The sequence below is a fragment of the Methanosphaera sp. WGK6 genome (assembly GCF_001729965.1).
Lineage (GTDB): Archaea > Methanobacteriota > Methanobacteria > Methanobacteriales > Methanobacteriaceae > Methanosphaera.
On sequence record NZ_JRWK01000002.1, the window covers coordinates 115343 to 173013 of the forward strand.

61 protein-coding genes and 4 tRNA genes (1 of these 65 cut by a window edge) are annotated in these 57671 nt (G+C 27.6%); 27 read left to right on the forward strand and 38 right to left on the reverse strand.

Features of this window, described 5'->3' with window-relative positions:
* The first annotated feature begins 729 nt into the window (after positions 1–729).
* The 11 genes from ftsZ to NL43_RS08335 all read left to right on the forward strand — a co-directional run bounded on the left by ftsZ (position 730) and on the right by NL43_RS08335 (position 10975).
* Positions 730–1809 (forward strand): cell division protein FtsZ, encoded by a 1080-nt coding sequence (ftsZ, locus tag NL43_RS01610; protein ID WP_371325637.1) that lies wholly within the window; start codon positions 730–732, stop codon positions 1807–1809.
* A 289-nt stretch (positions 1810–2098) separates the two neighbouring features.
* On the forward strand, positions 2099–2284 hold the full coding sequence (locus tag NL43_RS01615) for a protein translocase SEC61 complex subunit gamma (RefSeq protein ID WP_069592281.1): 186 nt from the start codon (positions 2099–2101) through the stop codon (positions 2282–2284).
* A 120-nt stretch (positions 2285–2404) separates the two neighbouring features.
* A complete protein-coding gene (locus NL43_RS01620; RefSeq protein ID WP_069592283.1) occupies positions 2405–2848 on the forward strand; it encodes a transcription elongation factor Spt5 in 444 nt (147 codons plus the stop codon).
* Entirely contained in the window at positions 2848–3330 is a 483-nt protein-coding gene (locus NL43_RS01625) for a 50S ribosomal protein L11 (protein ID WP_069592285.1), read from the forward strand. The genes NL43_RS01620 and NL43_RS01625 overlap by 1 nt, the downstream gene beginning before the upstream one ends.
* 167 nt (positions 3331–3497) lie before the next feature.
* Complete coding sequence (locus tag NL43_RS01630) at positions 3498–4136, forward strand: 50S ribosomal protein L1 (protein ID WP_069592287.1); 639 nt, start codon at positions 3498–3500, stop codon at positions 4134–4136.
* Entirely contained in the window at positions 4137–5132 is a 996-nt protein-coding gene (locus tag NL43_RS01635; RefSeq protein WP_069592288.1) for a 50S ribosomal protein L10, read from the forward strand.
* A 131-nt stretch (positions 5133–5263) separates the two neighbouring features.
* Positions 5264–5563, forward strand: coding sequence for a 50S ribosomal protein P1 (gene rpl12p / locus NL43_RS01640; protein ID WP_069592290.1), 300 nt, complete (start codon positions 5264–5266; stop codon positions 5561–5563).
* A 269-nt stretch (positions 5564–5832) separates the two neighbouring features.
* A complete protein-coding gene (gene alaS, locus NL43_RS01645) occupies positions 5833–8544 on the forward strand; it encodes an alanine--tRNA ligase (RefSeq protein WP_069592292.1) in 2712 nt (903 codons plus the stop codon).
* A gap of 173 nt (positions 8545–8717) precedes the next feature.
* A complete protein-coding gene (locus tag NL43_RS01650; RefSeq protein WP_069592294.1) occupies positions 8718–9968 on the forward strand; it encodes a methanogenesis marker 16 metalloprotein in 1251 nt (416 codons plus the stop codon).
* Between the two features lie 74 nt (positions 9969–10042).
* Positions 10043–10723 carry a TIGR02253 family HAD-type hydrolase gene (locus NL43_RS01655; protein ID WP_069592296.1) on the forward strand — a complete coding sequence of 227 codons (681 nt, stop codon included), beginning with the start codon at positions 10043–10045 and terminating at the stop codon, positions 10721–10723.
* A 75-nt stretch (positions 10724–10798) separates the two neighbouring features.
* Positions 10799–10975, forward strand: coding sequence for a hypothetical protein (locus NL43_RS08335; protein ID WP_198923176.1), 177 nt, complete (start codon positions 10799–10801; stop codon positions 10973–10975).
* Here the strand turns inward: NL43_RS08335 and NL43_RS01660 are convergent.
* The 18 genes from NL43_RS01660 to NL43_RS01745 all read right to left on the reverse strand — a co-directional run bounded on the left by NL43_RS01660 (position 10958) and on the right by NL43_RS01745 (position 23328).
* Positions 10958–11866 carry a PfkB family carbohydrate kinase gene (locus NL43_RS01660; RefSeq protein WP_069592298.1) on the reverse strand — a complete coding sequence of 303 codons (909 nt, stop codon included), beginning with the start codon at positions 11864–11866 and terminating at the stop codon, positions 10958–10960. The genes NL43_RS08335 and NL43_RS01660 overlap by 18 nt on opposite strands.
* A gap of 14 nt (positions 11867–11880) precedes the next feature.
* A complete protein-coding gene (locus NL43_RS01665) occupies positions 11881–12564 on the reverse strand; it encodes a HisA/HisF-related TIM barrel protein (protein WP_069592300.1) in 684 nt (227 codons plus the stop codon).
* Positions 12565–12576: 12 nt separating this feature from the next.
* Positions 12577–12849 carry a DUF3194 domain-containing protein gene (locus NL43_RS01670; RefSeq protein ID WP_069592301.1) on the reverse strand — a complete coding sequence of 91 codons (273 nt, stop codon included), beginning with the start codon at positions 12847–12849 and terminating at the stop codon, positions 12577–12579.
* Between the two features lie 114 nt (positions 12850–12963).
* Positions 12964–13305 (reverse strand): prefoldin subunit beta, encoded by a 342-nt coding sequence (locus tag NL43_RS01675; protein WP_371325636.1) that lies wholly within the window; start codon positions 13303–13305, stop codon positions 12964–12966.
* A gap of 102 nt (positions 13306–13407) precedes the next feature.
* The gene (locus NL43_RS01680) at positions 13408–13671 is read right to left on the reverse strand and encodes a KEOPS complex subunit Pcc1 (RefSeq protein WP_069592303.1); all 264 of its coding nucleotides are present in this window, start codon (positions 13669–13671) and stop codon (positions 13408–13410) included.
* A 1-nt stretch (position 13672) separates the two neighbouring features.
* Positions 13673–14218 (reverse strand): hypothetical protein, encoded by a 546-nt coding sequence (locus NL43_RS01685; RefSeq protein ID WP_069592305.1) that lies wholly within the window; start codon positions 14216–14218, stop codon positions 13673–13675.
* A 97-nt stretch (positions 14219–14315) separates the two neighbouring features.
* Positions 14316–14447, reverse strand: a complete 132-nt coding sequence (locus tag NL43_RS01690; protein WP_069592306.1) for a DNA-directed RNA polymerase subunit P — start codon at positions 14445–14447, stop codon at positions 14316–14318.
* A gap of 2 nt (positions 14448–14449) precedes the next feature.
* Positions 14450–14719, reverse strand: coding sequence for a 50S ribosomal protein L37Ae (gene rpl37A / locus NL43_RS01695; protein ID WP_069592308.1), 270 nt, complete (start codon positions 14717–14719; stop codon positions 14450–14452).
* 306 nt (positions 14720–15025) lie between these two features.
* Positions 15026–15826, reverse strand: a complete 801-nt coding sequence (gene rrp42 / locus NL43_RS01700) for an exosome complex protein Rrp42 (RefSeq protein ID WP_084790333.1) — start codon at positions 15824–15826, stop codon at positions 15026–15028.
* Positions 15807–16523, reverse strand: coding sequence for an exosome complex exonuclease Rrp41 (gene rrp41 / locus NL43_RS01705; protein ID WP_069592309.1), 717 nt, complete (start codon positions 16521–16523; stop codon positions 15807–15809). The genes rrp42 and rrp41 overlap by 20 nt, the downstream gene beginning before the upstream one ends.
* 13 nt (positions 16524–16536) lie before the next feature.
* On the reverse strand, positions 16537–17199 hold the full coding sequence (locus NL43_RS01710) for an RNA-binding protein (protein ID WP_143741303.1): 663 nt from the start codon (positions 17197–17199) through the stop codon (positions 16537–16539).
* Between the two features lie 22 nt (positions 17200–17221).
* Positions 17222–17917 (reverse strand): ribosome assembly factor SBDS, encoded by a 696-nt coding sequence (locus tag NL43_RS01715; protein WP_069592313.1) that lies wholly within the window; start codon positions 17915–17917, stop codon positions 17222–17224.
* 235 nt (positions 17918–18152) lie between these two features.
* Positions 18153–19034 (reverse strand): archaeal proteasome endopeptidase complex subunit alpha, encoded by an 882-nt coding sequence (psmA, locus tag NL43_RS01720; protein WP_069592314.1) that lies wholly within the window; start codon positions 19032–19034, stop codon positions 18153–18155.
* A 640-nt stretch (positions 19035–19674) separates the two neighbouring features.
* On the reverse strand, positions 19675–21030 hold the full coding sequence (gene purB, locus NL43_RS01725; protein ID WP_069592315.1) for an adenylosuccinate lyase: 1356 nt from the start codon (positions 21028–21030) through the stop codon (positions 19675–19677).
* Between the two features lie 175 nt (positions 21031–21205).
* Entirely contained in the window at positions 21206–21571 is a 366-nt protein-coding gene (locus NL43_RS01730) for an Rpp14/Pop5 family protein (RefSeq protein ID WP_069592316.1), read from the reverse strand.
* A 25-nt stretch (positions 21572–21596) separates the two neighbouring features.
* Positions 21597–22292, reverse strand: coding sequence for a ribonuclease P protein component 3 (gene rnp3, locus NL43_RS01735; protein WP_069592317.1), 696 nt, complete (start codon positions 22290–22292; stop codon positions 21597–21599).
* A 61-nt stretch (positions 22293–22353) separates the two neighbouring features.
* Complete coding sequence (locus tag NL43_RS01740) at positions 22354–22782, reverse strand: RNA-binding domain-containing protein (RefSeq protein ID WP_069592318.1); 429 nt, start codon at positions 22780–22782, stop codon at positions 22354–22356.
* Positions 22783–23328: a 50S ribosomal protein L15e gene (locus NL43_RS01745; protein ID WP_069592319.1), complete on the reverse strand. Its 546-nt coding sequence runs from the start codon at positions 23326–23328 to the stop codon at positions 22783–22785. It abuts the gene before it with no gap.
* 368 nt (positions 23329–23696) lie between these two features.
* On the opposite strand from NL43_RS01745, the gene NL43_RS01750 reads away from it, so the two are divergent.
* Positions 23697–24014, forward strand: a complete 318-nt coding sequence (locus NL43_RS01750) for a transcription factor S (protein ID WP_069592320.1) — start codon at positions 23697–23699, stop codon at positions 24012–24014.
* A 57-nt stretch (positions 24015–24071) separates the two neighbouring features.
* Here NL43_RS01750 and ribC read toward each other — a convergent pair whose 3' ends face one another.
* The 6 genes from ribC to NL43_RS01780 form a co-directional block, all read right to left on the reverse strand.
* Entirely contained in the window at positions 24072–24536 is a 465-nt protein-coding gene (ribC, locus tag NL43_RS01755; RefSeq protein WP_069592321.1) for a riboflavin synthase, read from the reverse strand.
* A 29-nt stretch (positions 24537–24565) separates the two neighbouring features.
* A complete protein-coding gene (gene mch / locus NL43_RS01760) occupies positions 24566–25552 on the reverse strand; it encodes a methenyltetrahydromethanopterin cyclohydrolase (protein ID WP_069592322.1) in 987 nt (328 codons plus the stop codon).
* A gap of 131 nt (positions 25553–25683) precedes the next feature.
* The gene (locus NL43_RS01765; protein ID WP_069592323.1) at positions 25684–26313 is read right to left on the reverse strand and encodes a thymidylate synthase; all 630 of its coding nucleotides are present in this window, start codon (positions 26311–26313) and stop codon (positions 25684–25686) included.
* A gap of 2 nt (positions 26314–26315) precedes the next feature.
* Positions 26316–27293 carry a methionine synthase gene (locus tag NL43_RS01770; protein ID WP_084790334.1) on the reverse strand — a complete coding sequence of 326 codons (978 nt, stop codon included), beginning with the start codon at positions 27291–27293 and terminating at the stop codon, positions 26316–26318.
* Between the two features lie 86 nt (positions 27294–27379).
* Positions 27380–28174, reverse strand: coding sequence for a nitroreductase family protein (locus NL43_RS01775; protein WP_069592324.1), 795 nt, complete (start codon positions 28172–28174; stop codon positions 27380–27382).
* A gap of 86 nt (positions 28175–28260) precedes the next feature.
* Positions 28261–29343: a hypothetical protein gene (locus NL43_RS01780; RefSeq protein ID WP_069592325.1), complete on the reverse strand. Its 1083-nt coding sequence runs from the start codon at positions 29341–29343 to the stop codon at positions 28261–28263.
* A 218-nt stretch (positions 29344–29561) separates the two neighbouring features.
* Here NL43_RS01780 and NL43_RS01785 point away from each other — a divergent pair.
* Positions 29562–29635: transfer RNA gene (locus NL43_RS01785), tRNA-Ala, on the forward strand.
* A 160-nt stretch (positions 29636–29795) separates the two neighbouring features.
* On the opposite strand, the gene NL43_RS01790 is transcribed toward NL43_RS01785, so the two are convergent.
* The 3 genes from NL43_RS01790 to hypA form a co-directional block, all read right to left on the reverse strand.
* Positions 29796–30830 carry a DUF354 domain-containing protein gene (locus NL43_RS01790; RefSeq protein WP_069592326.1) on the reverse strand — a complete coding sequence of 345 codons (1035 nt, stop codon included), beginning with the start codon at positions 30828–30830 and terminating at the stop codon, positions 29796–29798.
* Between the two features lie 71 nt (positions 30831–30901).
* A complete protein-coding gene (gene hypB, locus NL43_RS01795) occupies positions 30902–31558 on the reverse strand; it encodes a hydrogenase nickel incorporation protein HypB (protein WP_069592327.1) in 657 nt (218 codons plus the stop codon).
* Position 31559: 1 nt separating this feature from the next.
* Positions 31560–31934 carry a hydrogenase maturation nickel metallochaperone HypA gene (gene hypA, locus NL43_RS01800; RefSeq protein ID WP_069592328.1) on the reverse strand — a complete coding sequence of 125 codons (375 nt, stop codon included), beginning with the start codon at positions 31932–31934 and terminating at the stop codon, positions 31560–31562.
* Positions 31935–32212: 278 nt separating this feature from the next.
* Between hypA and NL43_RS01805 the strand changes: the two genes are divergently transcribed.
* Positions 32213–33088, forward strand: coding sequence for a ribose-phosphate diphosphokinase (locus NL43_RS01805; protein ID WP_069592329.1), 876 nt, complete (start codon positions 32213–32215; stop codon positions 33086–33088).
* Between the two features lie 112 nt (positions 33089–33200).
* Here the strand turns inward: NL43_RS01805 and NL43_RS01810 are convergent, their stop codons facing one another.
* Positions 33201–34964 (reverse strand): DEAD/DEAH box helicase, encoded by a 1764-nt coding sequence (locus tag NL43_RS01810; RefSeq protein ID WP_069592330.1) that lies wholly within the window; start codon positions 34962–34964, stop codon positions 33201–33203.
* A 369-nt stretch (positions 34965–35333) separates the two neighbouring features.
* Positions 35334–37169 (reverse strand): ATP-dependent protease LonB, encoded by a 1836-nt coding sequence (gene lonB / locus NL43_RS01815; RefSeq protein ID WP_241776198.1) that lies wholly within the window; start codon positions 37167–37169, stop codon positions 35334–35336.
* A 484-nt stretch (positions 37170–37653) separates the two neighbouring features.
* Between lonB and cobQ the strand changes: the two genes are divergently transcribed.
* A complete protein-coding gene (cobQ, locus tag NL43_RS01820; RefSeq protein ID WP_069592332.1) occupies positions 37654–39165 on the forward strand; it encodes a cobyric acid synthase CobQ in 1512 nt (503 codons plus the stop codon).
* Positions 39166–39181: 16 nt separating this feature from the next.
* Here cobQ and NL43_RS01825 read toward each other — a convergent pair whose 3' ends face one another.
* The 7 genes from NL43_RS01825 to NL43_RS01855 all read right to left on the reverse strand — a co-directional run bounded on the left by NL43_RS01825 (position 39182) and on the right by NL43_RS01855 (position 43138).
* Positions 39182–40327, reverse strand: coding sequence for a VWA domain-containing protein (locus NL43_RS01825; protein ID WP_069592333.1), 1146 nt, complete (start codon positions 40325–40327; stop codon positions 39182–39184).
* Between the two features lie 63 nt (positions 40328–40390).
* On the reverse strand, positions 40391–41503 hold the full coding sequence (locus tag NL43_RS01830; RefSeq protein WP_084790336.1) for a VWA domain-containing protein: 1113 nt from the start codon (positions 41501–41503) through the stop codon (positions 40391–40393).
* Positions 41504–41529: 26 nt separating this feature from the next.
* On the reverse strand, positions 41530–42189 hold the full coding sequence (locus tag NL43_RS01835; protein WP_158005538.1) for a TrkA family potassium uptake protein: 660 nt from the start codon (positions 42187–42189) through the stop codon (positions 41530–41532).
* Positions 42190–42341: 152 nt separating this feature from the next.
* Positions 42342–42415: transfer RNA gene (locus NL43_RS01840), tRNA-Gly, on the reverse strand.
* Between the two features lie 69 nt (positions 42416–42484).
* Positions 42485–42558: transfer RNA gene (locus NL43_RS01845), tRNA-Gly, on the reverse strand.
* 10 nt (positions 42559–42568) lie between these two features.
* Positions 42569–42642, reverse strand: a tRNA-Gly gene (locus tag NL43_RS01850).
* A gap of 97 nt (positions 42643–42739) precedes the next feature.
* Positions 42740–43138: a cyclic nucleotide-binding/CBS domain-containing protein gene (locus NL43_RS01855; protein ID WP_069592336.1), complete on the reverse strand. Its 399-nt coding sequence runs from the start codon at positions 43136–43138 to the stop codon at positions 42740–42742.
* Positions 43139–43375: 237 nt separating this feature from the next.
* Here NL43_RS01855 and nikR point away from each other — a divergent pair, with 237 nt between their 5' ends.
* The 11 genes from nikR (at position 43376) to NL43_RS01910 (ending at position 55036) form a co-directional block, all read left to right on the forward strand.
* Complete coding sequence (gene nikR / locus NL43_RS01860) at positions 43376–43804, forward strand: nickel-responsive transcriptional regulator NikR (protein WP_069592337.1); 429 nt, start codon at positions 43376–43378, stop codon at positions 43802–43804.
* A gap of 143 nt (positions 43805–43947) precedes the next feature.
* Positions 43948–44709, forward strand: coding sequence for a methyltransferase domain-containing protein (locus NL43_RS01865; RefSeq protein ID WP_069592338.1), 762 nt, complete (start codon positions 43948–43950; stop codon positions 44707–44709).
* Between the two features lie 31 nt (positions 44710–44740).
* Positions 44741–45178 carry a hydrogenase maturation peptidase HycI gene (gene hycI / locus NL43_RS01870; protein WP_158005539.1) on the forward strand — a complete coding sequence of 146 codons (438 nt, stop codon included), beginning with the start codon at positions 44741–44743 and terminating at the stop codon, positions 45176–45178.
* Between the two features lie 17 nt (positions 45179–45195).
* Entirely contained in the window at positions 45196–46350 is a 1155-nt protein-coding gene (locus NL43_RS01875) for an ATP-grasp domain-containing protein (protein ID WP_069592340.1), read from the forward strand.
* Between the two features lie 142 nt (positions 46351–46492).
* The gene (locus tag NL43_RS01880) at positions 46493–47575 is read left to right on the forward strand and encodes a glycosyltransferase family 4 protein (RefSeq protein WP_069592341.1); all 1083 of its coding nucleotides are present in this window, start codon (positions 46493–46495) and stop codon (positions 47573–47575) included.
* 20 nt (positions 47576–47595) lie between these two features.
* Complete coding sequence (locus tag NL43_RS01885) at positions 47596–49065, forward strand: Mur ligase family protein (protein ID WP_069592342.1); 1470 nt, start codon at positions 47596–47598, stop codon at positions 49063–49065.
* 546 nt (positions 49066–49611) lie between these two features.
* The gene (locus NL43_RS01890; RefSeq protein WP_069592343.1) at positions 49612–51051 is read left to right on the forward strand and encodes a Mur ligase family protein; all 1440 of its coding nucleotides are present in this window, start codon (positions 49612–49614) and stop codon (positions 51049–51051) included.
* Positions 51038–52582, forward strand: coding sequence for a Mur ligase family protein (locus NL43_RS01895; RefSeq protein WP_069592344.1), 1545 nt, complete (start codon positions 51038–51040; stop codon positions 52580–52582). The genes NL43_RS01890 and NL43_RS01895 overlap by 14 nt, the downstream gene beginning before the upstream one ends.
* A 232-nt stretch (positions 52583–52814) precedes the next feature.
* Positions 52815–53291, forward strand: a complete 477-nt coding sequence (locus NL43_RS01900) for a hypothetical protein (RefSeq protein WP_069592345.1) — start codon at positions 52815–52817, stop codon at positions 53289–53291.
* A 52-nt stretch (positions 53292–53343) separates the two neighbouring features.
* Positions 53344–54558, forward strand: a complete 1215-nt coding sequence (locus NL43_RS01905) for a hypothetical protein (RefSeq protein ID WP_198923177.1) — start codon at positions 53344–53346, stop codon at positions 54556–54558.
* A 91-nt stretch (positions 54559–54649) separates the two neighbouring features.
* The gene (locus tag NL43_RS01910; RefSeq protein ID WP_069592347.1) at positions 54650–55036 is read left to right on the forward strand and encodes a DUF356 domain-containing protein; all 387 of its coding nucleotides are present in this window, start codon (positions 54650–54652) and stop codon (positions 55034–55036) included.
* Between the two features lie 15 nt (positions 55037–55051).
* Here the strand turns inward: NL43_RS01910 and NL43_RS01915 are convergent, their stop codons facing one another.
* Positions 55052–55549: a multiprotein bridging factor aMBF1 gene (locus NL43_RS01915; RefSeq protein WP_069592348.1), complete on the reverse strand. Its 498-nt coding sequence runs from the start codon at positions 55547–55549 to the stop codon at positions 55052–55054.
* Between the two features lie 330 nt (positions 55550–55879).
* Here NL43_RS01915 and NL43_RS01920 point away from each other — a divergent pair, with 330 nt between their 5' ends.
* Positions 55880–57103, forward strand: a complete 1224-nt coding sequence (locus NL43_RS01920; RefSeq protein WP_069592349.1) for a proteasome-activating nucleotidase — start codon at positions 55880–55882, stop codon at positions 57101–57103.
* Between the two features lie 153 nt (positions 57104–57256).
* On the opposite strand, the gene cobK is transcribed toward NL43_RS01920, so the two are convergent.
* Positions 57257–57671 carry the 3' portion of a precorrin-6A reductase gene (gene cobK / locus NL43_RS01925; protein WP_069592350.1) on the reverse strand. 359 nt of this gene lie beyond the right edge of the window, so 415 of the gene's 774 nt are visible here — the last part of the coding sequence; its start codon lies beyond the right edge, outside the window; it ends in the stop codon at positions 57257–57259.

Below are 57671 nucleotides of genomic sequence, written 5' to 3' on the forward strand. Positions count from 1 at the left end.
ATATATAAGTAACTTTGAATGTATTTTTTTTAAGATGGGGTGTTCTCCAAAAATAAATTCATTCAATAAATTTTTATTTATTTATATAATTAATGTATATGTTATTAGCACTTTAAAATTTAATTTTCAATTTCAAGAGTACTATTTCTGATTGAATGGTTTTATATTCTATATTTCATCTATTTCTATTCAAAATAAAATTTGGAATTATATTATAATATCATATTTATGACTTTTAGTTGTACTCTTGAGTAATATTTATTAATAGGCATTTGAAGATTAGTATAAATTATTTTATTAAATTCTCACAGTTTTATTTAAATAAGCAAGTTTTTATATATTTTATAAAACATAGAAATATATAATATAAATTTGATTATTTTAGAAAATAATATATTTTTAAAAAATAATATATCTTAAATTAATATTGTCAATTATGTTTAGTAATTATTTTGATGATATGGATTAGTGATTAACTGAGTTATTTAATCTCATACTTTAAATTAATTACTTACAATATCTACCAGTAGTTTTTAGAACTATTTACTAAAAAATATTTTTTTAATAATACAACATATAATAAAAAGATATTAAATAATTTAATAATAAATATAATATTAATAAGAACTGTTATTAATTACAACATAATAGTGAGGGTGTTAAGTGAAATCTCTAATAAATAATAGCTTAGATTCAGAAGCTAATAATAATTCAACAGAAAGACGCAACATATCTAATTCTAATGAAGAGGATATTAATCAAACATTATTACAATTTATAAATGAAAGTAGAGCAAAAATATTTGTTATAGGTGCTGGTGGAGCTGGAAATAACACTATTTCTCGTCTAGGTGAAATTGGTATTGAAGGTGCTGAAACAATATCTATAAACACTGATGCACAAGACTTATTCTACTGCAAATCTAAAGATAAAATATTAATTGGAAAAGAAACTTGTGGTGGACTAGGTGCTGGTGGAAGACCTGAAGTAGGAGAAGCTAGTGCTGAAGAAAGTGAAGAAGAAATAAAAAGAAGAGTAGATGGGGCTGACATGGTTTTTGTAACATGTGGTCTTGGTGGAGGAACAGGTACTGGATCTGCACCAGTAGTTAGTAGAATAGCACAAAAAAGTGGAGCATTAACTATTGCGGTAGTAACTATGCCATTTAGTGCAGAAGGAATTAAAAGAAGAGATAATGCTGAAAGAGGACTTGAAAAACTTCAAGAATCTGCAGATACAGTACTTGTAATTCCTAATGATAAATTATTAGAAGTAGCACCAAGTTTACCGATTAACAAAGCATTCATGGTTTCAGATGAATTATTAGGTAGAGCTGTAAAAGGAATCACTGAATTAATTACAAAACCAGGATTAGTAAGTCTTGATTTTGCAGATATTAAAAGTGTAATGAAAGATAGTGGAATGGCTATGATTGGTATGGGTGAATCTGATACTGGTGATAGGGCAGTAGAATCAGTTAATGAAGCTCTTAACAGCCCATTACTTGACTTAGATATATCTAATGCAAAAAGTGCTCTTGTTAATATAAGTGGTAGTAGTGATTTAACATTAAATGAAGCTGAAAAAATAGTACAAATAGTGGCAGATGAACTTGATCCTGAAGCAAATATTATTTGGGGTACACAAATAGAAGATGATCTTGCAAATACAGTTCGAACTACTATTGTTATTGCAGGTGTAAATTCTCCATCTATTATGGGTTCTAATGATTCACACAAAGAAAAAGCAAGGGGAGAAACACCAACACCGGACAATGATTTAGAAGAATTTATTGATGATGTATTCTAGACATCTTCAGTTATTTTTTTATTCATTTATTTTATTATTTTTTTAATAAGAAATTTATTATCAATATCCTCAGATTATTTTATCTAAAATTAAAGAATTAATTTATAATTTTTCAATTATATTCAAATAATAACCTATTTAAGATATACTTTGTTTTCCTGTTTTTTTTAAAAATAGTTAAATGGGGAAAATACAAAGCTTTATTAATATAGAAATTAATAAATTATATATGATCCCTAAACTTAGGTTTTAAATTTTCTCATTTTGAATTTTTAATGCAGGTAGTAATATGAATATAAACAAAGAATCAGTACGTGGTTTTTTAAAACAATGTGAAAGAGTTCTAAGAATTTCAAAAAAACCTGATAATGAAGAATATAAAACTGTATCTAAAGTTACAGGCATTGGAATTATCATAATTGGTGTAATTGGATTCATAATAGCACTATTATCACAAGTAATATTTTACTCTTAATTTTGTTTTATTAAATTACTAATAAATGAATAAATAATCGAAATATTATTGTTAAATAATATTTAAGAATACAATGAATAAGATATATAATATCTTTTGAACAAGGATAAAAGTGAAAATATGTTTTACGCAATGAGAGTAATTATTGGACAAGAAAAAAGTGTAGCTGCATTGTTAGCACAAAGTGTTAAACATGAAGATACTGGAATTTCTGCAATTCTATCTCCTGAGTCAATGCAAGGTTATATTTTTGTCGAATCTGATAAAGCATTAGATATGAGGCATCCTGCACTTAAGGTTCCTAACTTGAGAGGTTTAGTCGAAGGTGACGTGGATTTTGATGAGCTTAAATCATTTCTAAATCCTGAACCAGCAATGACCAATATTGCCAAAGGTAGTGTTGTTGAATTGACTTCAGGACCATTCAAAGGTGAAAAAGCAAAAGTAGTTAGACTTGATGAAGCTAAGGAAGACGTTGTTCTAGAATTAATAGAAGCAGCAGTTCCTATTCCTGTCACAGTAAAGGGTGACCAAATCAGATTAATACAAAAGGAGGCTGAATAGTGGCTAGTCAAACTATTGAAATCCTAGTGGAAGGTGGAAAAGCCACACCGGGACCACCTTTAGGTCCAGCTATAGGTCCATTAGGTATTAATATGATGCAAGTTGTTGAAGAAATCAATAAAAAAACTGCTGATTTTGATGGTATGAAAGTACCAGTAAAAATAACTGCAGACCTCGATACAAAAGAATTTGAAGTATCTATAGGTACACCACCTACAACTGCTTTAGTTCTTGATGAATTAGGTATCGAAAGTGGTTCTCATGAACCAGGTACTGAAGTAGCAGCTGATTTCTCAGTTGAACAAGCATTTAAAGTTGCAAGAATGAAATATGATGACTTACTTGCTAATGATTACAAACATGCAACAAAAGAAGTAATCGGTACATGTGTAAGTATGGGTATAAACGTTGAAGGTAAAGACGGACGTGAAACTCAAAAAGACATCGATAATGGAGATTATGATGAAGTATTTACACAATAAATACTTTAAATAATTTTTTATTTCATGAAGTAACATTTATTTATTTAATATTAATCAAACGATTAGGCTTTAAATATAAAAATTTTATACAATGTACATAGTACATAATTTATTTACACGTTGAACTAGATTTATGAATTTAAATCTTGTTCTTTGGAGGAAATTGAATGACACAAGTAATTGAAGAAGCAGTGAAGAAGGTTAAAGAAGAATCTAAACCGAGAAACTTCACACAGTCTATAGATGTGGTCATAACCATCAACGATTTAGACATAAATAAACCAGAAAACCGTTTAGATGAAGAAGTGCTTCTCCCTAATGGACGTGGAAAAGATATTAAAATTGCAGTTATTGCTGAAGGTGAATTAGCTTACCAAGCAGAACAAGCAGGCGCAGATATCGTAATTAACAAAGAAAAATTAGAAGAATATGGTAAAAACAGACCAGAAGCTAAAAAATTAGCAAATTCTTATGATTTCTTTGTAGCACAAACTGATTTAATGCCAACTGTTGGTAGATTCTTAGGTCCAGTATTAGGTCCAAGGAAAAAAATGCCTAAACCAATTCCAGCAAGTGCAAATCCAGAAGTTATATTAGGAAGACTTAGAAGTACTATAAAAATAAGAGTGAAAGACCAACCTATTATACAATCTATTGTAGGATCAGAAAATATGACTGAAGCAGAAGTTGCTGAAAATATCGATGCTATAATGGATGTACTTGATCGTAAATTAGAAAAAGGTTCTAAACAGATCAAATCAATGTATTTAAAAACTACAATGGGACCTGTAACGAGGGTGATCTAGATGAATCACGTTGCAGATTGGAAAAAAGAAAAAGTAGCTGAATTAGAAGATTTAACTAATGCTCATGAAATAGTTGGTATTGTAAACTTAGCTGATATTCCAGCAAAACAATTACAAACTATGAGAAAATCTTTAGGTGATAAAGCAATTTTAAAAATGTCACGTAAAAACTTTATTAAAATTGCATTAGAAAACGCTGAAAAAGAGGTAGTTGAAGATTTAAGCAACTACCTCGAAGGTCAACCAGCAATGGTCTTCACAGAAACAAATCCTTTCAAACTATTTAAAATATTAGAAGATAGTAAAACGGAAGCTCCAGCAAAAGCTGGAAGTATAGCTCCAGCGGATATCGTAGTTCCAGCAGGAGATACATCTTTCCCACCAGGTCCAATTCTTGGTGAATTACAACAAGCAGGTATTCCTGCAAAAATTGATAAAGGAAAAATTGTTGTAACAGACGACGCTACTGTTGTTGAAGAAGGCAATGAAATTCCTAAAAACGTTGCAGATATCTTAACAAAACTTGAAATTCACCCTATGGAAGTGGGAATAGATCTACTAGCAGTTTGTGAAGGAGACACAATATATACCGCTGATGTTTTAGCAATTGATGAAGAAGAAACTATTCAAATTATTGCAACAGCATATCAAAGTGCACTTAACTTATCAGTTTATGCAGGTATATACAACAGCGAATCTACCCCTGTAATTATACAAAATGCAGCTAGAGACGCATTAAACTTAGCTATAAATGCTAATATATTAACTTCTGAAACAACTGATAAAATATTATCTAAAGCTTACTTACAAATGTTAGCAGTAGCAGGTAAATTATCTGCAGAAGCATTAGATGATGAACTTAATGAAAAATTAAGTTCTCAAGCTACAGCAGCTCCTGCAGCAGCTCCTGTTGAAGATAATACAGAAGAACCTGAAGAGGAAGAAGAAGAGGAAGAAGCACCTGCAGCAGCAGGTCTTGGAGCTCTCTTTGGATAGACTTTAAAGGTACTAGTAAAACGGAAACTAACTAATCTTGAAAGCAATTTGAGATTATATTTATAAAAAATTAAAAAGATAAATTGTATTTATTAAAATACATATAAATTAAATTAAAAAGGTGTATTAACATGGAATACGTATACGCAGCATTATTATTAAACGCAACTGAAAAAGATATTAACGAAGAAAATGTTACAGCTGTATTATCTGCAGCTGGAGTAGAAGTAGATGACGCAAGAGTAAAAGCTTTAATCGCATCATTAGAAGATGTAGATATTGAAGAAGCAATCGCAACAGCAGCAGTAGCAGCTCCTGCAGCAGCTGCAGCACCTGTAGCAGAAGAAGCAGCTGAAGAAGAAGTTGTTGAAGAAGAAGAGGAAGAAGAAGAAGAAGCAGCAGCAGCTGGATTAGGTGCTCTCTTCGGATAAGTAATTTATCCTTTCTTTCTTTTTAATTTTTTTTATTAATTTCTAATTTTATTTTATAGAGTATTTTTTTGTCAATAGTATATTTTTTTTTATTCTATATTTACGCTATTTTTATCTTATTTTCATGATTTATGATTACTTTTTTATATTATAACGAAGAGAAATTTAATCATAATAAATAAATATAAAAATTAATTATGTTTATTTCAATTATTTAAAATAATTAATATATAATTTATTTTCAAAAAAATTATTTAAGTGAATTTTTTATGACTTATGAACTTGAACAATTAGGATATAAGAAACAAGTCTGTCAAAAATGTGGAAATACTTTCTGGTCTATTCGTGAAAGATCAACGTGTGGAGATGCTCCATGTGATGAATATGAATTTATTGGAAATCCAGTGACAGATAAGCAATATGATTTAATGGGAATACAAAAGAAATTTAAAGGTTTCTTTAAAGATCATGGTCATACTCCAATAGACAGATATCCTGTTTTAGCTAAACGATGGAGAAATGATGTATTTCTTGTAGGAGCTACAATTTATGATTTCCAACCATGGGTAACTAGTGGTATGGTAAGACCTCCTGCAAATCCTTTGACTATTGCGCAACCGTCTATTCGATTGAACGATGTAGATAATGTGGGAAGAACTGGAAGACATATGACTTGTTTTACTATGGGTGCACATCATGCATTTAACAGTGTAGAAAATGATGTATACTGGAAAAATGAAACATTAAGGTATTGTCATGACTTTTTAGTAAGTATTGGAATCAATCCTGAAGAAATTACTTATATTGAATCCTGGTGGAAAGGAGGGGGTAATGAAGGTCCTTCATTTGAAATATGTGCTCATGGAGTAGAACTTGCCACATTAGTTTTTATTCAATATGCAACAACAAAAGATGGTCTTAAAGAAATACCTTTAAGAATTGTGGATACAGGTTACGGTTTAGAACGAATTGCATGGGTAAGTCAAGGAACACCAACAGCTTATGATGCAACATTTGGTCCTGTTATTAATAAATTAACTGATATAAGTGGAGTTGAATTAGATACTGAAATTTTATCAGAAAATGCTCGTATTGCAGGTATGATGGATATTGAAGATATATCTGATTTAAAACTTTTACGTAAAAAAGTAGCTGATAAATTATCTTTAGATCCTGATGTACTTAAAAAAGCAACTGATCCAATGGAAGCAATTTACATTGTTGCAGATCATACTAGATGTTTAAGTTTCATGTTAGCTGATGGAATTATTCCATCAAATGTAAAAGAAGGTTATCTTGCAAGATTAGTTCTAAGACGTACAGTTAAATATATGAATGAATTAGGTCTTAATGAATCATTATCGGATATAATGAAAATGCAAGTAGATTTCTTATCAAAAACATATCCTGAGATAAATGATAATAAAGAGCATATAATTAATATAACTGATTTAGAAGAAGAAAGATATCATACAACTTTAAGAAAAGGGGAAAATCTTGTAAAAAGATCAATTAAAACTCTTAAAAAGGAAAATAAAACATCTTTTCCTAATGATATGTTAATTAATTTCTATGATTCTCATGGTATACCTCCAGAAACAGTAGAATCTATATCTAATGAAAATGATTTTGATGCAAATATACCAGATAACTTTTATACTCAAATAGCAGCTGCTCATGAAGAAGAAGTTGATGAAGAAAAAGAACAATTAGAACTTGATTTTCCTAAAACAAAATTATTATTTTATGATAATTTAAAACAAAGAGAATTCACAGCAAATGTACTAGGAGTAGTTGATTCTAATAAAATTATTCTTGATCAAACAATATACTATCCAGAAGGTGGAGGACAACCATCTGATGAAGGTACTATAACACGAAAAGATGGTACAATATTAAACATAATATATGCTGAGAAAATTGATGATATAGTATTACATCATGTAGCCAAAGAAGACATATCTAAATTAGAAAATATTGTTGGTGAAGAAATTAATGGTGAAATTGATGCATTACGTAGAGATTTACTGACTAGAAACCATACAGCTACACATATAGTAATTTCATCTGCTAGAAAAGTTCTTGGAAAACATATTTGGCAAGCAGGTGCACAAAAAGGACTTGATAAAACAAGAATTGATTTATCTCATTATAAACGAGTAAGTCATGAAGAACTTCAACAAATTGAAGCACTAGCTAATAAAAGAGTTCAAGAAAACTATCCTGTTAACATAAAATGGTATGATAGGACTGATGCTGAACGTAAATATGGGTTTAGATTATATCAGGGAGGAATAGTTCCAGGTAAAAATATACGTGTAGTGGAAATTCCAGGTATTGATGTAGAAGCATGTGCAGGAACGCACTGTGAAAGTACTGGTGAAATAGGGGTAATTAAATTACTAAGAACTGAAAGAGTACAAGATGGTGTTGAAAGATTAGAATATGCAGTATCTGATTCTGGAGTTAAAAAAATACAAGAAACTGATGATATTTTAAAAGATAGTAGTGAAATATTTGGAGTAGATGCTGAACAATTACCAAAAACATGTAATAGATTCTTTACAGAATGGAAAGAACAACAAAAAACTATTAAATCACTTGAAAAACAATTAGCAGAAGCTAAAATATTTTTACTTAAAAATGATGTTGAAGAGATTAATGGTTATAAAATAATTACACAAGTATTAGATGTAGAACCTGGTCAATTAAGAGAAATTGCTATTAATTTAGTTGAAAAAGATGAAATTGCTGATATTGCAATTGTAATTAATAATAATGGTAATATTGTAGCATCATCTAATGATAAAATACTTGATAGGGGTATGAAAATGGGTGATGTAATTAATGATATTGGTAAATTCCTTGGAGGTAGGGGTGGAGGAAAACCTACACTTGCACAAGGAGCAAAAATGACAAATCTTGATAAACAAGATGATGCATTTAATGCGATAAAAGATCAAATTAGAAGTTGGAATTAATTTTTTTCAACATTTATTTTTTTTAATTTTTTTATAATACACTAAATATAATAAAAAGTATAAGTAATTAAATTCTATTTTAAGTTTTTCAATTTAATTATTTAAACTACAAGTGAAGCTATTTTTTAGAAAAAAACTTAGCTTTGTGTTATACATATAGTAAGAGTGGAAATATGACAAAAACTTTAGAAGATATTCAGAAGAAATTAGATTCAGGAGATGCAATAGTTTTAACTGCTGAAGAACTTAAAACTAAATTAAGAAATGATGAAGAAGTTACATTAGATGATGTTGATGTTGTAACTTGTGGTACTAGTGGAGTTATGTCTGGTACAACAGCATTATTCCATATTCAGGTAACAGAACCTGGAGCATTTAATAAAGCAAAAGAAGTCTATCTCAATGGAATACCTGCATATCCTGGACCTTGTCCTAATGAATTATTAGGGTCTGTTGATGTAATATTATATGGTACTAATCATAGTGAAACTATTGATGAATATGGTGGTGGATTTTTAATAAAAGATTTGCTTTCAGGTAAAGAAATTGAAGTAAAAATTGTGGATATAGAGAATAATGAATTTACTAAAAGAATTACATTAAATGAAATTCCTTATGCTAGGATGATTGGTACAAGAATGGCATTTAAAAATTATAATTCATTCACAAATCCTCAACCAGGAGCACAAAAATCAATATTCAACGTTTCACCAATGGAAGGACCATATAATTCATATTCTTTTTCAGGATGTGGGGATGTCAATCCATTAGCTAATGATCCAGAACAAGCTGTTATAGGACCTGAAACAAAAATATTATTAAATGGTGCTCAAGGAGTAATTATTGATAATGGTACTAGAAGTTCTTCAGAAAAGCCAAACCTATTATTAACTGCAGATATAAAAGATATGAATTCATATTATGTTGGTGGTTATAAAACAGGTATGGGTCCTGAAGTATTTGATTCTGTAGCAATACCAATACCCGTACTTAATGAAGATATTTTAAATAACTTGAAAGTACTTAATAAGGATATTCAATTACCTGTATGTGATATTCATGGAAGACATTTACCAATAGATACTGTAGATTATACTATGTGGGATGGGGATATAGAATATAGACCTACAGTAGATGTATCTAAATGTTTTAATTGTATTCCATGTCTTCCAAATATTTATTGTCCTGTAAATGCATATAGTAAAGATAAAACAATTGATACAGAATTATGTTATGGGTGTGGATATTGTGCAACTGTATGTCCAAGAGGTGTTCCTAGTATTAAAATGGGATCTATAAAGATTGAATCTGAAGATAAAGAAAGAAATATTCCTGTAACTTGTAGGCAATCGGATAAAAAACGTGCAATGGAAATAGCTGATGAACTTAAGAAAGCAATACTGGATGGTTCATTTAAATTATAATCTCCTTTTTCATTCTTTTTTTTATTTTTTTAATCAATGTTTATATATAAATTAAAAATTATAATATATAATATATGATTCGAGCAGTATTTTTTGATATGGATGATACATTATATGATACATCAGGATTTGCAGCTATTGCACGTAGGGCTGCAGTTAAATCAATGGTTCATAATGGACTTAAATGTACTGAAGATGAAGGTTATGAATGTTTAATGGAAATTATCAAAGAAAAAGGTTCTAATTATAATAAACATTTTAATATTTTAACAAAGAAGATTAATGGTGAAGAAGATCCCTTAATTATAGTAAATGGGATAATTACATATCATAATACAAAATTTGCTATGTTAAAATTAGAACCGGAATGTTTTTCAATTTTATTATATTTGAAAAGTAAGGGATATAAGGTTGGACTCATAACTAATGGAAAGGAAATAAAACAATGGGAAAAATTAGTACGATTAGGAGTATATCCTTTTTTTGATGTTGTTGTTACATCAGAATCTGTTGGTGTAGAAAAACCTGATGCAAAAATATTTGAAATAGCTATGGAAAAATTAGGTGTGACTGAAGGAACATCATTGATGATTGGAAATAATTTTGATGTAGATATTATGGGTGCATATAATGCAGGTATTCAAAGTATGTTAATTAATTCAAAAATAACTGAAAATCAACAAAAAAAGTTAGATGAATTAAATTATCATGTTAAAGAATTAAATTCATTAATTAGTTTAATGAATATATTATAATTGGTAAATGATATGTTGTTTTGATATAAATATATTATAATTTCGTAAATTTAGTAATTTTGATGGAGGTTGTGTATGGTACAATCAGTAGTTATATTTTCTGAAATTATTCCAACAATTTTAGCTGTAAGTGGTTTATATTTCTTATTTTCAGGAGTTTTAGATAATAAGCGAACATATACTATTGCTGGAATTGGATTATTTGTTTTAGCAGTTTTTGTTCCATTTCTCATATTAGGTAGTATTATTTAATCTTTCTTTAAATTCTTTTTCAATTATTTTTTTATTTATTTTTAAAGGTCCTTTATTTTCTAATTTATATTTCGCGGTTATTGATGCAAAGAGTCCTCTTTCATATATTGATTTTGTATCTTGTTTTTTGGATATATATGCAGCTATGTATGTATCTCCAAGTCCTGTGGGATCAATCATTTTTTTGGTTTTTATTGCAGGAATATGTATTTTTTTATTTTGTGTATATATGTCTGAACCTTGTTCTGCTTTTGTCATGATTAATGTTTTAAGAGAATATTTCTTTATTATTTTTTTTATAGTATTTTTTGTCAAGGTATCTATTTTAAATGCTTGTTTCATTTCATTCTGGTCTAATGAAAGTATATCTGTGTATTTTAAGTATTTTTCTTTGTTTTTCCATTCTTGTTCTATTATGTTATTTTGAGTATCTGTTGAACGAAGGTATCCTTGGGCTACAAGGACTGTTTCAATGTTTTTTTCTTTGAAGTAGGCTATTGTTTCGGGAGGTATATCTCTTGTGGATAATGGTGAAAAGAGGACTGTGTTGTATTGTTGTATGTTTATTTTTGTTTGTTGGATATCATGAGGTGTTATTGTATTATTAGGTATTTTTGCTTTTTGTGTTCTTTGCATATTTTCTGAGTATATGTTTGTGTATTCCATAGTTTGTTGTTTTTTGATTATTTTGACTTTTTTGGTATTTGGAAATTTTTTAACTAATTCTAAATCATTTTCACCTAATGTAATTATTGAATTTGCTTGTTTATTTAATTGATGAAATGTCCATGACTGGTAGAATGTTGCACCACCAATTTGTGTATATGTATTATCTTTTGTAATTATAGTATCTTTAGTTATGGGACCTATAGTAAGTAAATTATCTTTCATAATTTTTTCCTTTTTTATAAATTATATTTTAGATTACCTTCATGTAAAATTGTGCCAATAAGAAAATGATTAATATTTTGTTTTTGGTATTTTTTTATAGCGGTATTTGTTATTCCACCAGCTATGATATGTTGAGTATATGGTGTTTCGTTAATAATTTTTTTAATTAGTTCAGATGATTGCTGTTGTTTTGTACCTACTTGGGTAATATTAAGGATTATTGTATATTTAGGTTTTATATTATTAATTAGTTGTATTATATTTTCAACATTAATTGCATTATTCTTTGAAAGAATTTCATTATTTTTAATATCTATACTTATAAGTAGGTGTTTTCTATCTATTTTTTTAAAAATTTTCATAGTTGTACTTATATTAGTCATAGTTTCAGTAGCTAATATAGAGTAAGTACTAATTTTTTGATTATTTTCAACATCTTTAATGTTTGAAATTCCATTATCTAGTAAAACTGGAATGACTTCATTAATTGATGATATAAGTGAATCATTGTTTCCATTATTCTCTATTTTATCTAAATCTGCAATGTATAATAGTTTAGCACCTTTTTTTTTAAGATTAATTGCTATTTCAAGAGGAGTATTACCATATATACTATTAAGATGTTTGTATGTGGATCTATGTCCTGATTTTCCACTAACACAGTCATTATTCATAATATCCATAACGGGAATAATCATAAAAACACAAGCTTATATTTTATTATTTCTTTCTTCTACGTACTTGTCAACTTCTTTTAAACTTATTTCAATAGCATCATCTGCAAAAGTTTCAGGTAATTCTAAATCAGAATCTAATTCAATATTTATATCAATATTGAAACTATCACTACTATTGTTTAAATTAATAGTAATGTTAATATCTTCAAATTCTTTTTTATTAACTTTCTTTAAAATATATTTTTCAGCACTGTTATAAGCTAAATCTATAATCTCTTGAATTTCAGTTTCAGTTAATGGTATCATATTAAATAATCTCCTATGATATTTTTATAAAATTAGTAAAATCATAAATATTTTTTTTTAAGTAAAAATGGTGGTTAAAATAAAATTAATTAATAGAAGAATTATTTCTTCTATTTATTGTTGCATTTGGTTCATAGCACTTTGAAGATTTGCTTGTAGTTCTTCAAGTTTGCTAGTCACACGTTTTTCTTGTTTTTCTATTGTTTTCTGTCTAATTTCAAGCATTTCAATACTGTCTTTTAAATTAGCTTCAGAATCAGATTTTGTTGTTTTTATAAGAAGTGGGCCTGCTGTTTTATATACATCTTGGTCATCGGATGTTTTTGATAATTCATCTAAAGCTTTTTTAGATTCGTTAATTTGTAAAGTCACAGTTTGTTTTTGCATAGCAATAGCTTGTGCTTGTTGTTGAACATCTTGAAATTGATTTAATTGTTCTTGAATGTTTTGTTGCATATCCATTTTATCACCTAATCTTTTTTTTTTATTTTAATAAAATAAATCTAAATTTCATTCTTGTATAATAAATAATAATATAATATATCTCTCATCTACTTTTTATATTTTTAATATTTCTGTGGATAAATTAATCCACCTAATATAAGAATTAATAGAAGCACGTAATGAAACAACATCTTTAGAATTAATTTTAATAATAATACTTTTTCCTTTTAATGTCATGATAGTCTTAGATCTATCATTATTTTCAAAGGATAATTCTGGTGATATTGAATTATAAATAATTTCTGCTTCATTAGTATTATCTAATTCAACTTCAAATATTGTTTCAATATTTTTTAATATATTATTTTTATTTTTCAATTTAATCACAAAGCTGTTTATTTATTTTATAATTTTTAACATATATTTTATATTGTGTATCTAAACCTTTTTTATCAAAAAAGGTAATAATTGCTTTATTATGTTTATTAGTTGTTTCATTAATATCTTGGATATTTACATAATTTTTTTTAATTTTTTCAGTAGGTTTAATTTGTGTGAAAAAATTATTTAATTCATTTAACGCTTTTGATTTATTAATAAATGTAATCTCATCATAGTTTACTTGGATTTTGTTCTTATTTGTTGCTAAAGAAACATTTATGTAAATACTAATTTCAGGATTTTCAATATCTTTTTTGATATTATAAATATTAATACTACTTGGATTACCTTTTGTTTCAGTTATAACAATTAATAGTGAATTTTCTTCAGGTACTTGGTTAATTATTTTTTTAAAACTAGATTTTCCTCTATTTATATAAACTGCATTAAAATAGTGTTTAAGGAATTGGACAAATCGTCTAGTAATTTGGGATGGTTTTCTACTAGTTGTAAGTATTATATCTGATTTTATTGTAAATATCATTGTAATACCTCTTTGATTAAATAATCTAATTAAAAATAGTGAATTAATAAAATTAAATAATAAAGGGTATATTACCCTTTATAAAAATAGTAAACTATTATCGAGCTTTTACAGTACGTTTAACAACAGGAACTTCTTTAAATAAAATTCTGTATCTGCATTTAGGACATTTTGATTCTGAATATTTTTTAATATCAACTGTTTGTCCACAATTAATGCATTTGTACATGCTTATTCTCCTCCAGTAATACGTTTAATGTTACGTTTTGCAACTTTTCCCATTGGTGTTGTAGGAATGTATGCTCCACCAGTAAATACATTACCGCATTTTTTACATTTCCATATACCTGCATGTGTTCTTTTTACACCAGGTCTATCACATCTAGGACAAATGTGTTTTGCATGCATTTTATCTTCAACAGCTTTAACTGTTCTTTTAGCTTTTCTACCATATCTAGCACCAAAACGACCAGTAGATCCTACTTTACTTTTTCTTACCATTTTTTCACCTTCCGTTAAGTTAATATTAAAAAATATCATATTATCTTTCTATAATACTCTAAATATTTATTGAAGATAATAACCTAATTGAGATTTAATTATATAACAAAAACCTATAAAATGTTATTTTAATTATTACTCATTCATGTATTCATTAACTAAAAAAGTAACAGCAAATAACTGTACTTCTAATAATTAGCTTTAAAAATAATATTATTTCGGAATTATACTAATAGACACCTAAAATCTATTATCCTTATAATATAACTATATAATATTTTTAGTCATCATATAATATAAAGTTTATTATTTTATCTTATTAATTATTGAAAATAATTGTTTTGATCTGGCTCGTGCAATGGTCATGGTTTTCATAACTTCTTGGAGGGTCATAGTATTCAAACCACATTTTTGAATAGCACATAAACTACCATCTTCTCTAAAACCAATGGAAATACTTGAATCCATTAAAGATTCTTCTGCAGACATGGGATCAACGATTAATTTATCATTAATTTTTACAATGGTACAGAGAATACTCTTATTTTTAATGGGTAATTTTGTTAAATTATCTTCATCAATAGTTAATTCATCATTTACACTAGTGGCAGTAGGAATTTTTGTTGTTAATAGGGCAGCTACCGCACCAAGGCATGCTGCATCCATAATATTACCATCAAAATCGATTATATCTATATCTATATGCAATTTCCAAACTTTACTACCTTCAACAATACATAGTTGTTCTAAGTCAATAAGTGGTGATTCACGTATAGCTCGGTCAACAACTCTAGAAATTTCAACAGCAAATTTATTTGGTGGTCCATATTCAAAATTACGACTTGCAAGGACTAATAATTCGGTATTGGTTATAATAATTCCTTTGTCTGGTGTATTATTAAAAGGGGTGGTTAATTGTGCTTTAATTCCAGCAACAACTGTTGTATTGCCTATGGATACCATTGCAGAACCATCCGCTTTTCCAATATAATCTGTTTTTATAGAAATTGGTCTATATTCCGTGAATTTTCTATTATCAATTCGTGTACCTTGGTTCAATAAATCAAATATCTTTTCCTTAGATATTTCAGATATTATATTTACCACTTGTATTTCCTCCATATTTATTAAGTAATGTTTGTTGTTGTAATTGATTAATATAATAACAGCCATCATAAGCTAATTGTAATGCATTTTCAAATTCTACATCACTAAGGTGACCATCCATTTGTAGAAATGTAATTTCACCAGTTCTTGGCATAATTGCAACAGGCATATCTGCTTGTCCTGTTTGATCTTCTTCTTCTGATAAATCAAGAACTATATGGTCATCTATTTTGCCTACAGCACAAGCACTTATCAAGTCTTTCATAGGAATTTCAGCGTCAGCTAAGGCTAAGCTAGCTCCAACTATACTTAAACATCTAGTTCCACCTTCGGCTTCAAGAACTTCTATGGAAATATCTATAGATGCTCTTGGATATTTTTCAAGAAAAATACTTGGAGTTATAGCTTCAGATATTAATTTTGATATTTCAGTAGATCTACGATCAGGTCCTGGTCTTTTTCTTTCTTTCACAGAAAATGGAGCCATATTATATTTACAACGTAATACTGCACCATCTGGTTTCGAATGTTTTTTGGAATGTAATTCACGTGGACCATAAACTCCGACTAATATTTTATTATGACCACATTCAATATATGCTGAACCATCAGCATTATTAAGAATACCTACTTCCATTTTCATATTTCTAAGAGAATTATATGTTCGCCCATCTTTTCTTGTATATTGATTATTCACTTTATCCCTCTCTTCATGGGTTTATAATCATGTTTTGTACAATCTTAATAAGATTATGTTTAAATGGTTCTTCTTCAATTATTTCTATGATTTGTAATATTTTTTCAACATTTTCTTTTAAACCATTTATCCAAATTAATCCATTTTTAGCAACAATCATATCTGTACGAATATATTCCTGTATCATACTTGTGATAAATGCATTTTCTTCGCTTAAAAAATGGACTGTTGGTTGTTTTACTCTAACAATAATACCTTGGTTAAATTTACCTAATCCTCTTGATCTTAATGTTAATTTAACTCTATTTATTTCATCAACATTTGCAACTCTTAGTAAAAGCATATCTTTAACATTAATAATATTATTGATATTTTGTTCATTATTGTCGTATAATTCTGATGTTGATAAGAATCCATGATATATATTATTAATATTAATAGACCATGAGGAATATGATGAACTAGTTACACGACCTATGATTAAATCTCCATATTGTGGTTTGTATGTGTATTTAAGTGGAATTACACTTATTTTTTCACTTTCAATGTAAACAAGGCCTGTCATGTCAGAATATATTTTACCCTTATCTCTAAAAGTACCTCTGCCTAATTTGTAATCATTGTCTGTTAATAGGCTTCCGGGAAGTACTACTTCTTTATTTTCTACAAATATCATTAGTATACACTTCTCAGAGAATTTATTTAAGTAATTTGGTTTCAACATCACCATGGGTTAAACCACTAAGTGTTGTGTAAAATTCATCTTGTAATCCACCAGGAATTTCAACAATTCCAATCCAACTTCCATCATTTTCCCATTCTTCTTTTATTAATGTACCATATTGGGTTATAGGAGTGTATGCTTTTCCAGCATAAATACCTGGTATTTTAACTGCAACTTGTACCTTTTCTATACTTATGGGTATTTTAGTTAAAATAGCTTTGACTGTTGGTTTTATCTGTTCTTGAACTGTTTTTAAAGGATCTATATGGACTTTAGCTTCTTCCATAGCTTTAGCAATACGTTTGGGTGGGTGGGGAAGTTTTGTTTGAGGGTTTATTGCTTCACGAGCTATTTGACTAATGACTTGTTTTGTTTTTTCTTCTTGCATTTTACGTCTTTGATTTGCTGTTATTTGAATAGTCCCTTTATGAATAATTTGATCTGCTACTTCAAGGGGATCTGTATTTTCAAATACTTTTTCCATTAATTCCTCAGATATTTTATCAGCTTTATGCGCATCTTTAAATATTTCTTCAACAGCAAGAACATCTGAAATATCTATATCTTCACCACGTTTATAATCTGCAGCAAGTTCGGCATCTACTAGTATTTCAAATCGTTCACCATAACTTTCTAAGCGAGCTATCACTGCATCATCAACATTAACCATATTTTTCACCTAAATTTATTTATCAGTTAATATATAAGTTCATTATTTTTTAAATTTTTATTTTTTTTATTTAGTTTATATAATATAATATCTATAATCTTTACTTAAAATTTTATATTTACTTAAAAAGTATATGGAAGATAATTAGTTTTATAGGAAAATTTAAAATTAGTTTCTTTTTAAAATAAAAATTAATTATGGTGGGGAATTGTTTTAGAAGAAAGTAGATGGGTATTTATTCATCTACGTCTTCACTGGAATTTTCTTTAATTTCTTCGTTTTCTTCTTTAGCTTTTTTTTCCGCTTCTTTTTTAGCTTTAGCTTCAGCTTTTTTAGCTTCTTTTTCTTCTGCTTCTTTTTTAGCTTTTTCTTCTGCTTCTATTTTTTCTTGTTCTTTTCGTTCAATGACTTTTTGAACATATTCGTCAATTTCTGTTTCATCAACTTTTCTGTATTTTGATGTTTCTTTATCTATTATTGAAATTTCAACACTATCATCAGCTAATTTACCATCAGTTGCTACAAAAATTCCTTCTATTGCAAGGTCAATTGCATCTTCTAATGAAATATCATTAGAATATTTTTCTTCAAATAACTCTAATGCTTTTTCACGTCCAAGACCTATTGCTGTTGCTTTATATTCAACTAATGCTCCACTAGGGTCTGTTTCGTAAATTTGACATTCATCATCGGACACTCCACCAATAATTAATGAAACACCAAATGGTCTAATTCCTCTTTGAGTGTATGTTTGTTCTAAATCTCCGATGTATTTTGCCAATCCTGTGGTGGATATTGGTTCATGGTAATTTAATTTGTTTATTTGTGCTTGGTTTCTTGCAATATCAATTAATCTTCTTGCATCAGCTACAAGTCCACTTGAAGCAGTAGCTATATGTTCATCAATTTTAAATATTTTTTCTATTGATGATGGTACTATTAATTTACTTTTTATTTTTTTATCTACAGCTAAAATCACACCATCTTTAGATACTATTCCTATAGATGTTGTTCCTCGTTTAACAGCTTCTCGTGCATATTCTATTTGAAATAAACGTCCATCTGGGCTAAATACTGTTAATGCTCTATCATAACCTGCATTTGCGAATTGTTGCATGTTTTTACCTCTTTTTAATTTATTTTCAATATTAGTATTAATTTAATTTATTTTTTTTTATTTTATTTTTACATAATTATATTTACATTTACTTATTATTACTATTTGTTATTAATATATTTGATGTAAATTTAGAATATATTATATACATATTTTTTTTTAATTAAATCTGATGTTTCTAAGTTTAAAGTTATTATACTAATCTACTTCAATATATTTTAATAAATCTACATGGAAAAACTTGATGAAAGAAATAATAATAGTCTTTATTTATAAATATCTATTACAATAGATATTTTAAAAAAAGTGTGATAAAACATCCATATTTAACTATTAATCATGTATATTAACAATTTTTTTAATAGTTTTTAATTTAAGGTTATATATGTAAATTACATTAAATCCATTCTATACTAGGGATATTTTTTTTAAATGTATTTAAACGTAGAATTCAATAGAGTTTTTAATTATTGTTTATTATTTTTTTTAAAAAAGAGCAACTGCTAAAAAAAACAATGTTATTCATGTAAAATTTTATTTATTTTACATTTTGAGTGATATTTGCTTTTTTAAAAAGTTAATTTTTTTGAATTTTGGAGAACACTCAAAAAAAGGAAAGTATGTAAGATTTAGTGAAATCTTATTGTGATATTATTATTTTAGCATTTTCAATAACATTTTCTACAAATTTACTACTACTTCCAAGATATGTATGAGGATCCATTGTTTCATCAATTTCTTCTTGAGTTAAGTATTTAAGAATTTCATCTTGATTTGATAGAATTTCTTTTAAACCTGTATCTTTTTCATAAGCTTCCATAGCACATGATCTTACAAGAGCATATGCACTTTGTCTTCCCATACCTTTTTGTGTAAGTTTGGACATGAATCTTTCAGCCATTATTAGTCCATTACTTAAATTAAGATTATTTTCAATATTTTCCTTGTGGAATTCAATATTTCCAAATAATTTTAATGAAAGATTAAGAATATAATCTGTTAATATTGCAGATTCTGGTAAAATTATACGTTCACATGATGAATTTGTCAAGTCTCTTTCATGCCATAATGGGTTATTTTGTAATGCAGCATTAACATATGATCTTACTACACGGGATACACCACAAATTCGTTCACCGGTAATTGGATTTCTTTTATGAGGCATAGTACTACTACCTACTTGTTTTTCAGGATCAAATTTTTCACCTACTTCCATAATTTCAGTTCTTTGTAAGTTACGTACTTCTAATGCCATTTTTTCAAGAGTACTACAAATATTTGCAAGAGTCATAATGTATTCTGCATGATTATCTCTTTGAACAACTTGGTTTGATATATGTACTGGGTTTAAACCTAATATTTCAGATACTCTTATATGAATATCATATCCTAAATCACCGAGAGCTGCTGTAGTTCCAACTGCTCCAGTCATCATACCAACACATAAATGATTTTCAGTAAGGTCAAGTCGTTCTAGTTGACGAATTAATTCATCAATATATATTGCAAATTTCATACCATATGTTGTTGGTAATGCATGTTGTCCATGTGTACGTCCAATTGTTACAGTGTCTTTATGTTCTTCTGCTAAATTAACTAACAATTCAATAAGTTTAATTATTTTTTCACGAATTATTTTAATGGAATCTTTTAATTGTAGTGATTGTGATGAATCAATAATATCATTACTTGTTGCACCATAATGAACATATTCTCCAGCATCATTATCACATACTTCTTCTAATGCTTTCATTATAGCAGCTATATCATGATTTGTTGCTCTTTCAATTTCATCTACACGTGCTTGTTTAACATATTCTGTTGAAGCTTTATTATTTATTTCTTTTGCAGCATCTTCAGGTATTAAACCTATTTCAGCTTCAGCTTTTGCTAATGCAGCTTCAACTTTTAACATATTTTGTAATTTAGATTCCTGTTCCCATACAGCTTTCATTTCAGGAGTTCCGTATCTGAATTCTATTGGATGTATTGCCATAATAATCATTTAATATTTTTTTTGAATACTAAATCATCTTTTTTTTTAGATTTAATATTTTTAATAATTTTCTTTATAAAAAAGTATTTAATATGTATATATGTTTTTTATTATTTTTATATTCTTATTTTTTTATTTAAGAAAAATAATATTTTATTAAAAAGAAGTTAAATTTTTAAAGGAGGTTAAATTTTTCATCTAAAGATTTTATTGTCCCAGAAGTACCTAATGTATGAATAACCACACGATTATTTTTATATCTTGTAATTGCACTTAATGATGTAATCATTTCTTTTTCATATCCTCGTCTACATTTTATTATACATTTATATTGGTATCTTCTGTGATTTTTAATGGTTTTAATATTAATTAACCATAAATTTATTTTACTTGATTCAATTTCACCATATAAATTGATTAGATTATTCCAAAGAAAAACAATAATTTCATCTTTTTTTATTTGATTTTCACTAAATAAATTAAATGCAATATATCTCTTTTTTTCTCTTAAAGTTGGTGGTAAAATTTTTAATTTTATCATAATACTATCCTACTATATAATTCATTTAATTTTTAATTATTCTAACACCCTCAATAACACTATCCTTATTTTTTTTCATATTCTCAATTAGTTTATAAGGATTTTCTGAAATTGCTTTTTTACCATAATTCATATTCATATCCATCATTTGACTAAGTAAAATCATGCTTTCTGGAGAACGAACATCATAAAATGTTTTACTACCACTACTAAGAATAGTTCTGAATTTATATTTTTTCTGTAGTAAAAGTAATTGATTTATTTGATTTAAAAGTTTAGCCTTGTAATAACCTCTATTAGATAAAATGTCTGTAAAATTAATATTAACTGAGATATTATTACTAACTAACATTTTTGCAAGAATATGATTAATTCCACTGTTACGTTTATTTGCATAAGGGTGATTTATTATATCAACTTGGGGTAATTCACAAATAGCTCTATTAATTTTACTATCTCCACCATTAGCCATAATAAAATCTGTTTTCTTATATAATTGTTGAACTGTTTTTCGTAATAGTTGTGGATTACTTTCATCAATACATATGCCGTGATATAATTTAATAGGTGAAACTTCATTCAATTTATCAAATGATTCTTTAGTTTCAGAAGTGTAGTTTTTTGAATCATAAAATATACAAGCACCATTAAATCCAAATTCATATAATGTATTAATAATTTCTTTTTTTGGTGCAATATTAAAATCATAAAAAATAGTCATATAATTAATCCTAAAATGGTTTTTTGATAAGATAATAGTTCTTATCTAAAAAATATTAAATTCATAAGAAGTCAAAGATGTCCTGTGCAACGTTAATTGCATTTTGTTTACTCACAGGATAACTAGCAATTTTTATTCTGACATGTATAGCATCACCAGAATATGTTAACTTAAGATTTTCATTATAAGCTTCTTGTTTATCAAAACGTAAGAAAAAATTACCTTTTTCATCCATACGACGACTTAATTCGTTTTTAATAATATTTTTATCTTCTTGAGTTAAATTTTCATTAAGAAATTTTATAAAATCTTTATTAATTCTTTTTTTAGCTCTTTTTTCAGATAAAATTATTATCTCGTTATTGAAATGATCTTCATTTATTGTTTTTTTAGGTAATGGATTAGGAAAAAGGTAACTAATTGAATTAATTACCTTTTCTTCATCTTCGGTACCATAAATAAATGTTCTGTATGAAATGTTATGAATCATTTATCTAACCTTTTCAGCACCTTTACCTTTTTTGTATAATCCTCTTCCTTTTTTACCTGCACCAGTTAAACCTCTGAATGCACGTCTTGTGTGTTTGTTACTACAAATCCAGTTGATTTTGTTATCATTTTGGATTGAAGGACATTGTGGGTCTACGAGGATTACTTCGTAGTATTTTGCTTTACCATCTTCCCATACCCAGTATGAGTTTAGTACTTCTAAGTTAGGATATTTGCGTGCAACACGTTCTTCAGCCATTCTTTGAATGGATTTTTCTCCTGAAATTTTGTTTACACCCATTCTTTTAGGATCTCTTCCGTTTTTAAATCTGGATTTTCTTCTGGATCCTCTTCTTACTCTAATTCTTGCGAGTACATATCCTGTTTTTGCTTTGTAACCTAAACGACGAGCTCTGTCAATTCTTGTTGGTTTATCAATTCTTATAATAACAGGTTGTCTTCTCCATTTAGGTAATCTTTCTCTCATGAGTTCTTTTACATAAGATTCATCTGGGTTTTTCCATGCTTCTTTCATATACTTGTACATTATATCGACCTCATTGTTCAGCCAATTGGCCACATCCAATTTAAGTTTTTAATATATAGTGTATTAAAGGAGTATAATATAGAATAATAGTAAAACAGTTATTCCTAGAAACATAATGTTTCTTAATATTAATATTCTCCTAAAATATAATAACTAATTTAGAATTAGTTTTTTTTATTATCATATTCAAATAGGAATATTAATCCCTTATTTTCATATAATAAAATGTATTAAAATAGACTATACTAATAACATATTATTATATAATCTTTATACTATACAATATTTGTTTATAGTATTATATAATACTTTAGAAATATATTTTCTTATACAAGTTTATTATTATAATTTAAGGGAGCTCTTATAAAATGAAATTTTGTCCAAATTGTGGAAAAGTGTTACTTCCAAAACAAGGTATATTACATTGCTATGATTGTGGATATGAACAAAAAGTAACAGAAAATGAAAAACAAGATTACATAATAGAAAAAGATGTTTCTGATAAACAAAATATCATTGTGACTGGTGATAAAATTAATACATTGCCTACAACTAAAGGATTATGTTATCGTTGTGGAAATAGGGAATTAGAATGGTGGTTGATTCAAATGCGTAAAGCAGATGAAGCAGAAACACGTTTTTATAGGTGTACGAAATGTGGAAATACGTGGAGAAGATCAGGATAATTTATTCAATTACTTTTTTTTAAAAAAATTTAAAAGAAGGAGTTGGAGGAGATTAAATTATAATGGTCCTTTATTTTCTCGACCTTCACGAACACCAGTTCCAGCTTCTCTTTTCATAGCTTCTGGTTTAAATAACATTTTCACAAGATTATCTGCATGTTGTGTTGCACGGTTGTATGCTAATTCTTTAAGATCTTTTTCATCTCTTCCTTCATCTTCATGTACAAATACTTCTAATATATGTGTATTTGTCATTAACTGTGCTTGTATAAGTCCAGTACTAGCTTCATGAGCACATACTTTATCCATTCTTTCGCCACCAGGCATACCAAATGCCATGACAATATCACATTTTTCTTCTTCTATTAATTTTTTTGAAGCTACAGGTAAGTCTTTAACTCCAGGAACATATCGCTCAATGAATTTAATACCAGTCACTTGTTTTTTAATTTGTTTTACTGCAGCACTAGCCATATCAAATCTTGCAAAGGTTGTACTGCAAATTCCCACACGTTTAGTCATTTTATTAACAACTCCTTCATTTATTTAAGTTATTTTTTATTTATAATTTCTTTAACTTCAAATGATTCTTTAAGTCTTTCAAGATCAATATATCCCGTATGGAACATTTGACCTGTTACCATATCATTTACAATAATTTGTGCTGGTGCAAATATGTCTTTAGGCATTTTATAGAAGTCTCGTCCTGCTTCTTCAAATAATTCTATGAAACTTTGACCATATTTTTCAGATGCGGATGATGGTAAATTAGTAGCTAATTCTTCTAAATTTTCACCTTCAGCAGGTTCAATATAATAATATGCACGGCCTCCAAAGATAATTGCATCATTTGTTTTACCCATAGCTTTTAAGCTATCTGGATCTACAGGAGTTATTGGAGTGATACCTGCAGCATAGGTTATTTTTGTTATATCAAAATCTAAAATTTCATGCATTTTATAAATTCCAGTTTCAAGAGCTCTACCTGATATTTGAATAGAACCTACAAGTGATGCTGTAGGTGCAACAAGTATTGTTAAGTTTTCAGTTTTCACATCACATTCATCAGCAATATATTGAGCTATATCTTCATTTGGTAAAGTATCAGCTTCAAGTGTGATAACCGCAATATCTGATTCTTCAACATAGTTTGTTATTTTATAAATTTCACTATCTTTAAATTTATGGGTTTGTCCAGGTCCTGAACCTATAGCATAATAGCCGTTAATATTGATTTTCCACCCTGCTTTCTGTGAACCGAGAGTTGTTAGTGCGGGGAAGTCTGTTTTTACTTTTACAGCAGGCATTGCCATAATATCACTTAAATCACCAGGTATTGAAATACCAACATCACATATTCCACCTAGACAAACTTTTGTAAATAACTCTCCACCCTTTATACTACCTTTAGCATTTACCCCACAATCAATAACACATGTTCCATTAGATAGTGTTGAAGGAATTACTTTTAATTTTTCTGCATTTTGAACCATTTCATCAGCAATTTTTTTTGCTGCTACGTTCATACTTTCACTCATATTTTATTTCTCCATTAAATCATAGTTTAAAAATATCCATAATACTTTAATTTTATTATTATAGTATAATGTTAATGTATATAGATTTTTTTTAATATTCTTTTTGTCTAATATTTGTTTTTTAAGAATGCCTAATATTTTCTCAATATTTCTTTACATTTATCCCAATCATGTTCATAAATATGAAGACTCATTGCATGATGAACCATGTTTGTTAATTTGGTATTTGTATTTTCTGCAACATAATATCCCACTTCTCTAATTCCGAAAAGATTTGGAAATGTTGCTCCACCACAATCATTACTTCTAAAGAAATCAGTCATGTATAATTCATCATTTCTAATTAAAAATGCAATTTCTTGTAAACATGGAATTTCATCTACTTTGTTATCTTGGATAGGATCAATAGTAATTGCAATTGCACGGCGTGATTCACGACAATTATTTAATTTCTCAATACATATGTCAAGTTGATCAATTTCAAAATATTGTCTTAGTCTGTTTCCATAGGTATATACAAATCCTTGATCATTATTCGGATCCAGTAGTTCTTGTTTATAAGTTTCTAAACGGTCATCATGCCATGGTGAACATTCTGGAATTGTATTATCATCAGGATTTGTTATTTCTATCATAACATTTTGAAGTTCTTTTGTTAAACTTCCACGTTCATCTGTTACTTCATGCCCTTCTTGCATTATTTTTTTTACACAGGTAAGCCAAGCTTGTGCTATTGAATTTGTACGAATAAATTTTGCCATGTTTACACACCATTTCTTTTAATGTCAGTTAAAATATCTAATTTTCCTTGTGCTATGTTTTCAGGTAACATACGCATACCACAATCAGGATCTATTATAATATTATTTGTTTTAACAATATCTATCACATCTTTAATAGTTTTTTCAACAGTTTCTTTTTGATCTATTTCATCTAATCTAGTATTCACACAACCTAATCCTATTAGTTTATTTGATTCTTTTTTCCATGATTTTTTTAAAGTGTTGATATTTTGGGGCATTCCTGAAAATTCAAAATCAAGGATATTTACATTAAATTTTAATAAATCAGATAATACTTCTTTTAAATCTCCACATACATGTAATATGACAGGAATATCAACGGATTCACTAATTAATTCAACAGCTTTTTTTGAGATAGATATTTCCTCAGCGCCTGTTGAAATAAAAGGTTCATCTATTTGTATTGCACAAGCACCAGCTTTTTCTAATTCTTGAGCTTCAACACATAATGCTTTAGCCATATCATAGATTGCATTTTCTTTTGTTGTATAAAAATTATCAATCATTGATGAATGAATAAGTGTAGTTGGGCCAGTAATTATTCCTTTAATACCTTTTTCTTCATGTTCAAATATTGCATCTAATGAAGCATTTAACTTATATTGTGGATCTAATGTATGTGCTGTTTTAAAAGCTAATTGTAAATCTCTAACAGATATGGGGTGGGCTGATGGTGTTATTTTACCATTAATATATGCTGTATTATCAATAATTTTAAAACCATTTATTTTACTGGTAAATATTTTCACCATATCTCCTCTAACTTGACCATCACAAATAATATCAATATCTGATTTAACAAATGATTTTACAGAATTAATTATAGCTTGTTTAAACGGGTCATATAATCCTAAAGTTTCAGTAAGTTTCTCATTAAAACTTTCAGCTTTAAAACTATTTGCAGGATAACTTCCAACAACTGTTGTAATAATATTCATATTATCAAATTCCTGATTTTTATTATTATAACTATTTGTAGATAATATTTATTTAATTTAATTATATAAAAAGAGAAGGGAGTTTATTAGTTGTATGTAATTTTAATTTTTTTATGAGGGATAGTTCTTTTGAATTTTTTTCTTGGATATCCAATAATAAAAGTTGAATACATATGCTTAGATTTATCAATTTCTGGGAAAAAAGTCATAAGACGTTCATGATCTATTTCATCAGCTTTTTGGATAAATAAGGAATAAAATCCTCCAAGACCCATAGTATATGCAAGTAATTCTATTCTTGTAGCCGCAATCACTGTACTAGTTTTATCTGTAGCGAAGCCTAAAATTAACTGTTTTCCTTCCCATAATAATGGATGATATTTGCATGTATTTTTATCTTTAAGATATTCACCTAATTGTTTTATACGTGAAAATTTATTTTCTTCAACTTTAATAATTTCATAAACTAATTCAATAAAGTCATCTAATCTATCATCAACAACCAAGAATTCTACATCTTGTTTATTCATAGCGCTGGGACTATAATAAGCTCCTTCAAATAAAGTATTAAATGTATTTTCATCTATTTTTTCATTTTTAAACCAACGAATACTTCTTCTTTGTTTATATAAATCTAATAAATTTTCAGTAGTTACTGGAATTTGGGTAGCATCATATTTTTCAACAACATCCATTTGGTCTTCAAATTGTTTAAGTGTTATTGCACCTGTAGGACAAATAGCCATACAATGTCCACATTCAAAACATTCTCCATTATTTACTTCTTCAACGGTGGGATTTACAATAATATTATCTCTAATACATACAGAAGCACATAATCCACATCCCACACATTTTTCAGTTGTAATACTTAATTTCATAATCTGACTCCTTATTATATAGTGGTTAAAAATTAATAGTTGGATTTCTATTGTATTTTTTTTTAAAAAAAATAAAAGAAGGTTATTTATCGTTTCGTGGTAACAATATGTGCTATAATAAGTGCACTTAATAATATATAAGTTACAAGTCCTGAACCATTTATTGTCCTATTTATGATAAATAATCCAAGTATTGTTTGTGCAATAAATGCAGAAAGAGATCCAGTTAGCAATGCTTCTCTTCCTAAATATTTTTTACTTCCACGTTCTCTTTCAAGTCTATATTTGTCTAATACTTTAAGTCCTACTATGATAACAAGTATAATCCAAATAATTATAACTGCTAAAGCAAGATAACCGAAGTCAAAGCCTATTCCAAAAATTCCGGGTAAGAAATAATCAATAACATCCTTTTTAGTAACAAGAATACCATAGAATAATGGAAATGGTAATCCAAAGTATGTAACAAATGTTAATGGTAATGATATATAACCATCACTATTTCCAACACTAGCATTTCCCCAATAGGTTGAATTTACATTATGTCCCCATAAATTTGTATTATCAATAACTAATTGAAGACTAGAAATTTGATTAGCATTCATACGATTAATTCTTGATAATGGACTTATAATTTCCATACTTAATATTTGGGCTAATATTTCCATTAAACCAAACACTGCTATTAATGCAACTATGGCTAATAAAATTCTACGTGGTGTTAATATGGATCTTTCTTGTCTAAACAGTTTACTAATAAAGAAAAATCCACTAACTAATCCTAAAACCCACATGATTAAGAAATCACGGTGAACAATTCCTCCAAATATAGTAATACCTATTGTTATTAATATAAGTAGTAATCTAATATTTGATGCTTTGTAACCTTGATCCTTCCATATTGGAAGTGTTGCCCACGACGTTACCACAACAAGTATAGCTAATGGTCCAAAGGGATGTGTAAATTCATTATGACTTAACATGGGTAGTAGAAGACAAATAGCATCGATACCGAAAATTAAAGTTATTCCTACACCTAATATTAAAGATAGTATAAATACTAAATTGAAATTCAATGGTAAGAAATTCAATAATAAAAGAACTCCTATATGTATCAGGATAGCAAATTCTATTATTAACATAAGGTGATTAGTAGCTATTAATGCCATATAATCATTTATCCTCCAATTCCTATGAATTTATTCTCTTTGAAGTCTTTTTTAAATTCATTTACTATATGTATATTAATAGTTTATTTTATTAATAATTATGTTATTTGAATAAGTTATGATATATTGATTATATTAATAATCTAAGATTATTTTATAAAAATAGGGTAATAAATAAATATTAGAAAAACATATTATTTATTATTTAATTAGTTTTAGGGCTAGTAGCTCAGCTTGGTAGAGCGTCGCCTTGGCATGGCGGAGGCCTCGGGTTCAACTCCCGACTAGTCCATTAAGAGTTTTTTTTTTAATAAAAATTTATTAATCTAAATTTCAATATTTAATTTAAAATAAATGTATGATGTTGTTTTTATTTTTAAGTTAACTAATGAATTTTCTTTGTTTATTAAAAAAGTAGGTTCTATTTACTTTTGAAGTGGGATATTTAAATATTATTTATAATATTCAAAATAGGTCTTATATATTTCATTAACAATTAATTCAACTAAATCATCGGTTTTAATAGGGTTTTTGTTGTGTTGATTTGATAATAATTCTTTAGATAAGTCTATAATTTCGTTTAAATTAGTTGAACGTTTCATTAATCCTTTTTCGATATAATATGTATCTACTGATAATTGTTTTCCAGGATAACATGATATAACTGGTGTTCCAAGTAATGCTGATTCTCTATTCATAGTACCACCAGCACCTATAACTAAATCTGCTTTTTTCATAAGACTAAATGTATCGACAGGTGTTTCTATAATGTGGACGTTTTCAATATCTTCAAAAATATTTCCTTGAGTTTTAAATCGTGGAATTATAAGTATATTTGCATCATTTTTTAATTCATTAACAATTGGTGTTAATACTGATTTTGTACAATCCGCATCTAAATAAGATGCTAAAGATGGTTCGGGTCTCATTAAAATAGTATATTTTTTAGTTAATTTCAAATTTAAATCATCTAATATGTTTTCATTATATTTAAAATCTTCTAAATGTGTTACTTCACAAGTTCCATTGTATTGTACTATGTTATTGGGGTTCATTCCAAATTTCACAGTATTCCATACGTCAAATATTTCTGGGATGATTAATTTGTTTACTAGGGGTAATGTTAATTTATTAGCTGCTACGGCATGTTCATTATCTAAAATAAATATATTAGGAATACCTAATCCAAAAGCTACGCGAGGTAATTCAATAGAATGTTTAGTTATAGCAATATCTATGTTTTCTTCTGATATAAATTTAGATAAATCATATGCACGTTTTGTACTTGATAATAATTTTTCTTTAAGAGTTACACCATGATTGCCTATGGATGTATATTCTAATTCAAAAATATCTAGTAAATCATGAATATTTGAAAAATCACGGGCGGTTATTAATACTTCATGACCATCTTCTTTTAATTTTTTTATTATTCCATTAAAAAATCGTACATGGGGTGTATTTACAATATCTATCCATATTTTCATAGTTTATAACTTCCTAGTCCTGTTTTCTAAAAAATAAAAAATAATTAAGTTAATTTAATTAATTTCTATTATTATTTTTTACTTTGAAATTTTTTGTATAATGCAATAATTTCATCTACACCTTCACCTGTTTTTAAACTACATTTAACAACAGGTATGTCTGGATTTATTGTTTTCACATCTTTAACCATTTTGTCTGCATCTGCACCTACTGCATCAGCCAAATCCACTTTATTTACAATGGCCATGTCAGCTCCTTTAAAAATCATAGGATGTTTTTCAGCAGTATCATCACCCTCTGTAACACTAATAATTACAGTTCTTACATGAGTTCCTAGGTTAAAATCTGCAGGACAAATTAGATTTCCCACATTTTCTACAAATAATATTGATATATCTTCAAGGGGTATGTCTGGTAAAGCATGTTCAACTAAGTGTGCATCTAAATGGCATTCTTTTCCAGTGTTTAATCCTTTCACAGGAACATTTTTATCTTCGATTCTTTTCGCATCAAATTTACTTAAAATATCTCCTGCTATAACTCCAATATCATCTTCCATTTCATCAATTAATTTTTCAAGAAGTGATGTTTTACCAGAACCTACTGCGCCTACAAGATCAACAGCAAATACATTATTTTCATCTAAAATTCTTCTATTTTCATAAGCTAATTTATCATTAGCTTGGATTATGTCTTGTTCTACATCTATACTAGCTATATTATGCATTTTAATCTTCCTTTTCTATTTTTATTGTTTTAATATTGCATTCTTGTCCTTGAATGATATGGACTCTTGTATTATCACATTTTGGACATGTGGCTACAGCCATCAAATGATCCATTTCTTCATCAGTTTTACTAACTCCTTTAAAACCACATGATTCACATTCTATTTCAATGGGGATCATATTAATTATAATTTCAGCATCTTTTAAGATAGTATCTTCTCTTAAAACATCCATCATAAATCTTAGTTGTTCTGGGTTTAACATTGTAAGTTCCCCTACTTCTAAGACGGCTTCAGTTACTTGTATAGCATCATTTTTCTTTGCAGTATCTAATATTGCTTCTACCATACTATTTGCCATAGATAATTCATGCATTTTTTAACTCCAATATCATAATTTAGTATTACTTAATGTTTTAATAAACTTTTTATATTTTTTTTTAAATTTATTTATCAATATTATATTTGTATATTATATTAATAATTATTAATGTATTATTATTTCTTTAAGATTAATATGTAATCTATTTTAAAAATAAAAGTTATAAATTAATATATGAAGTATGATTTATTTTTTTATAGGTAATTTTTATTATTTTAAAAAAATGGAATTTATGAAGTACTTATTGTAGAAATTAAGGAGAGTAATATTAAGTGATTATTGGAGGATCTGCATCTCAAGCATTAGCTGCAGAAGTTGCACGAGAATTAAATGATAAATTATGTTCGGTTGAAACTAAAAAGTTTCCTGATGGTGAAAGATATTTCAGAATAAAAGATGAAATATGTGAAGATGAACAGGTAACTATAATTCAATCTACTGGTTATCCACAAGATGAAAATATGATGGAATTATTTTTTATATTAGATACTCTTGGAGATATGAATATTAAAAATATAACTCTTGTATCACCTTATCTTGGATATAGCCGTCAAGAACGTAGATTTAAAGAAGTAGAATGTATATCTGCTAAAGCAACAGCAAAATTAATTCAAACAATGGGTGTTAAACATTTAGTATCTATAAATTTACATGAAGAAAGTATTTGTGATTTATATGATATTCCAGTAAATAATTTATCTGCAATGCCAGCTATAGCAGATTATATTAGAATAAATTTTCCTGAGAAAAAACCAATTATATTAGCACCAGATAAAGGGGCAGAGAATTTTGCAAAAGAAATAGCTACATTACTTAATACTGATTATGATTATTTAGAAAAAGTAAGATTATCTCCTGAAAAAGTTAAAACGAAAACAAAAAGTATTTCAGTAGATAATCGTAGTGTTATAATAGTGGATGATATAATAAGTACTGGTGGAACTATAGTAAATGCTATAAATATTTTAAAATTACAAGGAGCTAAATCAGTAGATGTTGTTTGTGTACATCCTGTTTTAGTAAATGATGCAGTACTTAAAATAAATGCTGCTGGAGCAAATTCAGTACAAGGAACTAATACATTAAAAAGTGAAGTTGCTAATATAAGTGTTGCTAAAACAATAGCTGAACATTTAAAAACGTTATAGCTTTTTTAATAAAATGTCTTATAAAAGTATAAAATTATTTAAAAAATATTTATTTTTTCTATTTTTTTTATATGATAATTGAAAAATAGTTTTAATCAAAAAAAGAATATGATTATGGTGAATAATCATTATTTCCATAGTTATTTTTTTTATAAGTTTTTTTATGATAATTATTTTTATCATATCCTTTTCTAGAATAATTTTCGTTCTGGTAATTATCTGTTCTATGTGGATTGAATTTCTTACTTTTTCTATTTCGTTTATTGGTAAATTTTTTCTTATTGTTATTTCTTTTCTTAGTTTTATCACGAGGTTTTGCAGGTTCAATATGTGCATGTTTATTTTCAATGTATGTATCACTCATAAATCTATAGAAATCAGAAGCGTTAGCAAGGGGTATTTCTACAAATGAAAAATTATCGAATATATCTATATTGCCTATTTGATGACCTGTAAGTCCTGTTTTTTCATGTATTGAGTTAAGAATTACATTAACTGTAATGTCTTGTTTTCTTCCAACACTAATAAAAAATCTCACAAATCCTTCATGTGCTTCAGTATCTCCAAATTCTTCTTCTTTATATTTGCTGTCTTCCATAATTCCTTTTAGGAGTGTTGCTGCAATGTCTATGGAGTTATAGTCTTCTTCAAGTAATTTTTCTATAATATATATTTCTTTAGAAATATCTTCTGTATTTATTCGTTCTTTTAATTGTTCTATGAAGTTATCTTTTTTAACTTCTTCTACATCACTTAACGATGGAATTGGAGCTTGTTCTATTTTGGTTTTAGCATATCTTTGGATATCTCGTAATTGGTATATCTCTCGACCAGAAACAAAACTATATGCTTTTCCAGTTTTTCCAGCTCTTCCTGTACGACCTATACGATGAACATAATATTCATTATCATTAGGAATATCATAGTTGAAAACTGCTTCAACTCCACTAACATCAATTCCTCGAGCAGCTACATCTGTAGCAACAAGTATTTCTATATTATTCTTTTTAAATTTATGCATCACACGATCTCTTTGATTTTGTGTTAAATCACCATGTAGACCATCTGCAAGATATCCTCTTATTTGTAAATGACTCACTAACTTATCTACTTTTCTTTTTGTATTACAAAATACTAATGATAAATCAAAATCATGTAGATCTAAAATTCTTGATAATAATTCTAATTTCATATCTTCTTTTACTTCAAAGTATTTTTGCTCTACATCGGGTGTAGTTAATTCATGTTGGGTTACTTTAACGATTTCAGGGTTATTTTGATACCTTTTTGCTAATTGAAGTATTTCTGGAGGTAATGTTGCTGAAAATAAAAGAAATTGTCTTTCATAAGGTATATCTTCAAGAATATATTCAATATCTTCACGAAATCCCATATCTAACATTTCATCAGCTTCATCTAATATCACTGTTTTAATATTTTTCAAGTTCAATGTTTTTCTATCAATATGGTCCATTACTCTTCCAGGAGTACCTATGATAATTTGAACACCTTTTTGCAGTGCTTTTATTTGTCTATCAATTGGTTGTCCTCCATAAACTGGCAGTACATTAATTTTTGGGAGGTATGCTGATAATTTTCTTAATTCTTCTGCTACTTGGATTGCTAATTCACGTGTCGGACAGAGAATTATTGCTTGTAAATTTCTATTTTCATTATCTATATTTTCAAGCAATGGTATTCCAAATGCAGCTGTTTTACCAGTACCAGTTTGTGCTTGACCTGTTACATCTTTATGAGCTAAAATTTGTGGAATTGCAAGTGATTGTATTGGTGATGCTTCTTCAAAACCCATGTCTTCTACAGCTTTCTGGATTTCGGGAGATATATTTAAGTCCTTAAATTTTAATTTTTCCATTTTTGGTCTCCTTGTTTTTCTAAATTTTTATATTTTTAATATTATTCTTTTGGTACTTAGTAGGATATTTGTTCTATTTAAATAATACTGGCGTATTATACAACATATGTTAGAGTAAATATTAAAATAAATATGGGTTAATTTACTTATAATTATTATTTATTTTCGTTAGACTGAGATTAATACAAAAAAGAATAATATTCATTATATAATTTTAAATTTTTTAGTTATTACTATTTATTTATATCTAAAATACAGTATATTTTTTTTTAAAAAAAGAATAATAAGAAGGTCCTACTTCTTATATAATGTGATTTTGAAGGTTCAGAATTTATGATATTTTTGTGTGTAAGTGTAATTTCTTTAATTTTATTTAGTTTCTTCTTTCAATGTGTTAATAAATTCTTCTTTTTTAGGACCTACTAGGGCATGTTCAAGTACGTCTGTTAGAGTTTTCACAGGAATAATCTCAATTTGATCCATGTATTTTTTATCTATTAATACATCATCTATATTTGATGCAGGAATAAGTACACGTTTCATTCCGGATTCTGCAGCTGCTTCTATTTTGTATGTTACACCACCAATAGGAAGTACTGTTCCACGTACACTTAAAGAACCTGTTAATGCAAGTGTTTGGTCGATAGGTATGTCTTCTATTGCTGATATTATTGCAGTAGCCATTGATACACTTGCACTATCTCCTTCAACTCCATCGTAAGATTGTACAAATTGGATATGTATGTCATAGTTAGATATATCTTTTCCAATACTTTTTTTAATAATAGCACCAACGTTTTGAACAGCTTCTTTAGCAATATCTCCTAATTTTCCTGCTGCAATAATTTTTCCTTCTTCTTTACTTTGGGATGGTGCAGCTTCTGCAGCTATAGGTAAAACAATACCACTTGAGTTACCAATAACTGCTAAACCATTAATACATCCTATTTTAGAACCTTGATTTGCAAATACACTATATTCTTTTCTTTGTGATATATATCTATCTGCTATTTGTTGTTCTAATGTTCTGGATTGTTTTTTAGCTTTAAATACATGTTCTTCTGTTACTTCATCAGCATTTTCTTCTATAGCTACATCTCCTGCAGCACGAACTAATCCACCTAAATCTCTTAATTTAAGTGTTAATGAATCTTTTTTTCCTGCTCTACGTTGGGCTTCTTTAATTATTTCTGCAACAGCTTCTTTGGTGAAATGTGGTATTCTACCATCATTTTTTACTTCTTGAGCTACAAATTGAGCGAGTTTTTTTCTGTTTTCTGGAGTGTCTTTCATGGAATCTTTCATGAATATTTCGTATCCATAACCTCTTATTCTTGATCTTAGTGCTATATGCATATCTTTTAGTACTTCTAGGTTTCCTGAAGCTACTAATACAAAATCACATGGAACTGCATCTGTCCGAACCATTGCACCACTACTTGTATCACTTTGACCTGTAATTTGGTATTTATGTTCTTGAAGAGCAGTTAATAGTTCTTGTTGTGTTTTCATATTCATTGTTCCAATTTCATCAATGTATAATACTCCTTTGTTTGCTCGATGTATCATTCCACTTTCTACTCGTTCATGAGCTGGGGTTCCTAAACCTCCTGATTGATATGGGTCATGTCTTACATCACCAAGTAATGCTCCTGCATGAGCACCTGTTGCATCAATAAATGGTGCTACTTCTTTATTATCATTATTTACTAAAAGTTTTGGTGATTGTTGTTGTCCTTTTGGTTTTAGTTGATATAGTGCAAAAAATACTATGCCTACTGCTATAATTGCAGTGAGAAATTGATTTGTTATAAATCCAATTGCCATGATTAATGCAATGATTGCTATTGTAAATATGTTTTTTCGTTCTTCTTGACTTTTAAATTGTTTTTTTGCATTTTCCACAATTTTTTTTCCTTGACCTGCAGGCATAATTCCCACTAATGGGTTATTGGGATTTTCAACATTTGGGTATATTAGTATGTCTTGTAAATCTTCAGGGGGCAGTAATTCTGCCATAGCTTTAGCAATCATGGATTTACCAATACCTGGTTCTCCAATCAGTAACACATTTCTTCTTTGTTTAGCTGCTTTTTTTATAGTTTCTACTGCATCTTCTTGACCAATAATTTGGTCAATAAGCATTTTAGGTATTTCTATTTCATCAGTGTCGGAATATTCTTCAGGGTTTATTTCGGATACTATATGGTTTGATAAATCATAATTATTTGTTTTAATTTCGCGTTTTATTTCTTTGGGGGAGGTTTTATTTTCTTCTGTTATTTCTTCGGGTTCTTCAATATCTATACAAATTTTTTCTTCATTTTCCCTGTTTTCTTTTTTGATTTTTTCTTCATGATCTGTATTTGTAATAGTTATTCCTCCTTTTTTTAAATTAACTTCAATGATATTGTATTTGTTGTTTATCGTATTTTTTTATATTTATAATCATAATATTTTTTATTCTGGTATTTTATATAATATTATCTATAATTTCCATTATATATTTAAATAACCATAGGTATTTAAAATATACTATTTTTTTAGAATTCATGGAGAGATACTTTTGTTTTTCAATAGAATTTTATATTATACTTTCTTTTTTTTAAAAATTTGCCATAGTATTAAATTAGTAAATACTACAAATATATCATCAACAACTTAATAAATTAAAGGGGGAATTTAATTAATGAAATATATAATGTTTCAGGGAACTTCATCCAATGCTGGAAAAACACTTACGGCAGCAGCATTATGTAATTTATTATCAAGGAAAGGTTATCGTGTAACTCCTTTCAAATCACAAAATATGTCTTTAAATTCATATACAACAATTGATGATGATGAGATGTCCATAGCACAAGTAATGCAAGCAGAAGCTGCAGGTATAGAACCTAATTGTAATATGAATCCAATATTATTAAAGCCAAAGGAAGATTTCACTTCACAAGTAATTGTACGAGGAAAACCTGCTGGAAATATGCGTTTTGATGATTATCAAAATAATTTCAGAGGCCAAGCAATCACTGCCATCAAAAGTTCTTTAGAATATCTTAAAGAAGATTATGATATAACTGTAATTGAAGGTGCGGGTTCTCCTGCTGAGATAAATATGTATGATAAAGACTTAGCTAATATGTTAATTGCAAGGATGACTAATGCTGATGTTATATTAGTGGCTGATATTGATCAAGGTGGTGTTTTTGCTGCAATAGTAGGTACTTATTTCTTGATACCTGAAGAAGATAGAAAATTAATTAAAGCAATTATAATTAATAAATTTAGGGGAAATGCAGATGTACTTAAATCAGGTATAGATAAAATAGAAGAATTAACTAATATTCCAGTGATTGGAATAATTCCTTTTGATGAAACGTTAAATTTACCTGAAGAAGATTCTGCTTCTTTATCAACACATCACTTTAGTGAAAATGAAAAAATAACAATTGGTACTTTAAGATTACCACGTATTTCTAATTTTACAGATATAGATCCATTAGATTATGAAGAGGATGTTGGTATAAAATTAGTAAATATCTATGATAAATTTGATGATTTGGATGCTCTAGTAATTCCAGGAACAAGGAATACTGTAAATGATATAGAAGAACTAAAAAAATCAGGAGCATTTGATTATATTAGAGAGGTATCTAAAGAAATACCTATTTTTGGAATTTGTGGTGGGTATCAAATGTTATCTAAAAAAATTATTGATTCTAACTGTTCTGAGTCAAAATATGGGTCTGTAGATGGATTAGGACTGCTGGATATTAAAACAGAATTTGGTCGAATTGATAAAGTAGTTAAACAAAGTAGAGGAACTATTCTGGAAGATAGTGCTTTAGGTTTCAAAAAAGGTACTTCTGTAACAGGTTATGAATTACATGAAGGAATTACAATATTAAAAAATACTGTAAAACCATTTATAAAAGTAGAAAAAGGTAATGGTAACGATCAAAGTGGTCAATTTGATGGAGCTATCAAAGATAATATTTGTGGAACTTATTTCCATGGAATTTTCCATAATTTTGAATTCAGAAGAAATTTCACTGATCATTTACGTATAAATAAAGGATTAGAACCTATAGGATTAACTAATGATGATTTTAAAGAATCAAAAAGAGTTAATTATAATCAATTAGGTGATTTATTTGCAAATAATGTGGATATGTCCTTTTTTGAGAAACTATTAAATGATTAATTTTTTTTCTTTTTTTTTAAATTTCTTTTATTACTTTGGCAAATTCTTTAATAGTGCTTGTTTGATGTACTGACGCTCCAATTTCTTCATAATCTTTCACACAACTTGTAGGTGTATTCCATCTTATTTTTTTCTCAGGATTCAATATAATTACTTTTCTCGATTTAATTTTTATTTTATTTAATATTGTAGCACTTTCAAGAACACCCTTTTCTCGTTTTCCAGTCCAATCTCTACAATCGGTTAGTAAAATTACATCAGTATGTTTATTTAACCTAGCTTCTTTTAAAAATTCTTCAAAAGATTTAGTCATATCTGAATGACATCGTGGTCTTAGACCTAATGATTGAAGACCAATATTTACTTGATACGTGTTTTTAAATGATGACTCCAATGCATGAGTTACATCAATAATTCTGTTATCAAAGAGGTATATTTCAAGTTTATCAAATGATTTATGACAACCTGTTAATAAAGTAAAAAACCATGTTGTAGCCCATTCACAGGATCCACTAATATCACATAAGAATAAATGTCTTGATTTGTGGAGTGGTGGTTTTTGCCCTACTAGATTTATTAAATGACCTCCATTTTTGAGATTTTTTCGTATAGTTCGTGGGATATGTACTCCTTTATTTTTTTTACTTTTTTTTCTTATAGATCGTTGATTAGCTATTTTTTTACTAAAATCAGTACATATGTCATATACTCTATAATCAATACTGTTTAATGAAGTAAATTCATCATCTAACACAGATTTATCAACATGTTCTTTATGTTGTAATCTTCTTTTAATAATTGTTTCTCGAGTGGTATCACTGGCTACTTTTTTCTTTTCTTGTTTAATTTTATTTGTATCGGTATGTCTGTTATCTTGTTTTTTTACATTTTTATTATCTATTTGTATGTGTTCATGATCTAATGAGTTATCAAATGTGTTTTTATTATATACAAAAACAAAATTATATAATCTTTCATATTTTGGAAGATCATCTTTATTTTTTACATATATGCATTTCAATGCTTCTTTCATTTCATCAGAATTGAATTTATAACTGTACATTTCCATTACTTGGGAAGCAAGAATAGTACTGCGTATACTAATGTTCATTCCATTGTCTCTTAGAAATGAAGATAATGTTAAAATTTTCTCATTAATCATTAAAACACTCCTATAATTATATTGATATATATTAATATATTGGTTTATAATATTTTATATTATTTATATTCTACTAATTATATTTGCAAATTGATTTAAAGTATATGTTTCATAAATTTTAGCACCTGCTTGTTGATAATCTTTCACACAACTTGTAGGTGTATTCCATCTTATTTTTTTCTCAGGATTCAATATGATTACTTTTCTTGATTTAATAACAATTTGTCGTAATAGTTTAGCACTTTCAAGAACACCATATTGTTGTTTTCCACGCCAATCTCTGCAATCACTTAATATTATAATATCTGTATGATTATTTAGGGAAACTTCAGTTAGTACTTGCTTAAATACAGTAGCCATATCTGACTGGCCATATGCTTTAACACCTAAATTTCTATGAGTAAAATTTATTTGAGATGTATTTTTAAAATCAGAACATAAAGTATCAGTAACATCAATAAGGTTATTATCAAAGTCATATAATGTTATTTTATCAAAGGTCTTATAACAACCATACATTATTGCAAAAAACCATGTGCTACTCCATTCACAAGATCCACTAACATCACATAAAAAAATTTGTTTTGTTTTTTTGAGGGGTGGTTTTTGATGAAATAATTTTATAAGATGACCTCCATTCTTCAAATTAAATCGAAGAGTATGGGGCATATTAAGTTTATTGGATTTCTGGAGTTTTTTACGTTTTGATCGTTGATTAGCTATTTTTTTACTTAATCTTTGACATATATCAAAAACACGTTTATCATAAGGATCAAGCATAATCATACTATTTTGAGTTAGTTTATCATTAATTATCTTTTCTTGTTTTCTAGTTTCGATTAATTCTTTGTTTAGTTTATCTTCTTGATTTTGTGAAATTTGATGGGTATCTGTTTGATTTTCTAATTTATCTTTGATTTCGTAATCTTTTAAAGAATTTATTTTTTCTCTAATATTATTCTCATTAAATAATTTATCATACACCTGATTAAATTTTGAAACATCTTCTTTATTTTTAACATATATTACTTCTAAAGATTTTTTTAATTCCGAAGGAGTACTTTTTTCATAATAATTATCCCAAAACCATGAAGCTGTAATAGTACTTCTAATACTAATGTTCATACCTTCTTTTCTTAGGAAATTTGATAATGTGATTATTTTGTTATTGGACATTTTCTAAACTCGGTACATATACTAAGTTATTCTAAGGAATTTTCTGTAAAATATTGTTTAACTTCAGTTATATATTCTCTTTTAACTAATACTGCAATACTATCATCATAGCCTAATTCAGTATCTGGGGTAGGTATGATTGCTTCATCATTAATATAAATAGTTACTATGATAAATTTGTTGGTATTATTCTCAATTTCATGTATTGGTAGAAATGCAAGATTTTTATTTTTTACTTTTAATTCAATTATTTCAGCATCTCCTTGTCCAAGAGATACTAATGATTGTGCAGTAGGTCTTACAATACTTCTTGCAATAAATCTCATTGCACTGGTTTCTGGATTAATAAAGTGAATTCCTAATTTTCTAAATATTTCTATATGGTCTATGTTATTAAGACGGGATGCTATGATTTCAACACCATTTTCTTTAGCATATACTGATGATAATAGGTTGACTTCATCATTACCTGTAGCTGCAACAAAAAAATCTGCTTTTGAAATATTTGCATCTTCTAATATCCGAGTATTAGTTCCGGTTCCATGAATAACATAACAGTCTAATAAATCATTGATGTTATTACAAGTTTCTTTGTCTTTATCAATAAGAGTAATGTCATGTTTTTCAACCATTGATCGAGCTAAATTATAACCTATACGTCCTGCACCTACTATTATACCGTTCACTTTTATCATCTTTCATTGATTTTTAAATAGTTATATAATATTTAATATTAATTATTGTAGTTATTAAGATTTTATTTATAATTAGTGAAGTTAGTTTGTACTGAACTAGTTGAAGATAATTTGTTATTAAAATTAGTTTTTTTTTAAAATAGTGCGGCTGCCGGGATTTGAACCCGGGTCGTAGGCTTGGAAGGCCCAAGTCCTAGCCAGACTAGACTACAACCGCATATGAGAAATGTAAATTTTTATTATTTCATTATAATTTGTTATTAAAATTAGTTTTTTTTTAAAGTAGTGCGGCTGCCGGGATTTGAACCCGGGTCGTAGGCTTGGAAGGCCCAAGTCCTAGCCAGACTAGACTACAACCGCATATGAAAAATGCAACGACCGGGATTTGAACCCGGGTCACTACCGTGGCAGGGTAGAGTCTTAGCCAGCCTGGACTATCGCTGCATCTAAATATGTTAGTCAGTTTTACTAACACTATTATAAAGTTTATACTATGTTATATATAAAGCTTTGGGTTTAACCTATTTTTATTAAAAAAATATTATTTTGGAATAATTGTGGATATTGAAACAATTCTACAAATATCTGTCTTTGTAATGACTCCAACATTTTTTTCATGTTCTGTTACAAGTAATCCTGAAATTTCTGCTCGTAACATTAAATTTGAAGCATCTTGAATTGAATCATTAGCATCAATAGTATTGACATTTTCTGTCATTATGTCTGAAACCTTAACTATATTTATGTCAAGCATAGTTTCATCAGATCCTACTAGTAATAAAATATCTTTATAAGAGATTACACCAATAGGATTTTCTTTTTTATCAAATATGAATAATCGTTCAACACCATGATTATACATTTCATGCAATGCTTCATGGATTGTTTGGGATGAATCAATGGAATATATGTTTTTATTCATTATTTCTTTTACAAGCATAGTTTCACCTTTCAAAATTATATTTTATCAACTAGTAACTTATTAATTACTTTTATTTTAAATAAAATACACATAACTGTTATAGTAAATCTTTGAAATTATTATTTATTGAATTTTTTCTAATTAATATATAATATAGACATAGTTATTAATATTATTAAATTCATAATTATATTTAATAATATGAATTTATGGAATCCATATTATATTCAATTCTAATGATTTGGAGAGATGTATATGCGAATAAGTATGTCATTACCAAATAATCTTTTAAATGAATTTGATGATGTGTTACGTGATAGAGGATATCAATCACGTTCTAAAGGAATACGTGACGCATTAAAAGATTATATTCTCAGATATCAATGGATGAATGAGATGAAAGGTGAAAGAGTTGGAGTATTAGCAGTAATTTATGATCATCATTATGTTGGTGTAATGGAAGCTATGACTGACATTCAACATGATTTTCGTGATCAAATCAATGCAAGCTTACATATTCACATGAATCACAAATATTGTTTGGAAGTTATAATAGTAAAAGGTGATGTAATACATATACGTGATTTAACAGAAAAAATCATGAGATTAAAAGGTGTTGAACACGTTAAATTAACCAGTGCAAGTACTGGAGAACTTGAAAAAGTAGCTGATAATGAGAATTAAATAAAAAACTTATTTATACCCACAACTTTTTATTTATTAAATTCTCAGATTTATTCAAGTTTGATTATAAACGATTTAGAACTTTTTTTTTAAGAAAATTATTTTAAAATTTAATTATAATAAGGGTATATAACTAATTATTAATGACATATTATGATGATTTAATTAAAGATATTCAACGTATTAATCTCTTCAAAAAAGCTATAACTCAAAAAGCTAATGGTATAGTGTATGATTTAGGAACGGGTTCTGGAATTTTAGCAGAATTTGCATCAGAGCATGCTAAAAAAGTTTATGCAGTAGAACAAAATCCATTCATATTAAAAAAAACATCAGCTAATTTTTCAAAATATGATAATATTCAATTAATACATGAAGATGCAACAAAACATGTTTTTTTAGAAAAACCGGATATTATTATATGTGAAATGATGGATACAGCTTTGATTGATGAAGAACAAGTACCTGTTATAAATAATTGTTTAAATTATACAACAGATTCAACAGTATTCATACCTCAAGCAGCATATACTACAATTCAATTAATCTCTACAAATATTCAACATATAACATATTATGAAGACAACGTTCCGGAATACATGAAATTATCTGAAGAAATTAAATATAATGAAGTAATATTTTCAGAAAAAATTAATGATAAAGTTAATGAAAACATTGTATTAAGGGCTAAAACTAGTGGAATAATAAATGCAATTAAATTAACAACATATACTATAATAACTGATGAACTTATCACTGGACCAACACCTATGTTAAATCCACCATTATTAATACCAGTAGATAAACTATGTGTAGAAAAAGATGATAAGATTATATTAGATTTAAAATATATTATGGGGGGTGGATTAGATACTATCCAAACAAACATCAGAAAAAATAAGTGAATTTATCAAAAATTATGATAAATTATTAATTTTGGGAATTGGTAATCCTTTAAGAGGAGATGATGGATTAGGACCATTATTGTTAGATGTATTATATGATAAATTAGTGCATTTGACTCATAAAAATACAGATAATGTCTATCTATTAAATAGTGAAACAACTCCTGAAAATCATACACTGGAAATACGAAATTTAAAACCATCTCATATAATTATAGTTGATGCAGTGGAGTTTGATACAACTCCTGGAAAAATTATTGATATTGATGTAGATCAGATTGATACATTCAATGTGTCAACACACACTATGCCTGTTTCTTTCATAATAAATTATATTGAAAAAACGGTAGGGAGTAAAGTTTTAACAATAGGTATACAACCAAAACAAATGAATTTAATAAATACAATTTCTGATGAAATTAAAGAAAGTGTTGAAGAATTAACTGATTTATTTGTTGAATTAGTTTAATAAGGAGTGTTATCAAAATGAAAATATTATTTATAGGTTCCCGTCTATTTGATGATGTGGCATACTATCTTAATAAAGAGAATATTACTTCTATAGTAACAGAATCAAATGAAAATGCAATAAATCTTGATTTGGCTGATAAAAAGTATATAGTTCCAAGAGGTATGGACAAACCAATGGAAATTGCTATAAAAGAAGATGTTGATGCTGTAATTCCGTTAATTGGAATTGATCCTCCATTATCTGAAGTAGGTAAAATGAAGGATACATTAGAAAAAGAAAATGGGATTCCTGTAATATCTTCTTCATTTTATACTGCAAATTTAGCAGCAGATAAATATAATACAAAAAAACTTTTACAAAAAGAAGGAATTAAAACACCTACTTTCAGACAACTTCAAGAACCTTATGATTTAGAAAATTTGGAAGAACAATTACCTATTGTCTTAAAAACACCTGAAGGTCAGGGTGGTACTGGTGTAAAAGTTGCTGTTAATAAAGAAGATATCTCTGAATTCTTAAATGAGAAAAATAATATATTTGCAGAAGAATATGTTGAAGGTTTTGAAGTATCTATAGAAGTTCTACGATGGAATAATGAATCAGTATCATTATGTCCTGTGTATAAGGGAGATACTACTCTAGAAGGTATACATCCATTAAGAAAGATAAAACAAGCTCCATTAAATATTGATGGAATTGATAATAAAAAACATAATAATGATATATGTATTTTAGCTGAAAAAATTGCTGATTTGGTTAAAGTTGAAGGAACAATGGATATTGACATATTACATGATAATAAATCTAATAATGATTATGTAATTGAATTAAACACACGACCTAGTGGAACAAGATATATGACTGCAGCAACAACAGATATTTATCCATTATGTCAATTAGTTGATATGGCTAAGGGAAATTGGGCTGCTAAACAAGTTAAATCAAAAATTAAAAATTATTGTTCAGCAGAAATTCCTGTAGGAGATTTCCCAGAAAATCAAAAAATACCATTAAATAAGGTATTTGAAGGTCCAAATTCCTATATTGTACATGGACCACAACATTATCAAAGAGTAACAATACGTGCTGAAGATAGAACTAATCTTAATGATGTGACTCATAATTTACTAAGTGATTATTCTAAGAAAAATAATATTCATTTTAATTAATTCTCTCTTTTCTATTTTTTTCAATATTATTTCTTGTTTAATTATTTTAATTAATCTCTTTCAAAATAGTTAGTTATTTTAATATTAAAAGAAATAACTAGTTATATAAAATTCAATTTTTAACTTTAGGGGGGTTAAAATAGTGATTGGTCAAGCAGATATACTTATATTTTTCATAACTGTTATTGCAACAGCAATATTTACATCAGTTGTTAGAAGAGAATTGTTAGCAGCAGATATAAGGGATAATCCAATTGTATCAGAACATAGACAAAAAAGTGGAACACCTACAATGGGTGGATTTGGAATTCTCATTGGAGTTATACTAGTCTCTTTGTTCTTATTTGGCTGGTATGAAAATAGTTATTTACTAGTAACAGCACTTATGATGCTTGTTGCTGGAATTTTTGGAATGTTTGATGATTTACTTGGTTTCAAAGTAAAAGAATATCAAAAGGTAGTTCGTAATGATGGTGAGGAACCAGTACAAATAGGTTTATTATCATTGCAACCTGGTGAAGAAGCAAGAGTTGCATCACCTAAAGCTAAAGAAGATTATGAAAAAATTGTTGAACAAGAACATAAACTTACTTTAATTGATGAGATTCCAATTAAAAGTGAAACTACTGAAACAGAAAAAATAATAACACAATTTGTAGTAGCATGTTTCTTAATTCTTCCAGGAATATTATCCACTAATATAAGTGGTATTGAAATTGGTGTTTTAATGATACCTTTAGCAATATTAGCAATAATTGGTTCTATAAATTCAATTAATTTAATTGATGGTATGGATGGATTAGCTGCAGGTATAATTGCAATTGCATCTATTGCATCAGCATTATATACTAGTGTAGTAACAGGATCTGTTGCTTCATTACCATTTGTAGTAATTGCAGGTGCAGCAGTTGGATTTTTAGTATTAAATCATTATCCTGCAAAAATATTTATGGGGGATACGGGATCTTATGCATTAGGAACTGGGTATATGGTAGCAGCTTTATTAGGAAATTCATTAATATTTTCAATAATTTCTTTAGCAGTACCTATTATATCTGTAGTAATAAGTCTATTACATAGAGCACATATTATTACATTACCTGTAGAACCATTACATCATACTTTAAATTATCATGGAATGTCCGAGCAAAAAATTATATGTTTATATTGGGGTATTACATTAATAGTTTCAATCATTGCCTTATTTTTATTTGGCATAATATAAATGAATTTTAAGGAGATAAAATGCAATTAAATAGTATTAACGCATCATCTTTAGCAAATATGATTGATGGTGTACTTTATGGTCCGGATATTCTTTTATCTGGAAAATATACTTTTTTGAATAAAGCTTCTAAAAATGATATTGTTATCAGACATAAAATTGATGATAAAGGAATAAAAATTGCAAAAAATAAAGGAATTTCTTGTTTAATAACACAAAATCCTCAAAATGATGCTGTGGAAGTAGCAAAAAAATTAGAATTTCCATTAATTGTTACAACACATATTGAATATGCAACAGCATTTGCATTAAAGAATAGTGTTGATAATTATGCTTCAAATGCATTTAAAATAGCAGTAACAGGGACTAATGGTAAATCTACAACCACTCATCTTCTTTATACTATTTTTTCTGATTTTGGTTTTAATACATATACTAATACTGATGCTGAATCTGAAGGAAATACTCTTATAGATCCAAGAGTAGCTTCAGAATTATTTGATTTTTATAAACTTGTGGATAATATTGATGTTATCACATTGGAAGTATCTGAAGTTCAAGGATGGGAAAATAAGTTAATGAAAAATCATGCATTACAAATGATTAGTGCATTAGATTCAGAAGCAGTTATAATAACTAATGCATCTATGGATCATATTAATTTAGTTAATAATTTTGATAATTTATTAAATGAAATATCAGGTGCTGCAACAGCAATTAATAAGAGGAATTCTCCTTCATTATTAGTATTAAATTATGAAGATGAAAATATTCGTAATATGAGTAAAATTGTTGAAAATAATGAAAATGTTGATGTAATGTTTTTTGGAAACTATGATTCTGATAATATATTACCTATTTCTTATAAAGAAGGGAAAGGAATTTATTCATATAATGAATTATATGTTAAAGAAACTGATCTTCCATTCACATCTATTCATTTTATACAAGATATTATGGCAGCTTTGGCTGTTTGTATATATAAACAATTAGATCAAGAAAAAGTAATAAAATCATTAAGAAATTATAAACCATTAGCAAGAAGATTTATTAAACTCAAAGAAAATCCAGTGATTATTGATGATTTTGCACATAATCCATCTGGAATAAATTTAACTATAGAAAATGGTTCAAAATTAGGAAATAATTTATTTGTAGTAAATGCTATTAGAGGATCAAGGGGTAATGATATTAATAAAGAAATTGCTGAAGCTTTGGTGGAATCGTTAAAAGATAAATTAAATTATACATTAATTTTAACTGAAAGTGTGGATGTTGTAAATCATTTAAACACAGTTTTAGAGTCTGAACGAGAAATTTTTTTAAATATCTTGGATGAAAATAACATTGAATATACTTTAATTGAATCATTAGAAGAATCTTTATTAAAAACAGTGAATTTAGCGAATGAAGATGATGTTATATTATTGTTAGGAGCACAAGGAATGGATCCTGCAAAGGAACTTCTAATTAAAAATAATATAATATAATTCCATATTTTTTTTAATTATCAATGTTTGCTTAAAACAAATTAATTCATAAAAATTTTTCTTTATTTTAGAATTAAGATTTTATTCACACGTTTCAAAAGTTAATTTAAATTTTGGCAAACACTTATATTTTTATTGATAAATCAATTAAATTTTCTATTTTTTGAAAAATTAAATTAAACTAATCTTTCACATACTTATTTTTATATTTTATTGGTTATTTTATCATTAGAAATATAATCCAAATATTTTATAAATGAATTATGCTTTTTAGATAATAAATCGGGGACATCTGATTTAATATCTTGTTTAAATAAGAATATTGCTTATTATAAAAAATTAAATTATTAGTTTTGGATGAAAACAAAACATAATCAGGTTACTATTATAATTTTTTACAGGGTCACTAATATAAATATTAAAATATTTAACTCATCAAAATAGATATTTAATTATGAAGAATTTTTTTGATTCATCTTTTGATTAATAATATATAATTTATGATTATAATAATAATTTTTAACATTAAATAAAGGGGTGTAGTATATGATATTTAATTCATGCCTTGTAGTAGGAGCAGGAAATGCTGGACGTCCAGTAGCCAGATTATTAAATCATCAGGGGGTAAATGTTACAATAACGGATTCAAAAACATATGATGAATTCACAACTAGACGTCAAGGAATGTTAGATATTTTGAAAAAAGAAGGTGTGGTTCTTGATTTAGGGGTTAAAACACCTGTTATTGATGATTTTGATGCAGTATTTTTAGCACCAACAATACCTGATACAGCACCTATTCGTAAAGAAATAGAAAATCAATCTAAAATAATAGTTACGGGAAAAACAATTAGTAATATAGTAAATGAAATAATTGATATGGATAAAATTGGAATCACTGGATCTTTTGGAAAAACCACTACAACAGACATGTTAACAAATATTTTTAAAGCTGCAGGATTTAATGTTTATCAATGTTCTTCCATGAAATGGAATTTAGTAAGTGAAGCAATTGTGGATGATATTGTAAAGGGAGAATATAAAGGTGCAGATATTGCTATACTAGAATTACCTCATGGAACTCTTGGTTTATTATCTGATCTTGATTTAAAAATTGGTGTTTTAACTAATCTTAGACCAGAACATTTATGTGAATTTGGTGGATCTATGCAGAAATATGTTGATCGTAAAGAATGTATTTTACCTGCAAGTAATACTCTTGTTGCAAATGTTCAGTGTGGTGATTTATTAACATACAAAAGGGATGATACAATATACTTCAATTTTGAAAATGATGAAGAAGTAGATATCGAAAAATATGTTCCTATGTATGAAGGATACTATAATGATAATCAGTATTATATTAAAGTCACACAGGATGGGAATGTAATTGAAACAAGTATTGATATTGATACAATTGCATTTTATAATTATGAAAATTTAACTGCAGCAGTTGCTACGAGTATGACTTATGGATTATCTATAGATGATGTTAAAAAAGGTATTGCATTGTTCACAGGAGTGGGTGGACGTATGGAATATCTTGGAAAATATAATGGTGTTGATGCATATTATGATGCTTCATATGGTGATCAAAGTGTAAGACAAGCTTTAGAGGCTATTAAAGATGAACATTTGATTATATTATACAATACTGTTGATTCAACAACGGTACGTGATAAAGCTGAAAGTGGTCGTGTAATAGGTGATTATGCTAATATGGTTATAGCAACAGGTTATGTTGAGATAACGGATACTTTGAATATGAATTCTGCAATTGAATTATTAAGTGCTATTGAAAATGATGATGTTATAAAATTAGCAGTATGTACTATTGATGAAGCTGCTGAATTAGCAATGAAATATGCAAAACCTGGTGATATAATAGTGCATCTAGGTCCTGGTGCATCTAATTCTTATGATCAAGTAAAAAATAGGATGCTTAACGGTTTAATGGAAGGAAGTAAACGTTATGGAAATAACTAGTATAACTAAAGATACAGTATTTGGTGTAATTGGTGTATGTGGAATTAATGGTAATCTTATTGCTAGAATATTGATGGATCATGGTTTTAAAGTACAAGCTAATGACATGGTAAATGAAGATAAATGTAGATTTAAAAATGCTTTAGATGATTATCCTGATATGGATATATATTATGGTCAAATACCTGAAACATTTTTTACTACTACTGATTACATGATACTTCCAACAGCATTAATTAAATCTAATTCTAAATTATATCAAAAAGTAATAGGGTATAATATTCCTATCTTAACAGTAAAAGATATTTTGGAAATGTTTGAACCAGTACATCCTGTTATATGTATCACAGGAACTAATGGTAAAACAACTACAACTAATTTATTAAAACATATTGCTTATAGTGGTAATTTAAAGCCTTGTGAACATAATTTGGAAGGAATGCAGGGAAATGCTGCAGATATACCTTCATTACAATCTAGATTAAATGGTGATGTAAATATCTTGGAAACAGGTACTTTTGGATATGCTGGAAGTTTAACTAGATTAGCTAAGCCATGTAAACCGGATGTTGGATTAATAACAAATATAACTCCTGATCATTTATCAGAAAATTCTGATTTTTTAAATTATGCTAGAGTCAAAGGTGAACTTGTTGAATTACTAAATAATAAAACACTTATTATAAACAATGATGATCCTACAATAAAAGGATTATTGAATGAATTAAAATATGATGGGGATCTTATTTCTTTCGGTATTGATTTTAAATCAACAAATACTGCTTCAAAGAAATGTTTCTGTGGTAAAGATATTGAATTAAAGGAAGTTATAGCAGGAGTAGGAAAATATAATTGTGATTGTGGTGTAGAATATAGTATGCCTGATTATCTTGTTTATAATATAAATGATGCTCATAATGAATTTATATTAAAAACTCCTGATAATGAAGAAATATTTTTTAAATTAAGTATAACTGGAATACATAATATATATAATGCAACAGGTGCTATAATTATAGCTCATGAAATATTAAATATTTCGTATGATACTATTAAAAAAGCAATATTATCGTTCACGGGTGTTTCAGGACGTATGGAATTAATAGGAGAAAGTCATGATAAAAAAATAATGGTTGATTATGCACATAATCCTGCTGGAATAACAACAGTCATGAAAGAACTAAAAAATAGTTATAAAACAATAATCAATGTAATAACAACATCGTCCGAATCTGGATTAAATGGTGATAAACAAATACTTGATTGTTCTGCAGAATATGCTGATTATATTGTACCTGCTTCACATAATTCCTATATTTGTGCTAAAAATGCCTTGGATGATGGATTATATATGAATAAAATTATTTTACCTGAAAATATGCCAGAAGGGGGTAAGGATGGAACATTAGGTGCAACAAAAAATCAAGTATTATGTGGATTTAAAAAAGCATTAAGTATAGATGCTGATTTGGTGGTTTGTACTGGTGAAGCTGCATTTAAATATAAAGATATCATTAAAAATAATGAATAATCTTTTTTAGTTTTTTTTAAGAGATTATTTGTCTGTATTTATTTACTCTTTTTTTTATTATTGTTATTATTAAATAGTATAAAATTAAAAATATAATTATAGATATATAATGTAAAATTTATTATAGGATAATCTATTATAACATTATATTTGATTAAGAATTATACTCTTGAGTGTTCGGGTTTAAATTGGACATTTATCTAGAATTCTTAGAATATAAGAAGGTGAAATTTTGTTTATAAAGATTAGGAGAGATACTTTAATTATTTTAATCTTAGCATTTGTTTTAATTTTATCTGGACGTGCAATGAGCTATGTTGCATTTGCTTCATCAAATAGTACTGATGAAGGGATTCCAATAGCAGGTGTAATGATTAAAGGTAATGATATAATTCCTACTAGTACTATAAAAGCTAATGTTGAATCAGCAGGTTTTAGGGATGGTAGTTATATCAATGGAAATACATTAATCACATCTCAAAGACAATTACTTCTAGAAGATGCTAAAAATAATGCAGAACAAATGGTTAAAAAGTCAACAATACCAGGTACTTCAATAGCACCTATAAATGCAGTGGATGTACAAGTTGATGAAAATACAGGAAATGTTGTTGTTACAGTAGTTGAAGATTTCTCAATATTACAAACAAACGCAACAAATACAACAAATAGTTCTTTAAATTATGAAGGGACTTCTGAATCAGGATAATGGTGGAAATATGGTTAGTAAATCTAAAGTAGCATTGTTTTTGATTATAATAATGTTGTTTTCAAGTGTAGTATCAGCAACAATGAATGTAGCAGTTATAACTGATCCTACTGGAAAGGATCCTAATGGTTGTGCTGCAGGAAGTCAATCATTTGCGTCAAATATGTTTCAATCAACATTTATTTTTTCACAAGAACATAAAATGGCACTCCTATCAGGGGGAGAAGGTACATCTGATGTTCGTGTAACTGCAATTATAAGTGCACTTACTCAACTTCAAAATAATGGAACACCCTCTGAAGTAGTTAGTGTTGCTCAAAATTATGAAGGAATTCGTTTAATGGCTGTAAATCCTACTCAAGGTATAGCTGTAGGTGGAGATTTTGAAGTATATGTTATTACAGTAGATAATAACAGTACAGTTAAAGTTCAGGCAGCAAGTGGGGGTATAGCAACAGTACCTGCAGGTACTAAAGGAGCAATAATACATCTTCGTAATTCTGAAGGAAATCCAAAAGCAGGAACTGCTGATACAGTACGTTTACAAACAGCAATGAATATTGGTAAAATGATACGGGATGGATATCCAGCAACAACCATTGTTGCAGAGGCATTTGGTGAAGTAGCTAGAGATTCTGGAGAAGATCATGGTGGTGGAGCAATAAATCTTGTATCTGGAGTAACTACTGGTGATATGTTTACACCAGAACAGTTAAATGACACGGGTTATGAAATGGAACAACCATATAGTAAAGTAAGTAGTTCTGGTTGGAGTGTAGGTTATCCTGAAGCAGATAATTATCAAGTATCTCCTGTTGATGGAAGTCCACTCACGGTGGTTTATGCTTATGAGGCTTTGGGAAATGCGATAACAGTATCTGATGATAATCCATCTGTATCAACATATGGATCTGATGAAAAAGGAATTTCTGAAGCAACAACAAGTGTTGTTAATTATGCTGTAAGACGAAATGGTTATGATCCTGTGAAAATAGCTCAATCAATAAATAAAGCTATTGATAGTGGATCTATTATTGGTGTGGAATATGTGGATTCAAGTGATATTAATGTTAAAGAAAACATTAAAGCAGTAGGAGTATATTATACACCTACAGCAAATGGACGAAGTTCACCATCATGGGATTTACCGTTGGATTCATCTATATTTGATATATTGGGTAATATTCAAAGTGTAATTGGTATTTTATTAATATTGCTTGCTTTGTTTAGAAGTACATTAATTAAATCATTCTTCAGAAGAAGATAATCTTCTTTTATTTTTATTTTTTTTAAACAAATAAAATTATCTAAATTTTTAGAATTAAATAAATTATTTTATATTTGATAGGAGTTAAATAATGGCATTAATCTTGATAAGAGCTATGAATAAGAAAAAAGCATTAAATGGGCTTGCTGATTTAGAACGTCATGCTAAGTTGACAATAATGGGTAAACCTAAATTAATTTCATTAGATAAAGTACATAATGTTACAAAAAGAGTTATTAAACAAGAACCACGTAATGATATTAAACTTGCAATTTTAATTAAAGTTCAAGAGGATACAACTGTAAGTATTATGAATCTAAGAAAAATTCATCCTCCTGTTCATGTTATTGTTATTAGTGAGGAATATCCTGAGTTTACAGAGTTAAATAAGGAATTTAATAAAGCAAAAATATTCGATGGATATTATTCATTTAAAAAAAGATCTTTAAAAAATAGTACTAATTCAAATAAAAAGTAGGAAGTTAATAATATATTAACTTCTTTTTATACGAGCAATATCTCCAATAGTTGCTTCTCTTAAACGTCCAATGTCTCTAAATTCTCGTTCATTAGACTCTATTTTTTCAACAATTTTAATACGTAATGTTTTTTCTAATTTATGTGCTAGTCTTTCATCAGGAATCATTTTTCCAGATTCAATATGTGCTATAACTGATTCTCGTTCATATATTTTTTCACCGAGTTTTTTCTGGGTAAGTTGTTGTTTTTCTCTAGCATCTTTAATTCTTTTCTGATAACCCTCAATTAATTCAAATTCTTCTTCTTGTATTCTTCTAGTATTTTGTTGAGGTCTTCTTCTAGAGTTATTGTTTTTTTGATTACTTTTATTTTTTCTATTTGTAGGACGTTGTGGTGTTTGTTGAACTTTACCATATTTTGAACATTCTTTACATGTAACCATTAAGGAATTATCAATTTTGGTTTTATAAGGTTGTCCTTTTATTTCGCTTCCACATATTTCACAGTTCATATTTATTCACTTAAATAAATTTTTCTATTTTGATATCTGTTTTTAATTATTTAAATAATGTTCTTGTTTTATAAGGGTGTTCTTCATTATTATTTGAATTTTTATTAATTATTTTTCTTTTTCAATATATAACGAAATAAGCATAGTGTATCAAATCAAATAATATAATAATAATAAACTTTAAAAAAATTAATTGTAGTTATTGAAAATAAAATTAAAATATGAAAAAGTAAATTATTTGTGTTGAATAATAAAAAGAATATATGGAATGATATAATTCAACATAATAAAATGATATTAATAAATATCTACTAAAAAGGAGGTATCTGAATGGAAGAAAATGAACCAATAAATACTATTGAAGAAGAAGACGTAGAATTAACCAATATATTAGATAAACATGAAGCAATTGAACGTAATTTGACCTGGGAAGTAAGAAAATTAGAAAAAGATAAGGTATTATTAGAAAATGAAAATTTAAGATTGGATCGTGAAGTAAAATCATTAAAAAATGAAATAAGTAGATTTAGAACGCCACCTTTAGTATTAGCAACAGTTTCAGAAATTCTAGAAAATAATCAAGCTGTTGTAAAAAGTAGTACAGGACCATCATTTTTATTAAAATATTCTGAAAAAGATAATGATAGGATAGAAATAGGTTCAAGAGTAGCATTAAATCAACAAACATTTAGTATAGTTGATATAATCACTTCTGAAAAAGATCCATTAGTATCTGGAATGGAGATAGATGAAAAACCAGATATTAGTTATGATAAAATAGGTGGATTAAAAGAACAAATAAGAGAAACTATAGAAACAGTGGAATTGCCTCTTAAAAATCCACAAATATTTAAGGAAGTAGGAATTACTCCTCCAAAAGGAGTGTTATTCTATGGACCTCCAGGTACAGGTAAAACATTACTTGCAAAAGCAGTTGCAAATGAAACAAATGCAACTTTTATAAAAATAGTAGCATCAGAATTTGTTAAAAAATATATTGGAGAAGGTTCTCGTCTAGTAAGAGGTGTGTTTGAATTAGCAAAAGAGAAATCACCTGCAATAATTTTTATTGATGAAATAGATGCAATTGCTGCTAAAAGATTACACGGTTCTACTAGTGGAGATCGTGAAGTTCAAAGAACACTTATGCAATTATTGGCAGAAATGGATGGATTTGAGTCAAGAGGAAATGTTGGTATTATTGCAGCAACGAATAGGCCAGATATTTTAGATCCTGCATTAGTTAGACCAGGACGTTTTGATCGTATAATTGAAGTTCCAGTTCCTGATGAAGAAGGTAAACTTGAAATTCTTAAAATACATACAAAAGATATGTCTTTAGATTCTGATGTTGACTTAAAACACATAGCTTCTGAAGCAAAAAATGCTTCTGGTGCAGATCTCAAGTCAATATGTACTGAAGCAGGTATGTTTGCAATAAGAGAAGATCATTATAGTATATCTGCTAAAAACTTTGAAGATGCTTTAGATAAAGTAATGAATAAAAATAATAATAATGAATTATCTAAAGAAAGTAGGGTCATGTATAATTAGATAAAATTTATTTTTTTTTAAAAAAATATTTGAAAAAATAGCCTATGATGAACCCTATGAGCTCTGAATATGATGATGAATGATGGGCGATCTGAGGCTATTTTAATTAACCACCCATTTTTAAAGTTATTTTTAAAAAAAGTAATAAAATAATTAAATAATTTCTTTTAATTCATCAATTGATCTAACAATTCTATGATTTTCTAATTTTTTAACATGGGGTCTTGTAACAAGAACTACAGGTATATTTAATTCAAGAGCAGCATTAATTTTTTCTTCAGCTCCTCCACTTTCACCACTTTCTTTAGTTATAATTGCAGTTACATTGTATTCTTTCATGAGACTCATATTAAATTCTTTGGAGTATGTACCTTGCATCGCAATAATATTTTTTGCAGGAATTCCCGTATTTTGGGTTTTAGTAATACTGAATGTGTTTGGAAGAACTCTAACTACTACTTGATTTGGATTAATTTCTTTAACAATTTCAGATAATGTCATAACACCTGCAAGATGCATTAATTTGTTTTCTTCATTTTTTAACAGAGTTTTAGCTTTTTTAGCACCT

Bases quoted from the DNA above. Each gene is read 5' to 3' on its own strand.
- NL43_RS01615 (WP_069592281.1), top strand. From the start codon at position 2,099: ATGAATATAAACAAAGAATCAGTACGTGGTTTTTTAAAACAATGTGAA.
- NL43_RS01620 (WP_069592283.1), top strand. From the start codon at position 2,405: ATGTTTTACGCAATGAGAGTAATTATTGGACAAGAAAAAAGTGTAGCT.
- NL43_RS01630 (WP_069592287.1), top strand. From the start codon at position 3,498: ATGACACAAGTAATTGAAGAAGCAGTGAAGAAGGTTAAAGAAGAATCT.
- NL43_RS01635 (WP_069592288.1), top strand. From the start codon at position 4,137: ATGAATCACGTTGCAGATTGGAAAAAAGAAAAAGTAGCTGAATTAGAA.
- rpl12p (WP_069592290.1), top strand. From the start codon at position 5,264: ATGGAATACGTATACGCAGCATTATTATTAAACGCAACTGAAAAAGAT.
- alaS (WP_069592292.1), top strand. From the start codon at position 5,833: ATGACTTATGAACTTGAACAATTAGGATATAAGAAACAAGTCTGTCAA.
- NL43_RS01650 (WP_069592294.1), top strand. From the start codon at position 8,718: ATGACAAAAACTTTAGAAGATATTCAGAAGAAATTAGATTCAGGAGAT.
- NL43_RS01655 (WP_069592296.1), top strand. From the start codon at position 10,043: ATGATTCGAGCAGTATTTTTTGATATGGATGATACATTATATGATACA.
- NL43_RS08335 (WP_198923176.1), top strand. From the start codon at position 10,799: ATGGTACAATCAGTAGTTATATTTTCTGAAATTATTCCAACAATTTTA.
- NL43_RS01660 (WP_069592298.1), bottom strand. From the start codon at position 11,866: ATGAAAGATAATTTACTTACTATAGGTCCCATAACTAAAGATACTATA.
- NL43_RS01665 (WP_069592300.1), bottom strand. From the start codon at position 12,564: ATGATTATTCCCGTTATGGATATTATGAATAATGACTGTGTTAGTGGA.
- NL43_RS01670 (WP_069592301.1), bottom strand. From the start codon at position 12,849: ATGATACCATTAACTGAAACTGAAATTCAAGAGATTATAGATTTAGCT.
- NL43_RS01675 (WP_371325636.1), bottom strand. From the start codon at position 13,305: ATGCAACAAAACATTCAAGAACAATTAAATCAATTTCAAGATGTTCAA.
- NL43_RS01685 (WP_069592305.1), bottom strand. From the start codon at position 14,218: ATGATATTTACAATAAAATCAGATATAATACTTACAACTAGTAGAAAA.
- NL43_RS01690 (WP_069592306.1), bottom strand. From the start codon at position 14,447: ATGTACAAATGCATTAATTGTGGACAAACAGTTGATATTAAAAAATAT.
- rpl37A (WP_069592308.1), bottom strand. From the start codon at position 14,719: ATGGTAAGAAAAAGTAAAGTAGGATCTACTGGTCGTTTTGGTGCTAGA.
- NL43_RS01710 (WP_143741303.1), bottom strand. From the start codon at position 17,199: ATGATATTTGTAGAAAATAAAGAAGTAGTACTTCCCGGAAGCCTATTA.
- NL43_RS01715 (WP_069592313.1), bottom strand. From the start codon at position 17,917: ATGGTTAATGTTGATGATGCAGTGATAGCTCGCTTAGAAAGTTATGGT.
- psmA (WP_069592314.1), bottom strand. From the start codon at position 19,034: ATGCAACAATTCGCAAATGCAGGTTATGATAGAGCATTAACAGTATTT.
- purB (WP_069592315.1), bottom strand. From the start codon at position 21,030: ATGGCAATACATCCAATAGAATTCAGATACGGAACTCCTGAAATGAAA.
- NL43_RS01730 (WP_069592316.1), bottom strand. From the start codon at position 21,571: ATGATAAAATTAAAAATTTTACCACCAACTTTAAGAGAAAAAAAGAGA.
- rnp3 (WP_069592317.1), bottom strand. From the start codon at position 22,292: ATGACTATTTTTTATGATTTTAATATTGCACCAAAAAAAGAAATTATT.
- NL43_RS01740 (WP_069592318.1), bottom strand. From the start codon at position 22,782: ATGATTCATAACATTTCATACAGAACATTTATTTATGGTACCGAAGAT.
- NL43_RS01745 (WP_069592319.1), bottom strand. From the start codon at position 23,328: ATGTACAAGTATATGAAAGAAGCATGGAAAAACCCAGATGAATCTTAT.
- NL43_RS01750 (WP_069592320.1), top strand. From the start codon at position 23,697: ATGAAATTTTGTCCAAATTGTGGAAAAGTGTTACTTCCAAAACAAGGT.
- ribC (WP_069592321.1), bottom strand. From the start codon at position 24,536: ATGACTAAACGTGTGGGAATTTGCAGTACAACCTTTGCAAGATTTGAT.
- mch (WP_069592322.1), bottom strand. From the start codon at position 25,552: ATGAGTGAAAGTATGAACGTAGCAGCAAAAAAAATTGCTGATGAAATG.
- NL43_RS01765 (WP_069592323.1), bottom strand. From the start codon at position 26,313: ATGGCAAAATTTATTCGTACAAATTCAATAGCACAAGCTTGGCTTACC.
- NL43_RS01770 (WP_084790334.1), bottom strand. From the start codon at position 27,293: ATGAATATTATTACAACAGTTGTTGGAAGTTATCCTGCAAATAGTTTT.
- NL43_RS01775 (WP_069592324.1), bottom strand. From the start codon at position 28,174: ATGAAATTAAGTATTACAACTGAAAAATGTGTGGGATGTGGATTATGT.
- NL43_RS01780 (WP_069592325.1), bottom strand. From the start codon at position 29,343: ATGGCATTAATAGCTACTAATCACCTTATGTTAATAATAGAATTTGCT.
- NL43_RS01790 (WP_069592326.1), bottom strand. From the start codon at position 30,830: ATGAAAATATGGATAGATATTGTAAATACACCCCATGTACGATTTTTT.
- hypB (WP_069592327.1), bottom strand. From the start codon at position 31,558: ATGCATAATATAGCTAGTATAGATGTAGAACAAGACATAATCCAAGCT.
- hypA (WP_069592328.1), bottom strand. From the start codon at position 31,934: ATGCATGAATTATCTATGGCAAATAGTATGGTAGAAGCAATATTAGAT.
- NL43_RS01810 (WP_069592330.1), bottom strand. From the start codon at position 34,964: ATGGAAAAATTAAAATTTAAGGACTTAAATATATCTCCCGAAATCCAG.
- cobQ (WP_069592332.1), top strand. From the start codon at position 37,654: ATGAAATATATAATGTTTCAGGGAACTTCATCCAATGCTGGAAAAACA.
- NL43_RS01825 (WP_069592333.1), bottom strand. From the start codon at position 40,327: ATGATTAATGAGAAAATTTTAACATTATCTTCATTTCTAAGAGACAAT.
- NL43_RS01830 (WP_084790336.1), bottom strand. From the start codon at position 41,503: ATGTCCAATAACAAAATAATCACATTATCAAATTTCCTAAGAAAAGAA.
- NL43_RS01855 (WP_069592336.1), bottom strand. From the start codon at position 43,138: ATGCTTGTAAAAGAAATAATGAATAAAAACATATATTCCATTGATTCA.
- nikR (WP_069592337.1), top strand. From the start codon at position 43,376: ATGCGAATAAGTATGTCATTACCAAATAATCTTTTAAATGAATTTGAT.
- NL43_RS01865 (WP_069592338.1), top strand. From the start codon at position 43,948: ATGACATATTATGATGATTTAATTAAAGATATTCAACGTATTAATCTC.
- NL43_RS01875 (WP_069592340.1), top strand. From the start codon at position 45,196: ATGAAAATATTATTTATAGGTTCCCGTCTATTTGATGATGTGGCATAC.
- NL43_RS01885 (WP_069592342.1), top strand. From the start codon at position 47,596: ATGCAATTAAATAGTATTAACGCATCATCTTTAGCAAATATGATTGAT.
- NL43_RS01890 (WP_069592343.1), top strand. From the start codon at position 49,612: ATGATATTTAATTCATGCCTTGTAGTAGGAGCAGGAAATGCTGGACGT.
- NL43_RS01895 (WP_069592344.1), top strand. From the start codon at position 51,038: ATGGAAATAACTAGTATAACTAAAGATACAGTATTTGGTGTAATTGGT.
- NL43_RS01905 (WP_198923177.1), top strand. From the start codon at position 53,344: ATGTTGTTTTCAAGTGTAGTATCAGCAACAATGAATGTAGCAGTTATA.
- NL43_RS01910 (WP_069592347.1), top strand. From the start codon at position 54,650: ATGGCATTAATCTTGATAAGAGCTATGAATAAGAAAAAAGCATTAAAT.
- NL43_RS01915 (WP_069592348.1), bottom strand. From the start codon at position 55,549: ATGAACTGTGAAATATGTGGAAGCGAAATAAAAGGACAACCTTATAAA.
- NL43_RS01920 (WP_069592349.1), top strand. From the start codon at position 55,880: ATGGAAGAAAATGAACCAATAAATACTATTGAAGAAGAAGACGTAGAA.